The following is a 57,671-nucleotide window of genomic DNA, read 5'->3' on the forward strand; positions in this document are numbered from 1 at the left end:
TTTGGGCGGCGAGGGTGCCGGCGCGTTCGGCCAGAATGCGTTGCAGGGCCGGGGACATACAGCCGTCATGCTGACCGGACAGGGCCAGCGTGGGCAGCGCGGCGGGCGATGCCAGCAGCAGGCGGTGGAACCGGCGGGTGGGCGCGCGGTGCACGGTGAACAGGGAACGGTAGTAGCGGGTGGCCGCCCACGCGGTGCCATGGTGGGTGAAAACCCGTGCGGTGGGCGCGAAATCGGTGTCGGTGAAATCCCAATCCGGGGACCAGCGATGCCACAGCCGGCGCACGAACGCCGCGTTGTCGCGGGTCAGCAGGTGCGGGGACGCCGCGGATTGCATGAGCGGGATATAGGAGGACATCAGCGTTTGCCGGGGCAGATGGCGGGCCGCTGCGGGAGCGAAACCGCCCCCGAACGGCGGGATCGCCAGCAGAGTCAGCGAAAGCCATTGGCGGGGTTGGCGTTTGGCCTGGATCATGGCGGCGAACGCACCCCAATCATGGCCCACCAGGTGCGTGGGCGGGCCGCCCAGGGCGCGATGCCAGGCGGCGATATCGTCGGCGACCGCGATCAGGTCGTAGCGGGCGGTGCGCGCGGCCGAATCGAGGGTGTAGCCGCGCAGCCACGGGGTCAGGACCTGGAAACCGGCATCGACCAGCAGCGGGATCACCCCGTCCCAGGAGTGCGGGGTGTCGGGGAAACCGTGCAGCAGCATCACCAGGGGGGCGTCGGCCGCACCGAAATGCCTTGCCGAGAGCAATAATCCGTCCCGCCGCAACTCCAGCGTGGACTCGGCGTGATCAGCCGATGTCATGAAAACCTCTCCTCGAGCGCGGCCCCACCCGCCGCAAGCGGAGGAAGCCGTGGGGGCACACCGCCATTCGGTGCGCCCCGGACGTACTCGCCGAATCGTCGAGTACGGTTGTGCGACAACATATTCCACGCGACCGCGCACCGGGCCGGAATCCACGCACCGGCCGGTCTCGATCCGGCCAGTGGGATTCGCGGCTCGCGCACCGCCGCGCGGGGCTATCGTCGCTCAGCGGCCACGCCAGACGGGGACGCGTTTCTCCACGAACGCGCGCATACCCTCCCCGGCATCCTCCGAGGACAGTGCGGCCGCGGCGACCTGACCCTGGCGGGCGAACGCCTCCGCACCGGACCAATCCGGGGCCTGGTCGATGATCTGCTTACCGGCGTCGATACTGAGCGGGGCATTCCCCGCGATCCGCTCGGCCAACTCCAGGGCCGCTTCCAGGGCCTTGCCGGGCTCGGCGATCTGGTTGATCAACCCCAGCTCGGCGGCGCGCACGGCGGTAATGGGGTCACCGGTGAGGGTCAGCTCCATCGCGATGGCACGTGGCAGCCGCTGCGACAGGCGCAGCACCCCGCCACCGACCGCGACCAGACCGCGCTTGACCTCGGGGATACCGAAGGTCGAATTCCGTGCCGCCACAATCAGATCCGCCGTCAGAGCGAGCTCACAACCACCGGCCAGGGCCGGCCCCTCCACCGCGGCGATGAGCGGTTTACGCGGCGGGGTCGACACGATACCCAGAATGCCGCGCTTCTCGGTCACCGGCACCTCACCGCGCGCGGCTGCCTTGAGATCCATTCCGGCACTGAAATATCCGCCCGCACCGGTCAGAATGGCGATACGCGCGTTCGGGTCGGCCTCATAGGCGTCGATGGCGCGTTCCAAACCCAGCGCGGTGGCCAGATCGATGGCATTGCGCACCTGCGGGCGATTGATCGTGATGATCATGACGTGCCCGCGCCGCGAAATCAGCACCGGAGCCGGCGGCGGGGCGGGCAACTCGACCGGGTCGGTGCCCGTCACCCGCACGGTGTCACCGGAGACGGTCACCGGCAGGCCCAGCCAATCGCCGTCGGTCAACGCGGTCAGCGTGCCGGAATCGGTGGTGCGCACCAGGATTCGTTCACCCTTGTCGTTCAGGACGCTCAGGATCGCCGCCTCGGGCGCACCGTCGCGGTCGAAGGGCAGGGTGTACGCCTCCACCACCGCGGGGCCCTCGTATCCGGTGCGGGCCGGGCGGGTGGGGGGATGCTCGATCACCGGAGTCAGATGCCGGTACGCGCTCTTGGGCGGGGTCGCCGAATACACCCCGATCGCATGCTTGGTCAGATACCAGCCCAAAGACGTTGCCAGACCGAAGGATTCGGGTTCCGCACGCAACCGCCCCACCAGGGTCGCCACCGCATGCCCGCCGTAGTTGTTGCCCGGACCGCCACCGAAGGTCAAACCACCGGTCACCGACAGCGGCCGTTTCGGATCATCGACGGCCACACCCAACTCGCGCGCGGCGATCTGCACCGCCACCGGGAAACACGCGTACAGATCCACATGCGCGATCTCCTGCATCCCCACCCCGGCATGCTCGAGCACCGCCGCACCGAGCGCGCGAATCGCCGGGGACGCCGCCAATTCCGCGCGCTCGCTCACGAACCACTCATCGCTACCGGAGGCCCCCGCGTGCAGGAACACCCACTTGTCCTGCGCGATCCCGGCGGCTTCGGCGGCCGCGGCACTGCACATGATCACCCCACTGGCCATATCGACCGTCAGGTTCGCGCACTCGAGTTTGGTGTACGGGGCCGAGATCATCCGATTCGCCTCCGAGACCGCCGCGATCTCCTCGGCCGAAAGCTGCTGCGGCTGCCAGGCATTCGGATTGCCCGCCGCCACCGCCGAAAACCGCGACCACAATTCGGCCACCGCGCGCGCATGCTCGGCGGGCGTGCGCCCCAGCCGATGCCGGTTCGCCGACTCCAACAGCGCGTACATATTGGTCGGGGCCAGCAGTCCCGTCGCGGTCTCGGCGGCATTATTGGCCGGCTTGTCGATACCGACCGTGCGCGTGGGCCGCACCCCCGCACCCTGCACCGGCCAGTCGAGTTCGATCCCGGCGCGCTGGGCCGCGGTCTGCGTGGCACCGGCCTCCGCGCCTGTCACCAGCACGAGGTCATAGTCACCGGCGGCGATCGCGGCCGCGGCCTCATTGATCACCAACTGCCCGCCGTCCCCGCCGAAGGGACTGGACTGCACCGTATCCACCGCACCCGCACCCACCGCGGCCGCCACCAACGCCCCCAGATCCCCGTACTGCCAGGACGTCGGCGCCACCGAGAACACCGCGTCCGCACGCTCGAGCAGCCCCGCACCGGCCCCGGTATCGGCGGCCGCGGCCCGCAACGCGCGCACCGCCAACTCCGACGGATCCGGATATCCGGAATCAGGGGTCCGCAACACCACCTGGCTCACCCCCACCAGCACCGGGGTCGTGGGAGCCAGCACCGCACCGGAGGCCTTGTGCCGCACCGCCTTGCGCGCCGGGCGGGCCGGCTCGGTCGCGGCGGCGGAGATGATCGCGGGTAACGCCGCCAGCGAATCACGCAGTGCGTCACCGAGACTGCGTGCCACCGTCGCACCGAGCGGACCCTCGATCGGCTGCCCGGCCAACCCCGCATCCAGGTGCACGATCGCTCCGGAACCGTCGCCGGTCACCGTGATCCACAGCCCCAACAGCAACCCCTGCGGCCCGGTGCCACGCATATGCAGACCCGACTCCGAAACCTCGAGGACCGTCCACCGCAGATCCGCCGGAATCCCCATGAACTCGGCCACCTGCGCGAACTCCCGGCCCGCCACGGCCTGCCCCGGCGCCTCACCCCGCCAACCGGCATGGAAGGTGATCCACTCCGGAATATGCTGCAGCCCGGTCAAATACGCGACCACCCGCGCCGCCCCGGCCTCCACCCGCTGCGACGCGTACGCCGACCGAGTGAACTCGCCCAACCCCGCGGGCGGCACACGCTCCCCCGCCATCTCGACGGGCTCGATCGACTCCCCGCGCCCGGTGAACCCTGCCACCAACTCCCGCACAATCCGCGGATCCCGGCGCACCGCCCCCAGCAGATCACCACCGGCCCGCAATTGTCTGCGCACAGCACGGAACTTGTCGAACCCGGGTACCGCGGTCACCGTCGAACCTCCCCATTGAGGATGAGAACCAAAGCCTCACCGTATCGCCCAAACCCGGCAAACGGGAGGCCCGATCCACTCGGGAGCCCACCCCTCGTCGCGAACGTGCATCCCCGGCGGCGACCTTCGGCGTGTTCCCGCCATGAATGCACCGTCGCGGTCCGCCCCTGGGTAACAGCACAATTCGAGTACCGGACGGATGTCGGCCGCAGCGGACCGGTGTGGCGCGAGCGAAGGCGATCGCCCGGTGCGTCACCGGGGTAGGTGCGGTGACCAACGACCGGCATCGTCACGGCCGCACTCTCGCCCGCCCCCCGGCACCGCACGATTCGGGTGCCGATCGGTATTCGCCAGGGCATGTCGGCTCACCCGAGAGCGAATCGCCCGGCCGAGTGTGCGGCTGTGGCGGCGATATGGGCGGATTTCCCGCCACCATTGCATACTCGGCGGAGGGCGCAGTGGCTGCCGACTGCCGCTTCCGTCGCAAGGCGCTTCGGCGGCGAGTGCGCGATGTGTATCGCGCCGCTACACCCGCACACTCGACGGAGCGAGATGCGGGTGCTGGTGGCAGGGCGGGTTAGAGCTGGATGCCCAGCAGGGCGTCCACCGCGTCGCGGATCAGGGCCGGGGCGGAGGGGTCGGGGCCGCCGTAGGTCAGGGCCTGGGTGGCCCAGGCGTCCACCGCGGCAAGGGCTTTGGGGGTGTCCAGATCGTCGGCCAGGTGCTGGCGCAGGCGGGCGAGGGTGTCCTCGGCGGCCGGGCCCGAGGCCACGGCGGTGGCCGAACGCCAGCGGTCCAGTCGCGAAAGGGCTTCGGCGAGAACGGCATCGGACCATTCGCGGTCCTGACGGTAATGCCCGGCGAACAGGCCCAGGCGGATGGCGGCCGGGTCGGTGCCCGAACGGCGCAGCTTGGACACGAAGACCAGGTTGCCGCGGGACTTGGACATCTTCTCCCCGTCCAGGCCGATCAGACCGGCGTGCACGTAGTGGCGGGCGAAGCGGCGGCCCTTGACCAGGGCCTCGGCATGCGCGGAGGAGTACTCGTGATGCGGGTAGATCAGATCACTGCCGCCGCCCTGAATATCGAATTCGGTGCCGATGCGGTTCAACGCGATCGCCGCGCACTCGATATGCCAGCCGGGACGCCCCGCCCCGAACGGTGCGGGCCAGGACGGTTCACCCTCGCGCGCCGCCCGCCACAGCAGCGCGTCGATCGGGTCGCGCTTGCCGGGACGGTCCGGGTCACCGCCACGTTCGGCGAACAGCCGATCCATGGTGGCGCGGTCATATCCGGACTCGTAGCCGAACTGTTCGGTCGCGTCGTGCCGGAAGTAGATGTCCGGATACTGCGGATCCTCGACCACATACGCCGCGCCCGAGGCCAGGAGCTTGTCGACCAGGTCGACCACTTCCTGCACCGATTCGATCGCGCCGATGTAGTGCGCGGGCGGCACCACGCGCAGCGCCTCCATATCCTCACGGAACAGGTTGATCTCGCGGGTGCCCAGATCGCGCCAGTCGATACCGTCGCGGGTGGCGCGCTCGAACAGGGGATCATCGACATCGGTGACGTTCTGCACGTAGTGCACCTGGTGTCCGGCATCGCGGAACAACCGGTTGACCAGGTCGAAGGTCAGGTAGGTGGCGGCGTGCCCGAGGTGGGTGGCGTCATAGGGGGTGATGCCGCAGACGTACATGGTGGCGGTCGCGCCGGGGGTGACCGGGCGCACCTGCCGGTCTGCGGTGTCGTACAAACGCAACGCCGGTCCGGATCCGGGGACGGTCGGGACAGCGATATCGGACCAGGACTGCATGAATCGAGGTTAACTGTGCGACGGGCGCCCAAGGCGCCCGGCCCCGTTCACCGGTCTCCGGGCAGCTCGGGGCAGGTGCCCGCCGACCTGGACCGCAACGGTGTTCTCGCGCACGTCAATGGTTGAAATCATGATGCAGGCAACGTTTTCACCCCGCGTCGCAGCGGTCAGAACGCGGGCCAGGGGATCGGGCGCTGACTCGACGGCACCGGCATCACCGGCCGCTGCAGCAACTCCTGCCCGCGTGCCTCGAGGGCCCGCACTTCGGCGTCGGTGATCAACTCCGACAGCCGGGTACCCAGCTCCCCGGGCAGCGCCTTCACCAAAACCGTGATGTCGGTGAGCAATTCGTCGGGCAGGGCTTCCCCCGCCCACCCCCACAGCACCGTGCGCAGCTTGGGTTCGGTGTTCAGGGCGATACCGTGATCGACCCCGTACACCCGCCCGTCGACCCCGCACAGCACATGCCCGCCCTTGCGGTCGGCATTGTTGATCAGCACATCGAGCACCGCCATGCGCAGCAACCGCGGATCGGTCGCGTGCACCAGGGACACCCGATGCCCCGACGGATCCAAGGCCCGCAACACCTCTCGGAAGCCGTCCGGGACCTGTCCGACCGGTACCAGATCCACCAGCTCCGGGCCGTCTTCGAGGGTGTCCACCCACCGCTGCACCATGCCCGGCCCATACGGTCCCTCGCGCAGTACGGTTTCGGGAATCACCCCCCACCCCAGAGCCTGCGACACCAGATACGAGGCGACTTCGCGTTCGGCGAGCGTGCCGTCCGGGAAATCCCACAGCGGGCGCTCCCCGCGCACCGGTTTGTACACCACCCGCAACGGTTCGCGCCCGTGCTGTTCGGCCTCGCACACCAGCGTCACATTGCTGGCGGTGGTGACCTGCCCGATCACCGTCAGTTCGGCGGTGCGCAGCGGGTCGTTCGACACATCAATCCTCTGGCTCGGTGGTGGCGCCGAAGATCTCGCCACGCTTGTACCCGTTGGTGCGCACACACATATGACCGTTCGGCGACAACGGCTCATTGCACAGCGGACACGGCGGCCGCCCCGCCGCGATCACCCGCGTGGACCGCAACGCGAATTCGCGGGCCTGCACCGGGGTCAGGAACACCCGCACCGCGTCCGGGCCCTCCTCGGTGTCATCGAGGACCACCGATTCGTCCACCTCGGTTTCGGTGATGGCCAACAACTCCACCACCACGGCGTTGGCGTCGGCATCCCAGCCCAAACCCATGGTGCCGACCCGGAATTCGGCTTCGATGGGGGTGGCCAGCGGCGCGATATCGGACACATCGGCGGGCTGCGGCGGCACCGGGGTGCCGAAGCGGCGCGCCACCTCGTCCAGCAGCAGACCCATCCGATCTGCCAGTACCTTGACCTGCTGCTTCTCCAGCAGCACGCTCACCACGCGCGGATCCTGCACGGCCTGCAGATAGAAAGCGCGATCGCCGGGTTCACCGACGGTACCGGCGATGAAACGATCGGGGGTGCGGAAAATATGGATTGCTCGGCCCATGGCACCTCCTCCAAAGCTCACTCACCACTAAGACTCGGGGCGCTCCGTAACCCCATTATCGTCACTGCTGGTATTGCCCGTTTCGCCACCGGGCACCGGTCCCGATCTCGATTCGCCGCCGGTTTGCGGCGAAATCGCCGCCAGGGCGGACAGATCCGAGCCGGTGTCATTCAAACGCCACACATACGGGGCGGTCGGACTGTAGCGGACCACGCTGATCGACGCGGGCTCCACCACGATCCGCTGGAAACCGTCCAGATGAATTCCGAACGCGTCCGCCAAAAGCGACTTGATCACATCCCCATGGGTGCACGCCACCCACAACACATCGCCGCCGTGTTTTTCTGCCAATATCCGGTCATGTTCGCGCACAGCGGAAACCGCGCGGAACTGGACCTGCGCCAAACCCTCCCCGGAGGGGAACACCGCACCCGAGGCGTGCCGCTGCACCACCTTCCAGAGTGGTTCGCTCACCAATTCACCCAGTGCGCGCCCGGTCCAGTCGCCGTAGTCCACCTCGAGCAGGCGCTCATCGGGTTCGGCCTCGATCCCGAGCTTGTCCGCCAGCGGCGCGACAGTGCGCTGACAGCGCAACAACGGTGAGGTCACGATGGCCTCGATCGGCAGCGACCCCAGCCGCTGCGCGACCGTCTGCGCCTGCTCGCGCCCACGGTCGGTGAGATCGACGCCGGCGCTACGCCCGGCCAGAGTGCGGGCAGTGTTCGACGTGGACACGCCGTGCCGCAACAGGATCACCGTCACCGGAACAGCCTACGTGTTACGTCGCGGCGACGACGCCGGTCGCCAGCAGCACCATCATCGTCAGACCGAGCACGATCCGGTAGCCGACGAACCAATCCAGGGAGTGTTTGGTGACGAAACGCAACAACCATGCGACGGAGGCATAACCGACCACGAACGAGATGACCGTGGCCACCAGAATCTGCGGACCCGAGGCGTTGAGGCCCTCACCGGCGGGTTCGAAGGCATCGGGCAGGGAGAACAGACCCGAGGCCAGCACCGCCGGAATCGCGAGCAGGAACGAGAACCGCACCGCCGCCTCACGGGTCAGGCCGATGAACAGGCCCGCCGAAGAGGTTGCGCCCGAACGCGACACGCCCGGGATGAGCGCCAGGCACTGGGACAGGCCCATGATGATGCCGTCACGGGTGGTGAGCTGTTCGATGGGACGGCGCTTGCTGCCGTAGTACTCCGCGGCGGCGATCACCAGCGCGAACAGGATCAGCATGGTGGAGATGAGCCACAGATTCCTTGCGCCGGTACGGATTTGGTCCTTCAACAGGAATCCGATGACGCCGATCGGGATGGTGGCGATGATCACATACCAGCCGATGCGATAGTCCAGATCGCGCTGGGAATCGCGATCCAGCACATAGCCGCCGGGAACATCGTCGCGGTATACCGGCAATTGCGTGGTCGGCTGATCGTGCAGCGGCACCCGCACCGGGGCGCGACCACTGATCTTCTCGAACACGGTCCCGAACCACGCCTGCAGGATGCGCCAGATGTCCTGGGCGAAATACACCAGTACCGCGGCCTCGGTGCCCAATTGGGTGACCGCGGTGAACGACGCGCCCGCATCGTCACCGAAGAACACCCCCGACACGATGCGCATGTGCGCCGAGGACGAAATCGGCAGAAACTCCGTCAAGCCCTGCACCAGACCCAATATCAGCGCCTGCATCCACGTCATCGACTCGCCCACGCACACCCTCCAGTCCCGAATCGTCGGCTGCCGGTGGACAATTCGCCCACGCACGGCGTGATCGCCGCGTACGCCGCAGGCGACCCTACAGGGCGGCACGCCGGAGGTGGGAGCCGAAGCGTGCGAGCGCCGGCGCAGCGGGGTTCGCGGTGGTGAGAGCGCCGATCGCGGCGGTGCGCGACGGGCGCGCGCAGGCCCGGCGCGGCGAGGCATAGCGGGGCGGACGGGACTTGTGCGCTTAGGCTGACGCGTGTGACGAAAGTGCATGTGCGGTGATGGAACAGCGGACGGTGGGGCGCAGCGGGCTCCGAGTCTCCCGGCTCGGACTGGCCACCCACACCTGGGGCCGGGAGACCGACGCCGACGACGCGGCAGCGCAATTGGCCGCCTTCGCCGAGGCGGGCGGCACCCTCGTGGACACCTCCCCCGCCTATGGCGACGGTGCGGCGCAACACATTCTCGGACCGCTGGTGCGCGAACTCGGGCGCGAGGAGTTCGTGCTGAGTGTGTGCTCGGGACAGCGTGCGGCACATACCGATCCGGCCGCCGGACCCGCGCCCACGAGTGTGCGCTGGCGGGTCGATGCCTCGCGGCGCACCATGATGCGCCAACTCGATCAGACCCTGGGATTGCTGGGCACCGATCACCTGGATCTGTGGACCGTGGCCGCCTGGGATCCGCACACCCCGCTCGAAGAGGTCGCGGCCACACTGGAATACGCGGTCCGCACCGGACGCACCCGCTATGCCGGAGTGCGCGGCTACGACGGCTGGCAGCTGGCGACCCTGGCGTGCGCGGCACCGTTGACCGCCGCGCAAACCCCGTACTCGCTGCTGGCGCGCGGCGTGGAACACGAATTCGTCCCCGCCGCACAGCATCACGGGCTCGGCATCATCGCCACCGCGCCGCTGGCGGGCGGCATCCTCACCGGCAAATACCGGGACGGGGTGCCCGCGGATTCGCGCGGCGCGGACGAGGCGACCGCCGCGGAGATCAATGCCGGCCTGGACGATCGGGCGGTGCGCGTGGTCGATGCCGTGGTCACCGCCGCCGACGGACTCGGCACCTCACCGCTGGCGGTGGCGCTGGCCTGGATTCGGGACCAGCCCGGGGTGGCGAGCATGATCGTCGGCGCCCGCGATATCGGCCAGCTCACCGGCGTACTCGCCGCGGAAACCCTGGAGTTGCCGCGCGCCATTACGGCCGCTCTGGGCGACGTCAGTGCACGCACCGAATGAGCGATGGCTAGCCTTACCTGCATGAGGTGTCTCGTGCATGCCCGATCAGCCGTTCTGCTGCGCACCGTCGCGGTGCTGCTCGGCGGCAGTCTGCTCCTCGGCGCCACCGCCTGCACCGGCACCACCGGCCCCACGGTCGCGGGGCAACAGGGACCCGCCACCGCCACCGTGGGCGATGCCGACCCGGTGCCGATCGGACCCGAACCCACCCCGGCCCTGCCGGTCACCGTGCACAACTACGACGGCGGCGAGGTGACGGTCACCGACGCCGGCCGCATCATCGCCGTCGACCGCTCGGGCACATTCGCCCAGACCGTGTACGCGCTCGGCCTGGGCTCGAAACTGGTGGGGCGCTCCACCTCCGCCGCGTTCCCCGCGGTCGAGGATGTACCCAACGTTGCCGGTGGTTCGGGCAGCATGAGCGTGGAAGCCATTGCCGCACTGCGGCCTTCGGTGCTGCTCACCGACAGCACCAGCGCCACACCGGTGATGCGGGACCAGTTGAAGGCCCTGGGAATCCCTACGGTCTACCTCGATCCCGCGCGCACCATCGACGGTGTGGGACCGCAAATCGAAGCGGTCGCCAACGCCCTCGGTGTGCCCGAGGCGGGAAAGAAGCTCGCCCAGCGCACCAAGGACGAGATCGCCGCGGCCACCGCGACGGTGCCCGCGCAGGATCCCAAACTGCGGATCGCGTTCCTGTACCTGCGCAGCACCGCCATCACCATGATCGCCGGACCGGGCTCGGGCGCGGACTCGCTCATCGCGGCCCTGGGCGCGACCGACGCCGGCACCGCGTCGGGGGTGAAGGAGCCGTTCATTCCGATCACCAGCGAAGCGCTCATCGCGGCCGCGCCCGACGTGCTGCTGGTCATGTCCGACGGCCTGTCCTCGGTCGGCGGCGTCGACGGCCTGGCCAAGATTCCCGGCATCGCCCAGACTCCCGGCGGTAAGAACAAGCGCGTGGTCGATATGTCCGACGCTGTCGTATTGAGCTTCGGCCCCAATACCGGTCGTGTCGTGGCCGCCCTGGCAAAGGCCATCTACGGCAATCCGACGGCATGACCGACACACCCCCTCCGCACCGCCTGGACCCGCAGGATTCGACCGTGCCCCCAGCGAATTCCCCCGCCCCACCGGATGCCCCGGCGGCGCACCGGGGTTCGCCCGATCCGGCCGTCGGTACGAAGAACGCGGCCGCAGCGGGATCGGACGGCGACCGGCGTTCGCCGGGTACGGAATCGGTCGCGGCGGTGCGGAACGGCGACAGCCCTTCGACGAGTAGGGATTCGACCACACCCGATGCGGCTGTGCAGTCTGTGCCGCAATCGGCGGATTTGACCGCCGCGGTGGATTCGATTGCGGTGCACGGCAAGCCGGTGACCGGGCGCAGCGGTTCACGCTCGCGCACCACGCTCATCTTCGCCGGGGCCCTGCTGGCGCTCATCGCGCTCGCGCTGATCTCGGCGGCCGTGGGGCAGGTGCCGACCACCCCACTCGAGGTGGCGGGCAGCGTCTTTCACCGGATCGGACTCGACTGGGGGCCGATGCCCGCACACCCCGCCGGCGATGTGACGTTGTGGGAGGTGCGATTCCCGCGCGTGGTCATGGCCATGCTCGTGGGTGCCGCACTGGCGACAGCGGGTGCGTTGTTGCAGGGCGTGTTCGCCAATCCTCTTGCCGAGCCCGGAGTGATCGGTGTCTCGGCCGGAGCGGCGGTCGGCGCGGGCACGGTCATCGTGGTCGGCGGGACCTTCGTGGCGTCCTGGTCGGTCGCTGCCGGAGCGTTCGTGGCCGGACTGCTGACCACCCTGCTGGTGTACGTGCTCTCGCGCTCCAACGGCCGCACCGAAGTGGTGACGCTCGTGCTGACCGGTGTGGCCATCAACGCCTTTGCGGGCGGACTGATTTCATTCCTGCTGTTCAGTGCCTCCCCGGCCGCACGCGATCAGATCGTGTTCTGGCAGATGGGCAGCCTCAACGGAGCGACCTGGCAGTCCGTCGGGGTGGTCGCGCCACTGACCGCGCTCGGTGTGGTTGCCGCGATACTCATGGCCCCGCGTTTGGACCTGCTCGCGCTCGGTGAATCCGCGGCCCGGCACCTGGGTGTGGATGTGGAACGCCTGCGCCGCAATGTGATCGTCGTGGTCGCCGTCCTGGCCACCGCCGGTGTCGCGTTCACCGGCATCATCTTGTTCGTGGGTTTGATCGTGCCGCACCTGGTCCGCATGATGGTCGGCCCCGGCCACCGCATCCTGATCCCGCTCTCGGCGATCGTCGGCTCGGTCGTGCTGGTCGCCGCCGATATCGGTGCCCGCGCCCTGGTCCACAATGCCGACCTGCCACTGGGCATGCTCACCTCCCTGGTGGGCGGACCCTTCTTCTTCTGGCTGCTGCGGCGCACCCGCGCCCGTTCGGGAGGCTGGGCGTGAGCACTGTAATGCGAAGTATCACCGGCGTTTTCGCGCGCCCACACGAACTCCCCGAAACCCCAGCCCCCGGCGCGGTCACCCTGCGCGCTCGCGGGGTCACCCTGGTACGCAACGGCAACCGCGTCCTGGACGGCGTCGACTTCGAGGTCATCGCCGGCCAGATCGTCGCCCTCGTCGGCCCCAACGGCGCCGGCAAATCCACCCTCCTATCCGCCCTGGCCGGTGAACTCGAACCCTCGCACGGCACCGTCGAACTCGACGGCAAACCCCTCGGAGACTGGGCACCCCTGGACATGGCCCGCCGCCGCGCGGTCCTGCCCCAGAACCACACCGTCGGCTTCCCCTTCACCGCCCGCGAAGTAGTCGCCATGGGCCGCGCCCCCTGGGCCCGCACCGACCGCCAAGACCTCGACGAGCGATACATCGCCGACGCCCTCGCCGCCACCGACGTGGAACACCTTGCCGCCCGCCCCTTCCCGGCCCTGTCCGGCGGCGAACGCGCCCGCGTAGCCCTGGCCCGCGTCCTGGCCCAGGACACCCCCACCCTGCTCCTGGACGAACCCACCGCCGCCCTCGACCTGGGCCACCAGGAACAAGTCCTGCACCTGGCCCGCCAACGCGCCACCGCCGGAGCCGCAGTCGTGGTGGTCCTGCACGACCTCGGTGTAGCCGCCGCCTACGCCGACCGAGTAGCCGTGCTGGACTCCGGCCGCATAGCCGCCGACGGCCCACCCCGCCAGGTCCTGACCACCGAACTCCTCACCCACGTCTACAAACACCCCGTAGACGTCTTCGACCACCCCGCCACCGGCGCCCAACTGGTCCTGCCGGTCCGCGGCCGCGCCTGATCGGCGTACGCTCGGCCGACCAGGCATTTCCCATCGCCGAGAGATGAATTCATGGCCACTGACAGTGTGTTCACGGGCGAGGTGGCGAAGTTCTACGAAACCTATATGGTGCCGCTGATCTTCGAGCCGTATGCGCCGGTCATGGTTCGGCAGGTGAGGTCGCCGGAGATATCCGAGGTGCTGGAAATCGCGGCGGGAACGGGCGTGCTGACCCGCGCCCTGGCGGACCGATTGCACGAGCGGGCCTCCATTGTGGCGACCGATCTCAATCAGGCGATGCTCGACCAGGCTGCCGCGATCGGCACGGCCAGACCGGTCCGATGGCGGCAGGCGGATGCGATGCGGCTACCGTTCGCGGACGCGAGTTTCGATGTGGTCCTGTGTCAATTCGGTGCGATGTTCTTCCCCGACAAGGTGATTGCGTTCGCCGAAGCCCGGCGTGTACTGCGGCCCGGCGGGCAGTTCGTCTTCAGCACCTGGGATTCGATCGCGGAGAACGAATTCGCCGATACGGTGACCACCGCCCTGGGGGAGATGTTCCCGGCGGATCCGCCACGCTTTCTGGCACGCACCCCGCACGGCTACCACGAACCCGCGGCGATCACCGCCGATCTGGTTGCGGCGGGCTTCGGCACCCCACCGCGGATCAGCACCGTGACCGCCCGCAGCCGGGCGCACTCACCACACATACCGGCCATCGCCTATTGCCACGGCACCCCGCTACGCGATGAAATCGAAGCCCGAGGCGATCTCGACGCGGCGACCGCGGTCGCGGAACAGGCTCTGGCGCAACAGTTCGGCAGTGGCGCGGTGGACGGGAAGATCCAGGCGCATATCGTCACGGTCGTGAATCGCTAGTCGGTGGTGGCGGGCTCGGGACCGAAGGTCGCCTCGGCCGTGTACACCTGGCCCCACAAGATGCGCAGTCCGGCATTGCCCAGCCACAACAGGAACAGCCCCAGACCGGCGATCGGATGCCAGGCCGAGCCGAGCAGGATGCTCGCGCCACCGAACCAGATGATCTCGAGGACCGCACGCCTCCAGCCGCGCAACGGGATTCGCGCGTCGTGGGCGGCACCGAAGACCGCCCACACCGCGACGAAGACCGCGAGCGCGAGGACCGCGGCCAGGATGCGCAGGATCAGCGGGGCATCCAGGGACAGGCCCCAGGAGATGGCCGCGCCCAGCACGCACAGCTCGAGCAGGAACATCAGGAGCAGGTTCGCGCCCTTGAGCACAGTCACTTCCACACCAATTTCAACACGGCCGGGGTGAGCAGCATGCGGATCACCGTGGCGTCCAACAACAGTGCCGCGATCATGCCGTAGGCGATGTACTTCATCAGCACCAGGTCGGAGAATCCGAAGGCGCCTGTCACCACGATGAGAATAGCGGCGGCGGAGGTGATTACGCCGCCCGTGTGCGCGATTCCGTACCGGATGGCCTCCTGTGCGGACGCGCCCGCGGCGCGAGCCTCGGACATCCGCGATTGCAGGAACACCTCGTAGTCGGTGGACAGGCCGAACAGGACCGTCACGATCAACACCAGCACCGCGAACATGAGTGGGCCGGGGGTGAAGTCGAACATGTTCGCGCCGTGGCCCTGGACGAAGATCCAGGTCAGGATGCCCAGGGTCGCGCCGAGTGAGAGTGCGCTCATGGCAACGGCTTTGACCGCCAGGACCAGGGAGCCGAACGCGGCGTACATCAGGGCCAGCGCGGCGGTGATCAGGATCGCGGCCAGCAGCGGCAGGCCCTTGATCAAGCCCAGGATGCTGTCGCGTTCGAGCGCGGGCACCCCCGCCACCATGACCCGCACCCCGGGCGGTTGCTCGATCCCGCGCAACGCGGACATGACGGTGTCGGCGTCGCGTTTGTCGACCAGGCCACTGCCCAGTACCGTCACCGCGTCCTTGGTGGGTGCGACCGGATCGAACGGCCCGGTCATATGGGTCGCGCTCACCTGATTGGCTGCATAGCGAATATCGCTGAGCTGCTGCGGATTCGCGCCCACCACCACCAGTTTGAGTGGTTCGGTGCGGAATTGCGGGAACAGGCGGTCGAAGTCCTGCTGGGCCACGCGCGCCGGATTGCCCGAGGCCAGATAGCGCTCGGACAGCCCGCCGAATTCGATACTGCGGAACGGCAGGATCAACGCCAGCAGCATCAGCACGATCGGGGTGATCACCAGCCACGGTTTGCGCATGGCGAAAAGCGCCAGCCGGGAGAAGAATCCGGCATCGATCTGCTCGGCGGTGCGGATACTGGCCAGGCGATGCCAACCCCACAGGTCGATACGACGGCCGACAATGCTCAACGTGGCGGGCAGCGCGGTCACCGACAGCACCGCCGCCAACAGCACCGAACTGATACCGCCCAGGGGCACCGACCGCAGGACGCCATTGGGGTAGATGAACAGCGCGCCCAGGCTCACCGCGATGATCGCCGCCGAGAACAGTACGGTCCGCCCGGCGGTGGCCACGGTGCGCGCGGTGGCCTCCTCCACGGTGCGCCCGGCCGCGAGCTCTTCGCGGAACCGGGTCACCGCGAACAAGCCGTAGTCGATGGCCAGGCCCAAACTCACCAAAGTCACTACGGCGGAGGCGAATACGTTCACCTGGAGATGATCGGTGAGTATGCGCATGATGCCCTGCGTGCCCAGGATCGTCATCCCGCCGATCAGCACCGGCAGCAGCGCGCCGACAATGCCGCCGAATACGAAGTACAGCAGAATCGCCACGATCGGCAGTGCGATCAACTCCGCGCGGTGGATGTCGTTCTGCATACCGGTGTTGATGCCCTCGACCACCGGCTGCATGCCCGCCAATTGCACGGTGGTCCCGCCCGGCCCGGAACCCGGTGCGCCGGCATGGAATTCGTTCTTGACGGCCATGTAATTGTTCACCGTGTCGGTGCCGCCGCCGCCACGTAATCCGATACTGGCGAAGGCGTGCGTGCGCGAGGAGTCGGCGAACTGGCCCATGAGCGCGCCGTCCCAATACGAGTCGATCTTGAGGATCTGCGCGGAGTGACTGTCGCGCAACCGATTCAACTCCGCCACGACCGCGGTACGCACCGGTTCGTCATCGAGGGTGTGCCCCGCGGGGGCGGTGTAGAGCACGATCAGATCGCTGTCGGTATCGCGCCCGAAGGTGGAGTCGGCGAGTTCGGATGCGGCCACCGATTCGCTGGACTCGTCGAACCAGCCCTCCTGGGTCAGATGATCGCCCAGATCGCGCCCGTAGAATCCAGAGGCCAGAACCACCAGGGCGAAGAGCCCGAAAACCAGGTACCGGTGGCGGTGGATGAAACGTCCCCACCGCATCGAACGTGCACTGTGCGAGCGGGTTTCGAGCATCAGCCGCAGGCCGGGGTGCGGTAGTCGGCCGACCGCAGAATCCCGCACAGATCGGTGCGGGAGATCTTCCAGCGCCCGTCCTTGTTCACGAAATGCACCACCGTAGTGCGCACATTGCTGCCGGTGCCGTCCTTGTCCAGGCTCAGCGTCGCGGTCAGCGTGCCGTCGTGATTGTCGAAAACGGGATCCTTGACCCCGTAGACGGCGCGCGGATTGTCCTGCAGCGCCTTGTACATGTCCGGAATGGCGTCCTTGAACGCCTCCCCGTCCTCGATGAGCGCGGTGCGATCGGCATCGGGCAGATTCGGATCCAGCGCCGACTTGATCTGCGCGTCCAACTCCGCCGCGGTCGGCAACGGCGGCCGATTCGCCACCGACGCGGCGGCGGCCTGCGAGGAGGAGCTCAGCGCGGCATACGCCGAGGAGCGTGCCGCGGCCACCGACGCCTCGTCATCGGAGCCACCGCAACCACTCACGGCGACGCCCAGGACGGCGAGAATCAGTGCTGCGGCGGCCGGTCGTCGAAAAGCCATCAACTTCCTCATGCTCGAACTGCGGGTGCTTGCCCACAGTCAATCATGCGCACGCCGCGAACCTGACTGGTGAGTCACATACGCGAGTGCGGGTGTCGGCCGTCATGCGCCGCGCACCGGCGCCGGTGCCGGCCCGCGGTCGGACTCGCACCGCGCACATCCACCGTGCCGTGGTCACATGCCTTCGATGACCGCGCTCAGGCGGCCCAATAGTGCTCGTACCGTCGTGGCCTCGCGGGGCTGAGCCGCGGGCACCGGCACCGCTTCGGGGATGAGATCGCGGACCAGGGCGATAATGCTGCGCTCGTCGTCGAGATCGATATCGGTGACCCGGGCCTCGGCCACAGCCACCACATCCTCGGTGGCGGGGACCTCGGTCTCGAGGTCGGGACGGTAGATCTCCAGGGTCAGCGTGGCCCGCACCGTCCGGAAGGCGAAGGAGCGCCCGTCCCCGGTGACACCGAAACCGTGAGCGTAACGGCCCACGGTGACATCCTCGACGGTGAAACCGGGCATCGCGAAGCCCGATGTGTGGTCGGTTACCAACGAATCTCCCTGTCAGCGCCCACTATTTACATTCCACGGTAACCGTTGCCCCCGACAACCCCGCCGAAACCCCATGTCACGTCATGAAACTCACCGCGGGTTCCCGGCGCGCCGCGAAACCCGTCCCGGCGCACTAGCGCATCACGGCGCGCCGGAAGCAAGACCCCGCCCACCGGGCGTGGTCGGGCAGCATGGTCAGATTAGGGAGCACGCATAGATTTGTCGGTCAGGTAAGGAGTTCGCTGCATGCGCCGTCGCGGCTGGATCCGGTCGGCCCTCGCGGGTGCGGCCGTGCTGACGTTGCTGGCCGGATGCTCCTCCGGCGAGGGCGGTGGGGACAAACCGACCATCGCAGCCGCCACGCCCGCCGCCGCACCCGCGGTCACCGGCACCCCGACCGGGGAGGTGCGGGCGTTCGCCGCGATCGGCGCGCTGCTGGCCGAACCGTCCACCGGTGTACTGGCCGTGCTCACCGATTCTGGTAAGACCCTGCAGCTGATCGACAAGAACGGCACCCGCAAGGTGGAGTTGCCCGGTGTCGCCGCCTCGCTCGCCGCGGGTAAGCCCGGCGAGATCCTGATCGCGGTGCCCGGCAAGGTCATTCGTCTCGACGCCGCCACCGGCAAGGTGAGCGAGGTCGCCGTCGACGGTGATGTGCGCTCGGCCGCCCTGCGCGCCGACGGTGACCTCGTCGCCGGCCTGGCCACCGGCAAGGTGCTCATCCTGGCCCCCGATGGTGCTGTGCGCGAAAGCATTTCGGGCCTGGTCTCGGCCGATGCCATCGACACCAGCACCGATACCGTGGTCGTCCTGGACCGCCGCCAGACCGCGCTCACCGAGCTGAACCTGCCCGATGAGCGCCTGGGCCTGACCCTGCGCACCGGTGACGGCGCGGCGAATATGATCGGCGATCACTTCGGCCGGCGCATCGTCACCGACACCGCCGGTAACGAACTCCTCGTCTACACGGCCGATCCTTTGGTCCTGCGCCAGCGTTTCCCGGTAGGCTCTTCGCCCTACGCACTCGCCTACGATCAACGGTCCGAGACCGTGTGGGTGACGCTGACAGGCAGTAACGAAGTCGTCGGCTACGACCTGTCGACGGGTATACCGGTAGAGGTGGGGCGCTACCCGACGGTGCGCCAGCCCGATTCGGTCACCGTCGACGCTCGCTCCGGTGATCTGTTCGTGGGATCCGCGACCGGTGACGGTCTGCAGCGGATCACCGCGGACCAGCGGAAGAGAGGGCAGTGATGGCTCGGGCCTCACAATCGGCGCGGCATTCGCGCGCACTACCGGCCGGCTGGGAGGAGACCAGTGACGAGTACGAATACGTGCCGTTGCGACTACCTCCCGAGATGAATCGCGTGACCGCCTCCATGCGCCTGGCCATTCAGGCCGAATTCGGTGGCTGGGAGCTGTCGCGGGTGCGTGCCTACACCGACGGCAGTCGTCGCGTGCTGTTGCGCCGCCGCAAGAGTTCCCTGCTATCCCCGACACCCGAGGCGGTGATGTAACCCGCATGTCCCACTCGACCCCAGCCGAGCGCCTGTATGGGCTGCTGTTGAAGGTGATGTTCCTGCTCCCGCCGGAACGCATCCACCACCTCGCCTTCGGCGCGATGAAACTGGCCACCCGGTTCGCACCGGGCCGCTGGCTCACCTCGAAACTGCTTGTCGCACATGATCCGGTGCTGGCCTCCCGCGTGTTCGGGGTCGACTTCCCGACCCCGCTGGGGCTGGCCGCCGGATTCGACAAGAACGCCGAGGGCGCCGAGGCATGGGGTCCGCTGGGCTTCGGGTACGCCGAGATCGGCACCGTCACCGCGCAGGCGCAGCCCGGTAACCCCGCACCGCGACTGTTCCGGTTGCCCGCGGACCGGGCGCTGATCAATCGGATGGGCTTCAACAATCACGGTGCGGCGCAGGCGGCCTCGCATCTGTCACGCCGGCGCGCCGGGGGGATTCCCATCGGCGCCAATATCGGCAAGACCAAGGTGGTCGAGGCCGCGGACGCCGCCTCGGACTACGCGACCAGCGCCAAACTGCTCGGCCCGCTCGCGGATTTCGTTGTGGTGAACGTGAGTTCGCCCAATACGCCCGGACTGCGGGATCTGCAGGCCGTCGCCTCGCTGCGCCCGCTGCTGCAGGCGGTCCTGGATACGGTGTCGGTGCCGGTGCTGGTCAAGATCGCCCCCGACCTGTCGGACGAGGACATCGACGCGGTCGCCGATCTGGCGGTGGAATTGGGGCTGGCCGGAATCGTGGCCACCAACACCACGATTCGGCGCGACGGGCTCAACACCCCGGCCGAGGAAGTGGCCGCGCTCGGTGCGGGCGGGCTGTCCGGGCCGCCGGTGGCCGATCGTTCCCTCGAGGTGCTGCGCCGGTTGTACGCGCGCGTCGGTGATCAGCTGGTGCTGATCTCGGTCGGCGGTATCGAGACCGCCGAGCAGGCGTGGGAGCGGATTCTCGCCGGAGCCGCACTGCTGCAGGGGTTCACCGGATTCATCTACGGTGGGCCGTTCTGGGCCCGGCGTATTCACCGCGGCCTGGCGGTCGAACTGCGGGCGCACGGCTACTCGAGTCTGAGTGAGGCCGTGGGCGCGGGGCACACCACCCGCGCCTGATATCGGCGATGCGCGGGCGCGATATCGGTTCGGCGGTAAGGCGTTCGCGCTGTCGAGCCGGTAGCCGGGCACGGGGCCGGCGAGTTCTCGCATCGGATTTGAATATGTGTTCGGTGCAACGGATTTCGGGACCCTCACGCCCAAAGATGTTGTGAGCGGGCCCCGGAGGCCGACGGTGCCAGAGCCCCCGGGATGAGGGTGCCGCCATACCAGCCGCGCAGGAGCGGCTCCGGGAGTTCGATATCGGTGCGATGGTGCGGCAGAGCGTCGTGATGCATCCGTTCGGCCATCCGCTGGGCGAGCATGACCACCGCGTGCTCGACCAGAATCCCGAGCCGCGCCGCCCGCTCCGCGGCCTCGGAGTGCGCGGCATCGTCGAACACGACCTCCGGATCGGACAGGATCTCATCCAATTCCATTCCGGCGTGCGCCTGTTCGCGCGTCAAACGTTGTTCGGGCAGCCAGCTCAGCGACCACATCTGCTCCCCGTGCGCGCGGCGCGCGTATTCGGGGGTGATGTCGCTGGTCATCTCCCGATGGGTGATATCGATTGTCACTGCGGGGTCCTCCCTGGGTCGTCCGCGCGGGCGGCGGGTCCTCGCCCCACCCGCGCTCCGATATCCCGGCCACCGGCGATCGCCCGTGCCCGGGTGTGTCTGCATTGTGATGGCGCACTCCACCGCGCCGCCTCGCCACTGAGGTGCACCGGCCACCGGCCGGCCGGAGTCTTCGATCGTCACGGCCTCCCCCGCTCCATCATCCGCTGATGCAGCACCGCCATGACGTGTTTCACGCTGGTTCCCAACTCCCGCGCCAGAACCTCCGCCCGCTCCCCCGGCTCTTCGGGCAAACAACACAATTCGGCCAGTTCCATGGCATTCCGAGCCTGTGCGACGGTCAGCGCCACCTCCGGCCACCAACTGATCTCCCACGCGGGCTCGGCCCGATCATTGCGCCGCCGCGCCCACTCGGGACAGCTGCTACAGGTGATCGATCGACTGCTCTCATAAATCACGACGGTTCTCCTCGTGGTGAAGTGCCGTCGCGTGGCTACCGGTCTGTGGGAACCCCGGAACCGGCCGATCGAATTGTGTTGATCAGCCGGTGGTGTCGCTACCTGCACGATGTGTGTGCGGACGACGGCATGGCTGGTCGTCTGGAATGTCCAGGCGGCTGGATATCTGCCTACGGGGCAACGGTATTCGGTTCAAGGTCGGACTCGGAGTCACGTCGGCCTACCTTGCTGCCCCGCCACATTCGTCGTTTGAAAACAACCGCTCCCGACACCAGAACCTCCGAACTGTCTGGTGGAGGCGTAATTTCGCCTAACCTAGGATGGCATTTACCGTTCAGTTCCGGCAATTGCCGATGCCACAAGGGAATTGACGGTTTGCCTGTCCGGTAAACCTGACCAACGGTATTGTTGGGAGCGAATGATGGGAAATGACACTCCGCGTCGCACCGGCCGTGCAACGGCACCGCAGGACCCAGGCATGGTCGCAGTGCGAGGTATTCTGACCCGCCTGCGGAAGCGGTCCGGACTGAGCTCGGATCGCTTGGACAGCACCGAGATTGACATCACGACCTTGCTGCAGCTCAGTGTCGTGCGTCGCTATGTGCATCTGAGTGGGACGGCACCCAGGCCCGCCTTACTGCGGGTGATAGCGCACGTTGCCCGGCAGCTGCCCCCCACGCAACAGTTGATAGTCGACGCCGAGCTGTGCTTGGGGTTGCTTGAAGGACAGCCGGCCAGCCTGGTCGATCCCAGCCGGCTGTACGCGCCGGATCTCGGCGATCGCCGCGTCTATCTCACCGAGCAGTGGCAAGGGCTACACCGTGCACTGGGAGTGCCTGCCCCTCCTCCCACGCCGAGTGTGCGGACCCTGCGTGACACACCCGAACAGCAGGCATTCACCGCGCTCGCGGAGCTGCTCACCACCGGGTCCGAGCTCGATATCGTGCGGATGGCGGAATTGGATGCGGGACAAGCGAATACCGCACCCCGTCGAGGCACAGTGACTGTGATCGGCGACGCCGTGACCGATTTGATCAATGTCGTGGAGACCTTCCCGGAACCGGGTTCCGCGCTGTGGGGCGATTTCGACCGCCACCCGGGTGGAAAGGGGCTCAACCGCGCCGTTGCGCTGGCACGGCTGGGGTTCGATTCCCGGCTGATCGCATCGATAGGGGCGGACGCTGCCGGCCGTGAGATCGTGGACTACCTGCGGGAAGAGGGCGTAGACACGAGTTTGGTGAAGGTCACCAATGGAGGTACGACCCCTGTCACCACTGTGATCCAGACACTCGAGGGCCAATCCTCCTATATCGCATTCAGGCAGGACCGGCTTCGGCTCACCGAGTCCGATTTCGAGAGCCCGGCCGTGCGTGGAGCGATCCGACGCTCCGATGCGGTGCTCGTGACGTGCGAGCAGCCGATCGACATCGTCGCCCGGGTACTCGCAATGGTGCATTCGATGGACCCCCGGCCCTGGCTCATCATCAACACCTCGCCACCGACGGTGTTTCCCCGGCATATGCATGAGCATTTGGAGGTGGTCGACTACCTGATCGGCACTCGAAAGGAGGTGGCGGCGACCTGGCCGAACAGCTCGGCGGATCAGTCGACAAATCGGTTGTTGCAGTTGGGTGTTCGTGCGGTCTGCATACTCGAGGATGTCGGCTGCAGAGTTCGATCGCTCGGCGTCGATGTGGTGATTCCGCACATCGACAACGGAACACCCTTCGTGGCGACCGGAGCATCGTCGGCTTTCACCACGGCGCTGGTCTATCGCTTGACGACAGCGAGACGTCCTGCCGAACGTTCGGACTTCGAGTGGGCCGTGCGGGCAGTGTTCGCGCGGCTGCCTGTGCTCAATATTCCCGATGCGATGCCGTCCGCGGACCGGATCGACCGGATGGTGGCCACCGAACCGGAAAACAGACCCGGGAGCCCGTGAGCAAGTAGTCCGCTCGGTCACGCGCCGTGTGTCGCGGCGCGCGATCCCTGCAAGGTGGGTGCATTATCGTCGCGTGCGTTTCGGTTGGGGCTTCGCGCCCTCCTCTGCCCTTGCCCTCGACACAGACATGGCTACCGCACCTGTATCGGATACCCGGCATACCTTCACGCGGGCCGGCCGTACCATCCCGGTCGAGGTGCTGGAGATCCAATCCCGCGGGGACGGCGGGCACGCTCTGATATTCGGGAAGATCGGCGATGATTGCCTGGTCCGTATCCACTCACGATGTCTCTACGGCGACGCGTTGTCATCCCAGGATTGTGACTGCGGTTACGAGCTGTCGGCGGCTATGGACATGATCCAGGCTGCGGGCAGTGGGGTACTCGTCTATCTCGAACAAGAGGGCAGAGGGGCCGGACTGGTCGCCAAAGCACGCGGATATCAAGTCAGTCAGCGCAGCGGCATCGATACCTTCGCCAGCTATGCCAGGCTCGGCTACAACCCCGATACGCGCACCTACTGCGCGGCCGCAGCGACACTGCAAAATCTCGGGCTGAGACGTATCCGGCTGCTGACCAACAATCCGGAGAAGGTGGCAGCTGTCCGTACAGTGGGCATCACGGTAGAACAACTGCCACTGCGCATGGTGCCGCAGAATCGGGCGGCCGAGGCATACCTCGAGGCCAAGCGGCGCTACCGCGGACATCTCCTGCCACAGCACTGGTGGATCTATCGCATGGTCAACGTACTCGTGCTGATGGTAGTCATCGTCACCCTCACCAGCTGCTACCTCGCGGTGGCCGAGGTAGCCGCGTTCGAACAGTTCATGTTTATTACGACAGTGCTGGCCGCGAGCGTGTGGGGATGGCCACGCACGCGGTTCGTTCGTGCGCGAATTCGCTTGCTCGGCAGTCGTTTTACCAGGTTTCAACCGAACTCGACAACGGTGGACGACAACACTCGGCCATAATTGCCAGAGGCACACATGAGCTGGGGCGGCCGTGAAAGAGCTTCAGGCGACTGCACATTCGCTGACGCGCAAGGGGCATGAGCTGTCCGTGCGGGTCAGTGACTTGCGGACGGATTCCGGGGTTGGGGAGCTGCTCGGTCACATACTCGTTTTCGGAGATCCGGGAGAAGGGTGTCTGGTGCGGATTCATTCCCGTTGTCTCTACGGTGATGCGCTGGGATCCCAGGACTGTGATTGCGGTGCGGAGCTCGATATGGCCATGGATCTGATCCAGGACGAAGGCCACGGTGTATTGATTTATCTGGAGCAGGAGGGCAGGGGGTCGGGGCTCGTCGTCAAAGCGATGAGTCTGAGGTTGGGGGCGCAGATCGGGGTGGACATTTTCACGAGTTATCGGATGCTGGGGCATCCCATCGATTCGAGGTCGTATGGGCATGCGGCGCAGGCGTTGTCGGGATTGGGGATCCGATCGGTGCGGCTGATGACGAACAATCCGGACAAGGTGGCGGCGCTCGAGAGGGCGGGGTTCATTGTGACGACCGTGCCGCTGCTGACCGAACCGCGCAGCGAGCGAGCGAGGCTGTATATGGAGTCCAAGCGAGTGGTAACTGGGCATTGCCCGCCGACGGGTGGGCAGGGTTGGCCGGTGCGGGTGGTGCGGGGCGCGTGGGAGATTGTCCAGAATGTTCGCATCGCTGGTTGGGTGATGTAGTGCGAGACACAGCGGCGATCTTCTGACTAAGCTGAGTGAGCCGCGCCACAGTTGGCCTGGGGTCGATCGGGTTCGCGCAGGTCGGATGGGTGCGCGTGTGGTGGGTGTAGCGAGAGGCAATCGGAAAAGGGTTATGACGACAGATATCGGCTATCCGCACAAATCGGGCAAAACGGTCTATACGATTCCGGCGGCGTTTCAGGAGACGTTGACCTTGCGGCCGGAGCAGATCGCGATCAGGACGGTGGGGGGTACCCGGGAGATCAGCTGGCGCGAGTATGGGGAGCATGTTCGCAGCATTGCGGCCGGGCTCGCGGGGTTGGGGGTGCGGCGTGGGGACACCGTCGGGATCATGCTCACCAATCGGCCCGAGTTCCATCTCGTCGATACCGCGGCACTGCATTTGGGTGCGACGCCGTTCTCGATCTACAACACCAGTTCCGCCGAGCAGATCGCGCATCTGTTCACCAATGCCGAGAACAAGATCGTGATCACCGAACCGGCGTTCCTGGACGCGGTGCGCGGCGCCGGTGTGGAGCTCGAACATATTGTGCTGGTGGAGGGTTCGGCCGCGGGCACCCTCACCCTCGCCGAGGTGGAGGCCGCGCCGGCCGCCGATTTCGACTTCGATGCCGCCTGGCGGAGTGTCACCGCCGATGATCTGGCCACGCTGATCTACACCTCCGGCACCACGGGCCCGTCCAAGGGCGTGGAGCTGACCCATCGCAATGTGGTCGCCCAGATCGTGGGGCTGGTGGCGGGACCGCTCACCGTCGGCCTGGACGATCGTTCGGTGTCGTATCTGCCCGCGGCCCATGTGGCGGACCGGATTTCGGGGCACTGCGCGAACCTGTTCACCGGCGTGCAGATGACCTGTGTACCCGATCCGCGCGAGATCGCCGCCGCGCTGCCCGATGCCCGTCCCACCGCGTTCTTCGGGGTGCCGCGGGTGTGGCAGAAGATCAAGGCCGGAATCGACGCCAAACTGGCCACCGAGCCCAGCGCGGTGAAGAAGGCCCTGGCCAACTGGGCGATCGGCGTCGGAGTGAGCGCCGCGCGCGCGGACCTGTCCGGCAACGGCCGCGGACTGCTGCTCGAGGTGCAGCACAAGCTGGCCGATGCCCTGGTGTTGTCGAAACTGCGGCACGCCTTGGGATTCGACGAACTCAAGGTCGCGGCCTCCGGCGCGGCGGCCATCCCGCCCGAGACCCTCGAATACCTGCTGGGGCTGGGGTTCGTGGTCACCGAGGTGTGGGGGATGTCGGAGTGCTCCGGCGTCGGCAGCTACACCCCCCTGGACAAGCCGAAGCCGGGCACCGTGGGAATTCCCATGCAGGACACCGAGGTTCGACTCGCCGAGGACGGTGAACTGCTCATGCGCGGGCCGATCGTCACGCACGGCTACCGCAAGATGGCGGACAAGACCGCCGAGGCGATCGACGGTGACGGCTGGCTGCACACCGGCGACGTGGCCACCATCGACGGCGACGGATACATCACCATTGTCGACCGCAAGAAGGAACTGATCATCACCGAGGCGGGAAAGAACCTGTCTCCCACCAATATCGAGAACACCGTGAAGGCGGCCTCGTCGCTGGTCGGGCAGGTGGTGGCGATCGGTGACGGCAAGGCGTACATCGCCGCGCTGGTCGTACTCGATCCCGATACCGCGGTGGTGCGCGCCAAGGCGCTGGGCACCCCCGACGCCGATGTGAAGGCACTCTCGACGCGCCCGGAGATCATCGACGAGATCAAGGCCGCGGTGAGCACCGCCAATGCCAAACTCGCACGCGTGGAACAGATCAAGCGATTCATCGTGCTCGACGCGGGCTGGGAGCCCGGCGGTGACGAACTCACCCCCACCCTCAAGCTCAAGCGCACCCCGATCAGCGGCAAGTACGCCGCCGAAATCGCCGCGCTGTACGCCACACCCGCGCCCGACAATGTCGTGAACCTGGGCTGAGATCGAAAAGCACTGTGGCCCCGGATGATTCGTCCGGGGCCACAGTCGTACCCGGGTGAGAGTGTGACCACTCCGGCCAGTGCGACCGCTCTCGGCCGGCCGGGCGCGGTTGTGTCGACCCGCCGAGTACGGCTGCCGGGCAATGAATTCCGCGTGGATCAGGAGCGGGCGACGACGGCGCTCAACCTGCCCAGCTGCGCGGTCATGGCGAGGGCCACGCGCTCCATCTGCGAGTGGCTGTGCTCGGCGGTGTCGTACTCGACCTGAACGGTCAGTCGGCCGCCGACGGTGAAGATGGTCATCTTCGGCGGCATGCCCGGAGCCATGGCGAACACCTCGTCCCGGACGAATTCCAGCGCCTCGGGCAGTGAGTGTGCCGGCACCCGGCCGATATTGGACAGCGCCAGGGTCGGTGGCGCACTGAAGAGCGCGGCCGTGACCTCGTCGAGCGGCCGCTGCGAGGCCCGCATGAACATGGCGGGGAACCGCGACTCGGCCGCGGCGTGCATCCCGGCGGCCACGGCCACCGCCACTTCGATCGGGTGCGAATCGGAATCGACGAGGACCGGCGTCCCGGACCCGGCGGCACAATTGAGCACCGTCGATTCCGGCAGTGCCGGAACGAGTTCCGGGCGCAGATCCACAGCGTGCCCGCACATCAACGGCACCGGTCCGGCCCCGGGCACGAACTCGGTGCGGACCGCCGCCATGGCCGCACCCGCGAGCAGGCTGTTCACCGAAAAGCCCTGTGCGCGTGCGGTGGCCACCAGCGCCGCGGTCGCATCCGCGCTCAATTCGATGCGTCGCATCGCGAGTCGGCCCTCCGGATCGCCGCCGCTGTGACCGTCACGCGGCAACCGCACCGGTGCGGACGCCGGATCCATGGCCATCGCACCCGCGCGAACCATATCGACGAAGGCGTCGACCTCGGCATCGCCGATCAATCGCGCGAGTTGGGTATCGACCCCGTCGGGCAGGTCATAGCTCCACTCCGGTTGCGGCAGTGGCGATCCCGATACGCGCGCGGTGTAGCGCCGCCACATCTGGTCCAGCAGCGGGAAGACCGAGCGCCCGTCGGAGATGCCGTGATGCAGGATCAGCACCACCTGGGTGCGGTCGCCCTCGCGCAGTAGTTGGGCGCGGAAAAGCCCTGCGCGCCAATCCTGTCGGGTATTCACCAATGTGCGGTAGGCCGCCGCGCCGCCGGGATGCACCTGCACGCTCGGCCGGTAGGAGTCGTCGAGTTCGAACCGCTGCACCCCGTCCCGCCCGGTGGCGACCCGGGCGCGCAGCAGCGGATGTGCGGCGGCGAGGTCGGCGAGGACCTCGCGCAGCACCGCGGCATCGATGTCGCCGCGCACAGTGCTGCCGATGAACAGCGGCATACCGCCGACGGGCACGCTGCCCACCCGGGTGTCGTCGCCGAAGTAGCTGATCTCGAAGGGAGAAAGGGGGCGTTGTGTGGTCATGATTTCCGGCTTTCCTGCGGTGGACCTGGCGAAATCGAACATACACACGTTTCAAACAGTTGTCACAAACAGATGTTTGAAACGAACGTCACAAACGTACGTTTGAATCCGCTGCTATGCTGCACGCCGTGGGAACCCGAGAAGATCTGCTCGCCGGCGCGAAACAGTGCCTGGCCGAACGCGGCCTGGCCCGCACCACCGTGCGCGATATCGTGGCCGCCTCCGGTACCAACCTGGCCGCCATCAACTACCACTTCGGCACCCGCGACCAGCTGCTCAATCAAGCCATGCTGGAGTCGACCGCCGAATCGGTGAACCGGATCCTGACCTCACTGCCCGAAGGCGAGGACCTCGACTCCGATGAGCGCCTGACCTTGTTCTGGCGCAAGCTCATCGAATCCTTCGCCACCGACCGCGCGCTGTGGTCGGCCAATGTAGAGGCCATGGCGCAGGCCCTGCACTCCCCCGAACTGCGCACCGAGATCGGCGCGGCACAGGTCCGCGCCCGCACGGGTCTCTCGGAAGCCTTGGGCGACAACGACCCCCGTATCGGTGCGATCGTGCAGACCGTGATCGGCGGCCTCCTCGTGCAGGCTCTCGTCGAGCCCGGAAACGCCCCGACCGCCGAGGACCTCACCGCCGGAGTCCGTGCGCTGGCGGCGCTCTCGGACCCGCGCCACGACTGAGGCGCCGGCTTGGGTTGCTCCCCATCACGAGCCCGCACGTCCCGGGGCCGCCCTCCCGTGCGCGCCTACCTCGACGTGATGGTCAGTGGGATATGTCCGGCGTGCTCGAGCAACACCGCCATGTCGGCAAGTGCCCCGCCCCGCCCGGCATGTTTTCGGCCGGGATCCACACCCCGGCAAAGGACAGCGCGAGGACTCGGCAGATGCGCGCCGGAACAACAGTGGCCCCGAGCGATTCGCCCGGGGCCACTATCGACAACGCGCTCTACTTCTGCTCGTGCGTGCCGATCAGCGTCGCGCGCCCGATGGCGTTCATGAACAGGTTGAAGCCCAGGTACGCGGGTGAGGCGTTCTCGTCGACCTCGAGCTTGTCCACGCCGACCGCGTGCACGACCACGAAGTAGCGGTGCGGGCCGTGGTTGGCGGGCGGGAACGCGCCGGTGTACTCGTGCAGGCCCGCGTCATTGCGCAGCACCACGGCGCCTTCGGGCAGTGTGCCGCCCTTGCTGCCCTGGCCGGACTCCAGGCTTGTGGTGCTCGCGGGGATATTCGCCACCACCCAATGCCAGAAGCCCGAGGCGGTCGGTGCGTCGGGGTCGAATACGGTGACGGCGAAACTCTTTGTCTCAGCGGGGAATCCGCTCCAGCTCAGTTGCGGGGAGATGTCCTTGCCGCCCGCGCCGCCCAGCGCGCTGACCTGATCCATATGCAGCGGCTTGCCCTCGCTGATCTCGCTGGAGGTGAGGGTGAACTCGGGCAGTTGCGGCAGTGGGGCGTAGGGGTTGTATGAATAGTCGGGCACGGGCCGTCCTTTCGATCGCAGACTGTCAGCAGTTCAGCAGGAAGTGTTCCAGTACGCTCGCACCGAATTCCAGTGACGCCACCGGGACGCGTTCGTCCACGCCGTGGAACAATGCGCTGAAATCCAGGTCCGGGGGCAGTCGCAGTGGTGCGAAGCCGAAGCAGCGAATTCCCAAGCGCGCGAAGGCTTTCGCGTCGGTGCCGCCCGAGAGCATGTACGGTACGGTGCGGCCGTGCGGATCGTGGGCGAGGATGGCGGCGTTCATGGCGTCGACCAGGTGCCCGTCGAAAGTCGTTTCGTACGAGTCGAGTTTGGTGATCCACTCGCGTTCGACATCGGGGCCGATGAGCGCGTCCACCTCCTTCTCGAACTCGGCTTGGCGGCCGGGCACGACACGGCAGTCCACCACGGCCTCGGCGGTCTGCGGAATCACATTGGCCTTGTACCCGGCCTGCAGCATGGTCGGATTGGCCGTATCGCGCAGGGTCGCACCGATAATGCGGGAGATGGTGCCGAGCTTGGCCAGTTGGCCTTCGATATCGGGGCTCGACGGATCGAACCTCAGACCGGATTCCTCGGCGACCGCGGCCAGGAACTCCGCCACCGAATCCGAGACGACCAGGGGAAAGGTGTGTGTGCCCAGGCGTGCGACCGCCTGCGCCAGAATGGTGACCGCATTGTCCTCGTGCAGGAACGAGCCGTGCCCGGCGCGGGCCTTGGCGCGCAATCGCATCCAGCCCAAACCCTTTTCGGCGGTTTCGACCAGATACAACCGGCGCTCACTGCCATCGGGTCGCGGCACCGTGAGCGAGAATCCGCCGACCTCGCCGACCGCCTCGGTGATCCCGGCGAACAGATCGGGCCGATTGTCCGCCAGCCACTGCGAGCCCCAGCGGCCGCCGTTCTCCTCATCGGCGAGGAACGCGAAGACGATATCGCGCGGCGGCACCGTGCCCTCGATCTTGAACTGCCGGGCCACGGCCAGCATCATGCCGACCATATCCTTCATATCGATGGCCCCGCGGCCCCACACATAGCCGTCGCGAATGGCCCCGGAAAACGGGTGCACACTCCAGTCCTGCGCCTGGGCGGGCACCACATCCAGATGCCCATGCATCATCAGCGCCCCGCGGCTGGAATCCGCGCCCTGCAAGCGTGCGAACACATTGCCGCGTCCGGGCGCGCCGGACTCCACATATTCGGTGGTGTATCCGGCCTGCTGGAGTTGATCGGCCACCCACTGCGCGCATTCGCGCTCGCCCTTGGTGGTCTCGAGTTCGCCGGTATTGGAGGTGTCGAACCGGATCAGCGTGCTGACCAGGTCCACCACCTCCGAGACGGCACGGGAGGTACGCGCTTCGCCAGTTTGGGACACGTCCCCTTTCCTACCACCTCGCCACGCCGCCGCCCCCGGCCCCCGCCGTGTCGCGCCGGCGGCGATGCAGGTGGTGGCCACCGCCCGCGATTGAAATCACCCCTGGCCCAACCCTTTCCCGGAATCCCGAGGTATGCGATCAGCCCGGGTGCGGCACATTCGGCGACTGTGCACCGGTGGCGGTGATACGCACCGAATTCCGCCATGAGTGCACGCTCGCCGACGGGGGTGATCAGCGCAGCACGCGCAAGGTCATGGTGAGGGTGGCCAGGAGCGAGTCCAGGCGTTGGTCGGCGATGCGGCGTTCGAGGACTTCGGGGTTCAGACGGGTGGAGGACGCCCACAATTCGCCGATATGGGCTTGGGCGGCGACGTCGGTGGCGGACAGCACCCACAGCAGCGGAGCCCACAGGCGGGCGGCCTGGGCGATGGCGGGGAGCATGACCAGGGTCGAGGAGTCGAGTTCGGCGAGTTGGGTTCCGGCGCGGCGGCGTACCTCGGCGGGGGTGCGGGCCAGGGGTTCCAGGACGCCGCGCCACAGGGCGAGTTCGCTGCTGCCGTCGACCGCGGTGACCAGGGTTTCCGCGGCCTCGGCGATCACGGGATTGAAGGCGAGTTTGGTCAGGGCCGAGCGGCTGAGCTGGCCCGCGAAACGCAGCAGGTCGTCGGTGGCGTCGGCGGCCAGGAAGGTGGTGAGCAGGTCGGCGACGGCCGAGGGTGGAGCGACCTCGAAGAGAATATCGCCGACGGCGACGATCACATCGGGGGCGCAGCGCGCGAAGACCGACAGCGCGGCCAGGCGCAGCTCCTTGGAGCCGTTGATGACCGTGCCGAGCAGGCCGGGAATCCGCTGTCCCGGTCCCGAAAGCAGTTGCCGCACAATAGCACTGATGCTCTCACCGGAGTAGGCGTAGGCGGCCGAACGGATCAGCCCCTCGTCATCGGGGACGTCCTGCTCCACCGCGCGCACCAATTCCGGTGTGGCATAGGCCAGGAACGGTCCCGCGGTGATGTAGTCGCGCCGCCGCAGCAGTTCATTGACGATCGCGATGACCGGTGCGGTGGGCGCGTCGTCGGCGAGCTGTCCGACGGTGCGCGGGTCCAGATAGGGCGCGCAGTCGGCGGCATACTCGATATTGAGCCGCAGCAGCGCGTCCACGGCTTTGCGCGGATGCTGGACGCCGACAGCGCCGGCCGCGCGACCGGTCATGGCCGGGGGCACCATGCGCTGCACGATGGGCAGCGAAATGCCGAGCGGAATGATCGGCACCAGTGCGCTGATCCGCTCGAAAACCGGTGTGTGCTGGTCGAACAGCGCGCCGGACATGCGCTGTTGCAGGTCGTTGAGCCGGTGCGCGCCCAGGCGCTCGAGGTGTTCGATGCGTTCGACCGGGACGTGCAGGGTCCGTGCCAGCAGTACCAGTTGGGCGCGAGTGACCAGATCGGTCATAGGCCGGTCCGAGTCGCGAAGGCTCCGCCAGAGGCGAAATCGACTGTGGCAGACATGTTTTCCCCGTCCTAGGGTGCCCGTATCCGGTGCGCCCGTGTTCGACCGCCCATCATAGGCGGGCACATGCGACGAAAACCGCAAAAAGTGCAGACTCACAGGACCCCGTTAGGATGCGGCCATGAGTCATCCCCCGGGTTGGTATCCCGAGAGTCAAGGTTCCACCGTGCTGCGCTGGTGGGACGGCGCGCAATGGACGAATCACACTCAGCCGCAGCAGCAATCGGCACAGGCACAGCCTCAGGCGGCCCAGCAAACGCACGGGCAACAGCAGGGGCAGTACGGACAGCAAGGCCAGCAGTACGCACCGGCCGGGCAGCAACAGCATCAGCAACAACAGGGCTATGCGAAACAGGGCCAGCAGCAGGGCCAGGCGTACGGTCAGCAGCAGTACGCGCCGCAGGGTCAGCAATACGGTCAGCAGCAGTACGGTCAGCAGCCCAGTGACGCGCACGCGCTCGAACTCGAGATCGGCGGCGCGCACGATCCCTCCGCGATTCAGCGGCAGGTGCAGCAGCAGGCCGGGGTCGGCGCGACCCAGGCCGGTGGCGGCACCGTGTTCACCGAGCCGATCCTGGTGGTGAACCAGAAGGTCAAGCTCATCGAAATGGCCAATGAGTACAGCGTTTTCGATCAGCACGGCCGCCAGATCGGCGCGGTGGTGGAGGTCGGGCAGAGCGCGCTCAAGAAGGCCGTGCGCTTCATGTCCAGCTACGACCAGTTCATGACGCACAAGCTGGAGATCCGCGACGGCCAGGGTCAGACCATGCTGCGCGTGACCCGCCCGGCCAAGGTCTTCAAGTCCCGCTTCCTGATCGAGCACGGCAATGGTCAGCCGATCGGGGAGATCATCCAGGAGAACATGATCGGCAAGATCAACTTCTCCTTTGTGGTGAATGGCCAGCAAATCGGCGGGATTCGCGCCGAGAACTGGCGCGCCTGGAATTTCATGATCCACGACCACACCGGTCAGGAGGTCGCCCGCATCACCAAGACGTGGGAGGGCCTGCTCAAGAACATGTTCACCACCGCCGACAACTACGTCGTGCAGATCCACCGCCAACTCCCCCAGCCCCTGCTGTCCATGGTTGTGGCCTCGGGCCTGGCCATCGACACCGCCCTCAAGCAGGACTCCCGCGGCTGGGGCTGATCCCGCCACCATGACCGCACTTCGGGTCGCACACCACGCGGTGTGCGACCCGAGTCGTTTTCGAGGGCGTGCGGGGCGGTGCCACGCCGGACGTAAGCGGTATGCAAGACAGCGCAAGTGCGGGGCAATCGGGCATCGGCAGAGTGATTCTCATGAACGAGACACGCGATGTGGTGGTGGTCGGAGCGGGACCGGTCGGGCTGATGCTGGCTTGCGAACTGCGGCTGGCCGGGGTGGATGTGCTGGTGCTGGAGCGACTGGCCGAGATGGATCTGACGGTCAAGGCCGGGGCCGTGAATGTGCCGACGGCACAGGCACTCTCGCGTCACGGCCTACTGCCGGAACTGCAGGAACAACATGACGCCTCGATGGCCAGGATGGCGACCTTCCTGCGCGGCATGGGTGCGGAGCCGCGCCCGGCGGGCGAACGCCTGGTGCCCGGGCATTTCGCCGGAATCCAACTCGACGGTGCCGCAATCGATCTCGATGATCCGGCCTTCCAGGACGCGGGCCCGGCCGCGGCGGCCTGGTTCGTCTCACAGCAGGGCATCGAGATCGTCTTGGCCCGCCGCGCCCTCGAACTCGGGGTGGAGATCCGCCGGGGCGTCGAGGTGACCGGGTTCGACGACGACGGCGTCGGCGTCACCCTCGACTGCGCTGACCGCACGGTGCGGGCGGGCTGGCTGGTCGGCTGCGACGGCGGGCGCAGTATCGTCCGCAAGATCGCGGGCTTCGACTTCCCCGGCCTGGATCCGGAGATCACCGGCAGGCAGGCGCTGGTCGAGATGACCGGCGCGGAGGCCGTCGCCCCCGGCTGGCACGCCACCCCCACCGGCATCTACGTGTACGGTCCCATGCCCGGACGCTTCCTCACCGTCGAACTCGACGGGCCGCCCGCAGACCGCACCGCACCCATTACCGCGCAGGAACTCGAACAGAGCTTCCGCACAGTGACCGGCGTGGAAGTGCGCATCAGCAATGTGCTTTCGGCGACCCGCTTCACCGACAACACCCGCCAGGTCCCGGACTACCGCAAGGGCCGCGTCCTACTCGCCGGTGACGCGGCGCACGTGCACTCTCCCTTCGGCGGTCAGGGCCTGAACCTCGGCATCGGCGACGCGGTCAACCTCGGCTGGAAACTCGCCGCCGTCGTACGGGGTTGGGCCCCAACGGATCTGCTCGACACCTACACCGCCGAACGCCACCCCGTCGGCGCCTGGGTCCTGGACTGGACCCGCGCGCAAGTAGCCCTCATGCGCACCGACCCCCGCAGCCGAGCCCTGCGCGCGATCACCACCGAACTCCTGTCCACCCGCGACGCCGCCACCGCCATCTTCAAGAAGATCTCCGGCGTCCTGCACCGCTACGACCTCGGCGGCACCCACCCCTTGACCGGTGCGATCACCCCGGACCTGGAACTCGCCAACGGTACCCGAATCGGCGACCACTTCCGCACCGGCCAAGCGGTCCTCTTCGATTTCACCGACTCTCCCGCCGTGCGTGCCCCGGCCGCCGCCCACCCCGACCGAGTCCAGGTGATCACCACCAAACCCGCTCAACCCCACACTGTTTCAGCCATCCTGGTCCGCCCCGACGGCATCGTCGCCTGGGCCACCGATACGTCCGACACCACAGGATTACCGGAGGCACTGACCCGCTGGTTCGGCCCCGGCAACTAGCCGCGCGCACCCGCCCCGACTGCCGACTGTGTAGCTAGGGCGGTGGTATGCCCGAATCTCCGCCCTGGGTGCACACTCGGCCGGGGATCGGACGCGGGCGACTACGCCGACCATGACCGGCCCGCCGCATTTCGTGGCCAGGCCGGTCGGCTCGAAACTCAGTGCGCGATCTGCAAGGTGGCGGCGAGTGCCGAAAGCTGTTCGCTCAGATCGAGTTCGGTAATGCGTTCTGCCAATTCCCGCCGGTCGGGATCCGCCAGCATGGACCACGCCTGCCCGATGCGCGATTGCGCATCGGGTTCGGCGACGGCGAGAACGCGCAGCACTGACGGCCATAGATCAGCGGCGGTCAGTATCGCGGGCAGCTGCGCCAGCGCGTCGGCCTCGAGGTGCGACACGGTTGCGCCGATGCGGCGCGCGAGAGCGGGTGCGGTGCGCTCGGCCAATTCCAGGAGTCCGCGCCAGGTCGCGGCATCGGTGCCGCCGTCGATCGTGGCGGTCAGCGTGTGGATCGACTCCTGTTCGGTCAGCACTGGATTGGCGGCCAGCAGATCCAGTGCCGACGGGCTCAGTTGCCCGACGAACCGCAGCGTCTCCGGTATCGCGCCGGCCGCGATGAAGGTGCGTACCAGGGCCGCGATGTCCTCGGCCGACCCCTCGTCGAACAGGATGTCGCCGATACCGACGATCACATCGGTATCGCAGCGCGCGAACACCGACACCGCCGCCAGCTTCAACTCATCGGATCCCTTCAAGATGGTCTGGATCAGCCGCGGAATCCGCTGCTCGATCCCGTCCAGCAGATGCCGCACCACCATGCTGATGCTCTCGCCCGAATAGGCGTACGCGGCCGAGCGGATCAGGCCCTCGTCATCGTGGGTGCCCCGCTCCACCGCCTTGATCAATGCCGGTGTGGCATAGGCGAGGAACGGTCCGGCGGTCACATAGTCGCCGCGGCGCAGAATCTCGTTGACGATCGCGACCACGGGCTCGGGCGGGGCGATATCGGCGAGCTGACCCACCGCATGCGGATCCATATACGGTGCGCCGTCGGCGGCGTAGGACGGTTTCAGCATGCAGACCGCCTCGGCCGCCTTACGTGGATGCTCCACGCCGATGGCCCCGGCCGCGCGCCCGGCGATCACCGCCGGCACCACGCGCTGCACCAGCGGCAGCGAAATACTCAGCGGAATGATCGGCACCAGCATGCTCAGCCGCGCGAACGTCTGATTGTGCTGGGCGAAAATGACTTTCGCCATGGCCTCCTGCAATTCGTGCAGGTGTCGTGCGCCGAGTTTCTCCAGGTGCGCCAGGCGTTCGGCGGGTACGTGCAGGGTGCGGGAGAGCAGGGTGATCTGCGCCCGGGTGACCAGATCGCTCATCCCAGCCTGTTTCCGAACATGATCTTCTTGGCCGCGGTGCTCAGCGGCCACGGCAGCGCGGAGACGGTTTTGTCGACCGCGGCCACCATTTCCTCGGTTTCGGTGCGCTGTGCCTGCCGGAAAACCTCCAGCAGGTCGGCGGTTTCGGCCTCGGACAGCAGTTCGAGCGCGGCCAGCGGCCCACCCAATTCCCGCTCCAGCTGAGCTTTGGCGTCCACCATGATTCCCCTTGTCCCCGAATGACCCGGATCACTATCCGGTTCCGTCACCAAGGTCTACCAAGATCGATGGCCCCGCGCCAGACCCTGAAGCGGCTCAGGCGACCACGGTTCGTCGACTGGAGTTCATACGGCGTTGGTCGCGGGGGTGCCGCCGGTAACCCGGTGCCCTGCACGATCAGCCAAGTGCGCATCGTGCAGCTGGCGAACTTCTATGGGCCGAGGTCGGGTGGGCTGCGCACGGCACTGCACCATTTGGGTGCGGGATATGTGGCGGCCGGGCACGAGGTGATGCTGATCGTGCCGGGGCCGCGGCGGGCCGAAGAGCTGCTGCCGTCGGGGGTGTGGCGAATTACGGTGCCCGCGCCCGCGATTCCGTGGACCGGCGGATATCGGGCCGCGCATCCGCGCCGGGTGGCCGATGTGCTGTCCGGGCTGCGGCCCGACGTACTCGAGGTGTCGGATCGGTTGACCCTGCGCGGATTCGGGCGCTGGGCGCGGCGGCGGGACGTGGCCGGGGTGATGATCTCGCACGAGCGCCTCGACCGGCTGCTCGGGCAGGTGCTGCCCGGGCCCGCGGCGCGGCGGGCGGCGGACGCGGCCAATCGGCGCACCGCCGAGAACTACGACATCGTGGTCTGCACAACACAATTCGCGCGCGAGGAGTTCGAGCGCATCGATGTGCCGAATGTGGAATTGGTGCCACTCGGCGTCGACCTGGACATGTTCAGCCCGACCCGCTGCGATCTGCGGCTGCGCACCGATCTCGGCGCGGCGGACTACCCACTGCTGGTGCACTGCGGTCGCCTGTCCGTGGAGAAGCGGGTGGACCGCAGTATCGAAGCCGTCGGCCGACTGCGGCGCGAGGGCATCGACGCGCGGCTCATCGTCGCCGGTGACGGCCCGCGCCGTGAGGCCCTCGAGCGCCGCGCCCGCACCCTCCCGCCATTGCGCGACGGTCTTCCGGCAGTGCATTTCACCGGATTCATCAATGACAGAACGGAATTGGCGACCCTGCTCGCCACCGCCGACGTCTCGCTGGCTCCCGGCCCGCACGAAACCTTCGGTCTCGCCGCCCTGGAAGCCCTCGCCGCGGGCACGCCGGTGGTGGCCAGCCGCTCCTCGGCGCTGGCCGATATCGTCACCGCCGACTGCGGTGCGGTGGCCGCCGACCACCCCATCGCCTTCGCGCGCGCCGTCACCGATGTGCTGTCCCGGCCGCTGTTGCAACGCCGCCAGGCCGCCCGCACCCGCGCCGAGCAATTCACCTGGCCCGCAGCGGTTTCCGGCATGCTCGGACTCCTCGGCTCCGCCTGAGAAGTGCCCTAGGGGGCACACCGCCCGGCAAGCGCGTCTCGCGACACCACCCACGTTCCACCATCCGCGTGCGCGGTGGTTCGGGATGCCACCCGCGTCAGAACATGTTTGCGCGCGATGGTTCGGGATTTCGCCCTGCGCCGGAACCCGTGTGCGCGAGCAAGTTCGGGACGTCATTTGCGCAAGAACCTGTGTGCGCGAGGGAGGTGTCGATCAGTCCCGCGTCGGGTCGGGCTGCCACGGAATGTACGGGCGCGCTTCGGATTCGGCGGCGACGCGGGCGGAATTGAGCTGGAACGGGGTGATCCCGCCCGGCTGCCAGGGGCCGACCGAACCCGCCGAGACCGCGGCCTCCGCCTTGGGAGTCAGGCCGATCTCATTGCGCACCACGGTGATCGGGCGATCCGCGAGCGCGAAGAAATCCAGGTCCAGGAAATCGTGACTGCCCCGGGTGAGCGCGCCCCGGCGCAGGGCATCACCCAGCCGCCCCGCCATACCCGAGGACCGCAGGTGTCCCGCGTTCGCTTCGAAGAGTCCCGCGCCCGCGCGCAGATACCCGGTTTCGAAGAGCGAGATCACCATTGCCAGCAGGCTGAACGCGCGCGGATCGTCATTGGCGCGCGCCATGAACGCGAACACCTCGATCTCGTTCTCCAGCGTGGTGCCGTAGCCCGCGAGCACATGCACCCAATCATGCTGTGCCAGTAGCGGTGGCGCGGATCCGGGCAGCCCGGGGGTGACGAAGCCGCGGTCACGGTAGAAGTCGGCCACGCCGCGACCGAGTGTCCCCATCGGCAGCTCGCGCAGTTCGCCCCAGCGGGCGGCCAGTACCGGATCATCGACCACCGCGCTCCAGGAACTGTCCAGCTCCGAGGTGTGCAGGGCATGCAGGCGCCCGGTGCCGAGTCCGCTCAGATACCCGTTGCGGGAGAAGTCGACCGCGGCCAGATCCTCCGCGCCGTCGGCGTATTTCTGTGCGACGGAGATCATTTCGTCATCCACGTCCAAGGCGTCCGCGAACGCCCGCAACTGTTCGCCCACACAAGCCGGCAGCGGCCGCACCACCAGCGCCGCGAGCAGCATGGTCTGCACGACGCGTTCGCGGAAGATCCGATTGCGCCGGGTCAGGCCCTGCGCGTATTCCACCGGGGTGATCGGCGCGAGCGCGTCCAACTCCACCGCATGCCCTGTCAGGGACAGGAACAGCGCCGGAATCAGCAACTGCTGCAGGGGTGTGAGCCCCTGCTCGCCCTGCGCCGCGCTCACCACTCCGCGCGCCACCCACTGGACTTCGACCGCATCGGGTGGGGTCAGCAGCACATCACTCATCAGGGCATCCTCTGCACTCGGTCGGCACCCTCGCCATTGTGGTTGTGAAACCGTCCGGCTGCGTGTTCATTTCACTTCTGGCGTACGAGTGGCCGCACCCCGCCGCGTTGCCTACAATTCGTGGTTCGAACCGAGGTAAGGGGGCAGCCCCGTGACTTCCGTACCCTCCCATCCCGCGGTGGCGGCGGCCACCGCCCGGCTGGCCGCGCTCGACCAGCAATTCCAGCCGGTGGCCCTCATCGAGCACGGCGACGGCGCGGCCGCGGTGCTGTTGGAGAGCCGCGACTTCCGCGTCATCGTCATAGTCGAACACCGCGACGACGAGTGGATAACCCCGTCCATGGTCTCGGGCACCCCGCGCCCGGTCTCGCGATCCCGCCCCGCCCGCACCCTCGACCACCGCCCGCTACTGCGCATGAGCCGCACCCGCGTCGCCCACCCGGACCCCGATGGCCAACCCGCCCAAACCAGTTGGTCCGCGGTCCTGGGCACCGCCGCCGCCGACGCCACCACCCTCACGGTCATCTCCACCATCGACAGCTACACCGCCCCCATCGCCCCCAACGGCCTGGCCTTCGCCCTGGTCCGCACCCGCACCGGCGAACACCCCCTCATCAACGTCCACACCGCCGACGGCCGCATAGTCCCCGTCGTCCCCTGACCCCGACCAAGATCAACGGGACTTGACCGTGGCATTCGCCGCGTAGCGAACACGGTCAGATCCCGTTGATCTTGTCGCGGCCGGATACGGTGGGGGCCATGACAAATGGGGGCGGGGGCGTGCCTGACGCCGTGAACGACGTGGCCGCGGGTGCGGTGCTGGTGGTGCTGCGCGGGAATTCCGCGTCCGGGAAGTCCACCACCGCAACGACACTGCAGCATTCGATGGAGCGCAGTACCTGTGTGGTCGTGCCGCAGGATGTGGTGCGCCGCAAGATGACCTGGGAACCCGATGAGGCCGGGCGGATCAATGTCGAATTGATCGAGCACATCGCGACTTTCGCGCTCGCGCGCGGGCTCGTCACCATTGTCGAAGGCATCCTCGATACCCGCCGATACGGTGCCATGCTGGAGCGATTGGCGAATGCCGCGCCCCGCAGCCTGTTCTACGCCTTCGATCTCTCCTTCGAGGAGACCCTGCTCCGGCATGCGAGCCGCCCACTCGCGGCGGAGGTGCCGGAGAGTTTCCTCGCGCAGTGGTATCACGGCTGGCAGCCACTGGAATTCACCACCGAAACCCGGATCGACGCGAGCTGGGATCTGACCACCATCACCGAGCGAATTCGCGGCGATATCGCGGCCGCCCGCACCGACGGGCCGGGTCGGTGAAATCGGCTTAGCATCGGGGAGGTGACCGCCGCACGCGTTGCCGCCACCGCAGCCTCCGCCGCACTCATCATGCTGACCGCCGGGTGCGGACATCCGTTCGCGCGGGCGACGGACGATGTCACCGTGTCGTTCGAATACGGTGGGCTGCAACGGCAATACCTGATCCACCGGCCCGCCGGGGTGGGTGCGCGACCACCGGTGGTACTGGTATTTCACGGGGGCGGCGGGACCGCGGAATCGATGACGAACTCCGCCGGATTCGACCGGCTCGCCGACTCCGAGGGATTTGTGGCCGTCTACCCCGTCGGCTATGAGAAGTCCTGGAGCGACGGCCGCGGCGCGGACACCAAGGCCGGGGCCGCGGGCATCGACGATGTCGGGTTCGTCTCGGCGCTCATCGATCGCATCGTCGCCCAGGACGGGGTCGACGCCGATCGCGTGTACGCCACCGGAATCTCCAACGGCGGCATGTTCACCCAGGACCTGGGCTGCCGATTGTCCGATAAGCTCGCCGCCATCGCACCCGTCGCGGGACCCCTGCCCGCAGCCGACGAATCCGCCTGCGCCACAACCCATCCCCTGCCGGTGCTGGAGATCCACGGCACCGCCGATCCGATCGTCCCCTACGACGGCGGCCCGGTACGCGTCACCTCCGGCAATCACGGCGGCAGCGGATCCAGTCCAGTGCTCTCGGTGGCAGCCACCCAGCAGCTGTGGCGCACCAAGGACGGCTGCGGCCCGGTAACCAGCACTCCCCTCGCGCCGACCACCGATGACGGCACGACGGTGACCATCGAATCCGCCGACTGCGCCAATGGTGGCAAGGTCCAGCTCTATTCGATCACCGGCGGCGGCCACACCTGGCCGGACGGGCCGCAATACCTCCCGGCCGGATTGGTCGGCAAGGTCAGCCACCAATTCGATGCCACCCAGGTGATCTGGCGGTTCCTGTCGGCGTTCCACCGCTGACCAGGCGCAACGCCGCCGGAACTGTCTTGTCCCGCCGGATTACCGAATACCCTGCCGCCGATGCCGTAAGCCCCTGCGTGCGGCCCGGTCGGCGCGCGCATGATGAAACCATCGGCCCGGAATCGTCGCCGATGCGGCGCGCTGTGCGCGGCATCGCCCTGCGACGGACGTGCCGGAGGAGAAATCCATGAACGCCTTGATTGCCGTTCTGGTTGTGATCGCGGCGCTGGCGCTGCTCACGGCGGCATTGTCGATTCGAGTGGTGTACCAGTACCAGCGCGGGGTGTTGTTCCGTCTCGGCCGGGTGGTCGGGGTCAGGCAGCCCGGCCTGAACTTCATCATCCCGATCGTCGATCGCCTGTCACGGGTGTCCATGCGTATCGTGACCATGCCCATCCAGTCGCAGGGCATCATCACCCGGGACAATGTCAGCGTCGATATCTCCGCGGTGGCCTACTTCCGCGTGGTCGACGCCGAGAAGTCGGTGGTCGCGATCGAGAACGTCTACACCGCAATCGATCAGATCGCGCAGACCACCCTGCGCAAAGTGGTGGGCCAGCATACGCTCGATCAGGCGCTCGCCGAGACCGACACGATCAATGTCGATATCCGTCAGATGCTGGACACCACCACCCTGGAATGGGGTGTCGAGGTCACCCTCGTCGAGCTCAAGGACATCCAGCTGCCCGACAGCATGAAACGCGCGATGGCCAAGCAAGCCGAAGCCGAACGCGAGAAGCGGGCGAAAATCATTGCCGCAGAGGGTGAATCGATGGCTGCGGCAGCGCTCGGCGACGCGTCGGACATAATGATGGCGCACCCGCTCGCCCTGCAATTGCGCAATCTGCAGACGCTCATCGAACTCGGTGTCGACAAGAACACCACCGTCGTCTTCCCCGCCCCGATGATGAGCTCGATCGGTGATATCGGCTCCTTCTTCGCCCGTGAAACCGCCGCTGCGGCCGGCACGATCCTTCCGACGGTGACCGCAGCGGCCGTCGCGGTTCCCAATGGATCCGGCGATGGTGCGTACTGATCGGCGGTGACTAGGACGGCAACGGCGCGGTTACCAGGTGTTTCCCCGGGTGCGGTCTAGATTCGGGCTCGAATTGTACTGCTCTAGCAGGAAAGCGGGTGTGATCGTATGACTATGGGCGAACCGTGGCCGTCCGGCGGCCAGGATTGGCAACCGACCGGCATACCTGGTGAAGCGCTGGTGGAATTGGATGTGTTTCCGCCGGAACAGCATCAACGCTGGACGGTGCTGCTGCGACTGCTGCTGGCCATTCCGCAATTGATCGTCATGTGGTTCCTGGGATTCGCCGCGTTCGTGGTGGTGGTCTGCGGCTGGTTCGGCGCACTGTTCACCGGGCGACTACCGCAGTGGTGTGGTGAATTCCTGCGCGGCTACTTCTCCTACAGCGCCCGCGTGTACGGGTACCTCATGCTGGTGGTCGACGAATACCCGCCGTTCGCCTGGAATCCGCCGAATTACCCGGTCCGCGTGCTCTTTCCGCCGCCGACGGAGTTGAATCGGCTCGCGGTGCTGTTCCGGTTGATCCTGGCCTTCCCGATTCTGGTGTTCACCAGCTGGCTCGTGTCGGGCTGGGCGATGCTGGCATTCGTGTTCTGGCTGATCGTACTGATCACCGGGCGTATGCCGCGCTCGGTCTTCGAGGCGACCACCGCGATCATGCGCACCGAATTGCGTACGCAGGCTTACACATATCTGCTGACCCCGGCCTATCTGAAGGGCGTGTTCGGCGATCAGACCGGGGTGCCCGTCGATCCGGCCACCGCGCAATGGGGGCAGCCGGTCCGGCAGTGGGGCCAGCCCGCGCCGCAATCGCCGACCCGGCCGCTGCTGCTCTCGCGCGGCGGGCAGGTACTGCTCATCGTCATGCTCATTCTGGGCATTCTGGCGAGCATGCTGCAGACCGTGACCGGCGATGACGGCGACATCGACGACTTCTCGCTGGCGCGGACCACCTCGCAGATCCTCACACCGTAGAACGCCGGTCGGTGGTGGACGGAAAACGGTGCGCCGCTTCGAGTTCGAACGCGGACTCCAGCAGCGTCCGTTCATCGCCGTCGGCTGCCGAGAGTTGCACACCGATGGGCATGCCCGCCTCGGATATGCCCATCGGGAGCGAAATCGCCGGGGTATCGGCCACATTATTGATCGGGGTGAACCCGACGTAATTCGTCAACCGGGTCATCAGCTCATCGAATTCGACTGTGGGGCTGAGGTATCCGAGCTTCGGTGTGGTGTGGCAGAGCACCGGCGAGAGAATCAGCTCATGCTTGGCGAACATGCCCGCCACCGCAGCAGCGGTACCGCGCAACCGCCACAGCGCGGCGGGCGTGCGATGCAGATTCGCCCGATGATGCGCCCGCAATCCGCTTGTGAGGCCGTCGAATTCGGCTGGATCGAAGGATCGGCCGAAGGTGAGCTTGCCCGCCGTACCGATCAGATCCGCCAAAAGCGCCCAGAGCTGGATGAAATCATCGGCCCACCCGCGAGTGACCGGCAGCCGCACCGGTTCGACCGTATGACCCGAGTGCTCGAGCAGCGCCGCGGTGTACCGCACCGCCGCAGTGGTTTCCGCATCCACCGGCTCGCCCGTCCGCGCTACGAGGAAGGTCCTCGAATACCGATCTCGCAGACCGGTTTCGGCGCTAGTCGAGATCCGATTCGAACCCGGCGCGGCGGGCGGCGGTCGCGAGCGCGGGCTCATCCCACTCGTACACCGTGAACAACGTGACCTGCGGATATGTCCGATTAGCATGGCGCAGGATCCCGGCCAGGTGTCCGGCGAGCTGCTCATCGCCGAGCCCGCGACGGAAGATGACCCGCCCGGTGGAGGCGTAATCCCGCCCGCTCAGCACCGTGCACTGCAGATCCAGCCGGCCGTCCGGATTGCGCACACCCAGATCCAACTGCACATGCGGGACATCGAGGTGCGAATTGTCCAGCCAACCCGCGACCTCCTCGAGCGACCAGTCCCGGGCGGCGAATTCGGCATCGGAACTGGCGCTGTACAGCTCGGCCAGCTCCACCGCGGCGGGATCGATCGCCAGGGCGTCCGCATCGGCCAGGATCAGATCGCGGGGCGGCCGCCAATCACCCAGGCGGGCATGCCAGATCGTGACGGACATCGGGATCTCGATTCGCTCGACTGCATCAGGGCTGATCGGGAAGCTCGAAGATCACCGTGATGATACCGGGGCCGCGATCACAGCGTGCCTTCCCGGGCCGCGCGCCACAGGTCGACCTCACCGTCGTCATCGAGGAGTTTGTCGATGGCGGACAACTCCTCGGCGGTGAATTCGAGATTGGCCAGGGCTCCGACATTCTGATCCAACTGCGCCACCGAGGACGCGCCGACCACCAGCGAGGTGACCCGCGGATCGCGCAGCGCCCAAGCCAACGCCAGCTGAGCCAGGCTCTGATCACGCTCGGCGGCAATATCGTTCAGCGCGCGCAGCCTGACCCGCATCGCCTCGGTGAGCAATTCGGTCTGGAACGATGTGCCCTGTGTGGCACGTGATCCCGCCGGAACACCGTCGAGATACTTCGAGGTGAGCAGTCCCTGCGCCAGCGCGGTGAAGCCGATCACGCCGAAACCCTGCGCCTGCGCCGCATCGAGCAACCCCTCGGTTTCGATCCACCGATTGAGCATCGAATACGACGGCTGATGAATGAGCAGCGGCGTGCCCAGCTCGCGCAGCAATCCGGCCATGGTCGCCGCATCGCGCGCGGTATACGAGGAAATGCCCACATACAGGGCTTTCCCTTGCCGCACAGCGGTATCCAGCGCCGTCGCGGTCTCCTCCAACGGCGTCGTCGGATCGAATCGATGCGAATAATAGATATCGACATAGTCCAGCCCGAGCCTGCGCAAGGACTGATCGAGCGAGGCCAGCAGATACTTCCGCGACCCACCACCCTGACCGTACGGCCCCGGCCACATATCCCAGCCCGCCTTGGTGGAGACGATCAACTCGTCCCGATAGCCGGCCAGATCCTCGCGCAGTATCCGTCCGGCATTGATCTCGACGGCGCCGTACGGCGGACCATAGTTATTGGCGAGATCGAAATGCGTGATCCCGGAGTCGAACGCGCGCAACGCGATAGCACGCTGCCCCTCGAAGGGTCGATCATCACCGAAGTTGTGCCAGAACCCGAGCGACAACAGCGGCAGATCCAATCCGGAACGTCCACTCCGGCGATAGCGCATCGCCCCGTCATAGCGGGCGGGATCAGGAAGATACGGCACTGGTCATCTCCTCTGGTTCGCGGATCTCCGGCTCCGCGCCAGTTTGCCTGTGCCGCGCCGGTGTTGGTGTCCGCACCGGCTACGACGCGCGGTCAGGGTTTGCGGGCTACGCCGCAGTAGCAGGAGACCTTGGCGTCATAGGACCGGGGGAAGTCGGTGGTTTGCTCGAGTCCCCACCGGTGTGGTGGTACGACACCGGGTTCGACCAGTTCGAGTCCGTCGAACCAGGAGGTGACCTCGTCGTGGGTGCGGACCTGCGCGGGGAGCTTGCGAACGCGATAGACGTTCTGCGCTGCCTCCACCTGATCGGGCGCGAAATCGGATGTGATGGTGCAGATTACGAGGTAGGAGCCGGGTGCGAGCGCGTCGAGGAAGGTCGACACGATCTTGTTGATATCGGCCTCGACGAAATGCAGCAGCGCGATCATGCTCAACCCGACCGGTTTGCTCAGGTCGAGCAGCTCGGTCAGTTCCGGGGCCGCCAGGATCGCCCTCGGATCAGTGACATCACCGTGGATATAGGTCGTCGCCCCCAACCTACTGTCCGTCGTCATCAGCGCACGCGCATGCGCCAGCACCAGCGGATCATTGTCGACGTACACCACCCGCGAATCCGGTGCGGTCTGCTGCGCGATCTGATGCAGGTTGGGCTCGGTGGGAACCCCGGTACCGATATCGAGGAACTGCCGCACACCCGCCGCCGCCAGGAACCGGGTACTGCGATGCATGAACTGGCGATTGACCCGTGCGGCCGCACGAATATGCGGCCACGCTCGCAGGATCTCCTGCGCGGCCGTCCTATCGATCTCGTAGTTGTCCTTGCCACCGAGAAAGTAGTCGTATATCCGGGACGTATGTGGCTGGTCCAGTGGATTGTCTCCGTCCATCCCTGCACAGGGTAGTCCGTCTGTTTCGCGCTGCCCCCGGAAACGCGAAACGGGTGGCTTCTGTGAAGAAGCCGCCCGTTTCGTCGGTGTCGAGAGGGGGCACGACCACACCGAAGTGATGTCGGTGCCGGATGATTCGATACTGCGGACACGCGGCCATGGGCCGGACGCACTTCGGGGGTTCGATGAACGAGTCAGCGGCACTACGGAACTGGGATGAGATCGCGGAGCATCCGCTGGATGCCCCGGACGAGTACAGCCGGGTACTCACCGGTTCGCACACCAACGGCTATGAAACGCGGGCTGTTGCATGGGATCCGGTTGGCCTCGGCGCAGTTGCGAATGCCGGTGGTGTCAGCGCACTTCGGTGGAGATTCGGGTCCGGCACATGCCGCCACCTGGGGCGAGTACGTGCACGGCATCGGGCCCGCGGTGGTGCGAGCCGCGTCGGCGCTTGCCCTGTCCGATCCGGATAGAAAACTGATGCTGGCCTTTCTCGATGTATGGGCCGAGACCGTATTCGCGGAGCGGACCGCGCGACTGTGGGTCGTCACCGGCGAGCACAAGGAAGGCGTGCGGGCCGATGCCGCGCGCACCAGAGTCCCTATCGGACATGTCCGACGGGCGTGGCGGTTCGTCGAATGTCGCCGCGCGATGGGCGGTCCGGCCGAAGTTCACGCTACCGCCGTCGAATTCGTCTGGGGCGATACGGCGCAGCTACGGGAGTTCACACGTCTGGTGCGCGAACGCGGACCGCTGCAATGGAATTCGGAGGCGCCCAGGGTGCTGGCGGCGAACTCCACCCTGAGCCAGGCCGCGGCGGCGATCCTGCTGTCCGGGTGTATCGACCGGCTGCGCTATGTGGAGGTGCTGACCACTCAGCAGCGCAAGGCCCTGGATATCGGGGTCGCGGAGCTCGAGGACGCCGCAGATGAACTGCGCGACCATCTGGGCGACGAATTCGGTGCGACAGCAGCACTGTTCACCAGGGGGCTGCCCGCGGACCCGGCGCGGCTGTGGGAGCCCGACGGCATGTGCGTGCTGGCCGATGCGCTGCCGGAGGATCCGGCCGACCTGTGGCAGCCGGGTGGTCTGCGGCGGATGGCCCATCGCGTCGCCGACGCGTGGATCGAACGCCTGGGTTGTCGCCCGATCGTGCCGGAGACGACTCGAGCCGCCATGGCCGCGGTCCAGTCGGATTTCGGGTCCGGCTATTGCGGGACCTCGGCCGCCGATCTGTGCGCGATCCTCGCCGCACCGCAAACGGCCCAGGTTCTGCTCGACGACGGCCACGGCTTCGTCGACTGCTGGACGACGATCGTCGATGCCTGCCGCTGGGCGTATTCGCATCTCCCGGAGGGGGACCCGGTACGCGCGGGAGTGGCGCCGACCCTCGGACGGCTCCGCGCCCGCCTGCGCGACCCGGGCCTGGTGCTGAAGATGAGACTGGTCCGCGAGCCGGACATCCAGGCCCTGTCGCAGCTCACCGGTGTCACGGTCACCGAATCTTCCCAGGGCCGTCGCCGCTACGACGACGGCCTGGTGATCGCTTCTTACTGGGGTGACGACAAAGGCTACTGGGATCTGGAATTCCGCCCCGCGAGCTACGACTTCACCGCGCACAGCGATCTGCTGCGTTCGGTGGCCGGCGGCTACCGTGACGAACTCCCGTACCTGGATTGGCTTTTCGATCCGGACTGCGACCGCATCCTGGCTCGTCTGGCCGCCGCGGACCTCCCGCCGGGTGGATTCGAGACCGACCCCACGCTCACCGCCGCCGACCTGGTCGCCGAGGTGGCCGACAAGCTCGGCCTGAACACCGATGCCGCCGCCCTGTACCTGCAACTACTCACCCTGAAAGACCCCACCGATCGCAATATCCGCCGTTGGAACGGCTGGAAGACGCTGCGGCACACCGCCGCCCAGAACCTCCTGCTCACCCGCAAGCTCGCAATCCAGGATCCGCGCAAGAGCGCCGGCCGCACCGCCTTCATCCCTTCGCGCTGGGTCGGCAAACCCGGCGTGGAACTCTGGAAACTCCCCCTGCACAACCTGACGCTGGGATGGCGCGACAGAATCGACGATCTCCGTGTCGCTGTACCCCGCCGTGCCATCCCCGATCTCTACCGCACCGCCTGGGATCGCGTCGTCACCGGCGATGCGCCGAGCTGAAAAGAGCCTCTGCGCGGGCGTCCGAACCCCGCAGAGATGAGTACGAACGACGAAAAAGCCCTCCCGAAGGAGGGCTCTTTCTCGGTGTCGAGAGGGGGACTTGAACCCCCACGTCCCTAAGGACACTAGCACCTCAAGCTAGCGCGTCTGCCATTCCGCCACCCCGACCAGGTGTGCTCAGTCAGGTTATCGGATGTGACCGTTTCGGTCCAAATTGGTCACCGTGAACTTGCGGAGTGGTTGCCTCCGGGCCTGGGTTCGACCCGGTAGGCGACCCCCCGAAACTCAGGCGCTCAACGCCTCCAGCAGAGCCGCGCGCTGGCGAGAGCCCAGGCCACCGATACGGCGATCGGCCGGGATTTCCGCTTCATCCATCAACTTGGCGGCCTTGACGGGGCCGATTCCCGGGAGCGCCTTGATCACGGCCGCAACCTTCGTCTTCTTGACCAGGTCTTCGTTGTCTGCGCGCTTGAGCACCTCCGCCAGACTGACCGATCCCTGCTTGACCTGCGCGATCAACTCCGAGCGGGCCTTGCGCACCGCGGCGGCTTTGGCCAGCGCCTCGGAGCGTTGTTCGGGGGTCATGGTGGGCAGAGCCATATGTCCTTACCTTTCACTCGTTCGCTGGTACGTCGGCGTCGAGTAAACATGACGCCAGGCCCGCAACCGGTACGACACACCGCGTGTTTCGGTGCAACACGTCGAGCGACCTGCCGAAAAGGGCTCGTCACGCCGGTCGCGCGTCCAGAAATTTGCCGGTGAAGAGACCTGGCAAATATACCGCTCATCGGCGGCAATCGGTATTACGGTGGGCCCGAACATCGCACGCGCACCGGTGAAAGGCGGGGCAGATGACAAGCTCGCATCAATACGCCGTGTCGACCTCGGCCGAACCTCCGCTGGCGCACCGATACGACAGTGTCGAGCCCCTGACCTGGAATGGCGCCAAGGTCTACCCGCTGCATGCGGAGGCCATCGGCCTCTTCCCCACCACCGTGACCCTCACCCTGCGCTCGACCGCACCGCGCCGAGGCGTGCGCGGACTAGGGATGGGACTGGCCGTGGAGGGCGGTCACGTGGTGTTGAACGATCGCCGGTTGAGTGGGGTTGACGTGTGGTCCGATGCCATGGCCGGCGGCATCGAACTACGCATTTGCCCCACGGAATCGGATGCGGCCATCTCGCTGACGCCCGTCTGGGTGGACGAATTCGGCGATGTGGTGTCCTGGTCGGGCAATTACGGCATGCTCATCACCCGCGAGAGATCCGGGCTGGTGCTGCACTGCAGCACCGGCGTCGGACCGCCGGACTTCACCGAACTGGTGGTGGAATTCGCCACCGCACCCACCCCGCCCGATCCCATTCCGCCCGCCGATGCCGGGCGCTACACCGGCGCGCTGTACGAGCTCGGCGTGGCCATGCACCACCGCGGCGACGACCAGCAAGCCTGCCAATTGTGGCGGCAGGCAGCCGATTCCGGCCATGTGGCCGCCTGCTACGACCTGGCGGTGGTACTGCTGCGATTGGGTCAGCTCGCCGAGGCCGAGCAGTGGTGGCGCATTGCCGCCGGGCACGGCGACGCCCGCGCCATGGCCGGATTGGCCGAGGTCCTGGACCGCCGCGGCAATCCCGCCGAGGCCCGCATCTGGCGCGCGGCACTCGATGCGCAATCACCCACCTACTGACCGAAAAGCGGAGCGGGCCGGGCGTTTTCAGTGCTCACGGCAGTCGATGCGGGTTGGCAGTCGATGCCCGACTCTCATCTCCCCCGTATAGCCGAGCCATCTTTGTACAGTCGCAGGTACTCGCCGGTCAGGGAGTCCGGGTGGCGGAGCAATTCGGCTGGGGTGCCGGTGAATACGATCTCGCCGCCGTTCTTACCGCCGTCCGGTCCGAGGTCGATCACCCAGTCGGCGTGCGCGACCACATCGAGGTTGTGTTCGATCACGATCACGGTATTGCCGCGCTCGACCAGGCCGTCCATCAACCGCAGCAGGGTGTCGACATCGGACATGTGCAGGCCGGTGGTGGGTTCGTCGAGCACGTAGACGGTCCCGCTGTGCTGCAATTGCGTGGCGAGTTTGATGCGCTGCCGCTCGCCGCCCGAGAGCGTGCTCATCGCCTGCCCGAGGCTCAGATAGTCGAGCCCGACCTCGATCATGGTGCGCAACTTGGCATTCAATGCCTTCTCGGGGAAGAACTCGACCGCCTCCTCCGCCGACAGCTCCAGCACATCGGCGATCGACTTGTCACGCAATCGGAGTGCGAGCACCTCGTCGGAGAACCGCCGCCCGTCGCAGGATTCGCAGTGCGTGGTCACCGGATCCATGTACGCGATCTCGGTGATGATCACCCCGCGCCCACCGCATTCGGTGCACGCGCCATCGGAGTTGAAGCTGAACAGGCTCGCGGGTTTCGCGGTCGCCTTGGCGAAGAGCTTGCGAATGGGATCCATCAGCCCCAGGTAGGTGGCGGGCGTCGAGCGCGAGGAGGCGGCAATGGCCGACTGGTCGACGAAGACCGAATCCGGGTAGCGCGCCATGAATTCATCGCGGATCAGACTGCTCTTACCCGATCCGGCGACACCGGTGACGGCGGTGAGAATGCCCGTCGGCACACCGACCGAGACATCCTTCAGATTGTGTGCGCTCGCATTCTCCACGCGCAGTTCACCATCGGCGGCACGGAACGCGTCCTTGACCGCGAATGCCCGGCGCAGCCCCTGCCCGGTGAGCGTGTCGGCCACCCGCAGCTCGGCGAAACTGCCGGTGAACATGATCTCGCCGCCATGCACTCCGGCGCGCGGCCCGACATCGACAATGTGGTCGGCGATCTGAATGACATCGGGATCATGCTCGACCACCAGCACGGTATTGCCCTTGTCGCGCAAAGCCTCCAGCATGTGATTGAGGCGGCCGACATCGCGCGGATGCAGTCCGACGCTGGGCTCGTCGAAGATGTAGGTCATCCCCACCAGCGTGCTGCCCAGATGTTTGATCATCTTCAACCGCTGGCCCTCACCACCGGAGAGTGTCGAGGTCGGCCGGTCCAGGCTCAGATACCCGAGCCCGATATCGGCGACCCGCCCGAGCGCGATCCGGCTCGCCTCGGCCAGCCCGAGCGCCGCCGGATCGGTGACCTGCTCGAGCACCTCGATCAGATCGGTGATCTGCAGGGCCGTCCACTCGGCGATATTGCGCCCATTGATCTTGGTGGCCAAGGCTTTCTCGTTCAGCCGCGCACCGTGACAGGCCGGGCAGATGCCCTCGGTGAGGAACTTCTGCATCTGCTCCCGCGTCTTCTCCGAGAGTCCGGAGGTATCGCGCTTGAGCCGCGACCGCGTGAATTTATCCGCCAGCCCTTCGTAATTCGCCTTCCAGGTGCCCTTGTTGAAGGTCAGCTCCACTTTGCCGCCGCTGCCGTGCAGCAGATCATGCCATTCGGTATCGCTGTAGTCGGCGAGTTTCTTGTCCAGGTCGAAGCGCCCGGAATTGCCGTAGAGCTGCCAATCTCCGCTGCCCACACCGTATCCGGGCAGCAGAATCGCGCCGTCGTTCAACGATTTGGTTCGGTCCACGAGCTTGTCGGGATCCGCGGTGACGGTCATGCCGAGCCCGTCGCACTCCGGGCACATGCCCTGCGGCGTATTGAACGAGTAGTCGTACACCAGACCCGTCGAGGGCGATCCGAACCGTGCGAACAGCGCGCGAATGAGCGCGTAGATATCGGTCATGGTCCCGACCGTCGAGCGCGGTCCGCCACCGACCGCCTTCTGATCGATGATCACCGGCGCGGTCAGATTCTCGATGGCCTCCGCGTGCGGACGCTCGTACCGGGGCAGGAAGTTGACGATGAACGCGGGAAACGTGGCATACAGCTGACGCTGGGATTCGATCGCGATGGTGTCGAACACGATGGACGACTTGCCCGACCCGGAGACGCCGGTGAACACGGTGATCTTGTTCTTGGGGATATCGAGGGAGATATTGCGCAGATTGTGCTCGCGGGCGCCGAGGACCCGGATCGTTTCGGCGGAGGCAGCGGACATGCATCCACCATGCCATCGGAAACCCCCGAAATGTCCTGTGTATTGTGACGCAAATCACACTTCATTATCGGGATCTCAGGGTCCAGCCAGGATTTCCCCGTGAGGGCGGCGCTCTACAGTGACGCGCATGAAAACCATGCGTTGGAGCGTCGGCCTGGCCGCCGCCGCGTGCGCCGTCACCCTGCTATCCGGCTGCAGCGAGATCAAAACCGCCGTGAACCAGGGCGGCGACACCAAGTGCAGCGACTACCTGACCCAGGATGCCGACACCCAGCGCATCACCATCACCAAATTCATCAAGCAGCAAACCGGCAATCAGAACGAACCGTCCGGCACCAATGTCGATATCGGCATGGCCTCGGTCCAGACCCTCTGCCAGATCCAAGCCAACGGCGACACCCCCATCAAGAACGCCGACATCGCCGGCATCTTCATCAAGAAATAGCTCGGAAACCCGCCCGTACCAGCCGATTTACGTTTTCCCCGACTTCTCGGCTACTGTTGTCGAGCACACCGAGTCGGGGTGGCGGAATGGCAGACGCGCTAGCTTGAGGTGCTAGTGCCCTTAGGGGCGTGGGGGTTCAAGTCCCCCTCTCGACACAAGACGAAGGCCCTCGGTTCACACCGGGGGCCTTCGTCCGTTCCGCTCGAAAAGTCATCGCGGATCAGCGCGCGGAGCCAGAAGTGTTGCGGCGCATTGTTCTTACGCTCTTCCTCGGCCGAGTTGCTGTAGTTGCCGTTCATGCGCGCCGGACATCCAGTCGAAGGTGGCCGATGGGCCGACCCGCGGATCGTCGCAAGTATCGGTGTCGCGCAAGGCGCGTAGGTATGCGCGATCCCGGTCGATTCGTGTGCGTACCTGATCGGCTCCGCCGATGGATCCGTGGCCCGGGATGAGGACATCGACGTTGTCTGCCACGTCCTCGATTAACCGCAGTGCGGTGAGGTAGCCCTCGATTGGGTCGGTCGCGTTCGGGTTGAGCATCGGAATCATGGCGTCGGAAAGCAGGTCACCGGCGACGAGAACGCCGCGTTCCTCGATCAACAGTGCCGCATGACCTGGGGTGTGGGCCTGATGCTCGATTATCCGGACGTGCGGGCCGTCCCAGGGAATCTGCGCGGTTTCGGCAGGTAGGCCGGTAATGAGGCCGAACAGGTCCCACGACATCTGCTCGGCGATGTCGGCTGGAATCATCCCGGCGATGCTGTCCTTCCGGTCCGGACCCGACAGCCGATCTCGGATAACCGCCGCGCAGCGGGCGGTGCCGTAACGGGGCGCTGCGCCGAGCCTGGCGTGCCACAGCACGTGATCCCAATGCGGATGCGTCGAGAAACCCGCCACAACGGTTTGGCCTGATTCGGCCAAGTCGTCTGCGAGACAGGTCATTTCGTCGCCGTATATCCCGGCATCGATAAGCAGCGCGCCGCTCCGGCCTTGCACGACAACGGCATTGCTCTGGCAGAACTCGCTCTGATGGATCAGCACACCCTCCGCGACCTGCTTCAGCATGGTGACCCCTTCTGATTGCGATTTGCAACCACTTGTCGAGACGGTAGTGCCGAGTGGTAGCAGTTTGCAAGCAGTATGCGCGAAGCGGATCAGGTTTCCGCTGGTGGAAGCGGCGGTCGCGTTGTCAAGTCCCCCTCTCGACACAAGACGAAGGCCCTCGGTTCCGAACCGAAGACCTTCGTCAGTATGGGGTCTCAGATCAGGGCGCGGAGCATGCCCTGGGGTTCGACGCCCATCGAGGTGAGTGCGTCGGAGTGGTAGATGGAACCCGGAATGTGGATCGCGTGCTGCAGGCCCACGTGCGCGTCACGCCAGAAGCGTTGCAGCGCATTGTTCTTGCGCACCGCATTGCCGCCGGAGCGAGCGAAGATCTCATCCACCGCCGAGACCGCGCGCCAGGCGCAGCGGACCTGATTGCGGCGCACCACGGAACGATCCTCGAAGGCGATGGTTTTGCCGGCGTCGGCGAGATCGTAGAGGCGGCTGATGCCGTCCAGGAGTTGCGAGCGCGATGCCGCGATCTCGGAGGCGGCCTCGGAGATCGCGTACAGGACGTACGGATCGTCCTTGATAGCGGTGCCCATCGCGGTGATGCGATTGCGCTGGTAGTCCAGGTGTGCGGCGAGCGCGCCCTCGGCGATGCCGATGACCGCGGCGGTGATGCCGAGCGGGAACATGGCCCAGAACGGCAGCCGGTACACGGTTTCGGTGCGCCCGGCGCGGTCGGCGGCCAGGGTACCCGAGGCCACTTCCTCCGAATCGATGGTGCGGTATTGCGGAATGAACGCGCCGTCGACGATGACGTCCTTGCTGCCCGTCCCGCACAGGCCGATGACATCCCAGGAGTCGTCGACGATCGTGTAGTCCGCGCGCGGCAGCACCACGTGCAGGGTGCGCGGCGGCATCATCGGTGTGCCGTCCGGGTTTCCGATCATGGCGCCCAGGAAGATCCAGTCGCAGTGATCGGTTCCGGAGGAGAAGCTCCAGCGCCCGCGCAGCACGTATCCGCCGTCGGTCGGGGTGGCCACGCCCTGCGGCGCGTACGGTGAGGCGATCCAGGTGTCGGGGTCTTCGCCCCAAACCTCTTCCTGTAGACGGCGATCCATCAACGCCATCTCCCACGGATGCACCCCGCCGACCCCGCACACCCAGCCGGTGGAGCCGCAGGCGCCGGCGACCGCCATCACGGCCTCCGCGAAATCCCTGGGGTGCGCGGCGTATCCGCCGAAGTCGGTGGGCTGCAGCATTCGCATGACCCCGGCCTCGCGCACCAGCGCGACACTCTTGTCGGAGAGTTTGCCCGCCTGCTCGGTCTCCTCGGCGTGCGCCGCGAGCTGGGCAGCGAGCTCCGCTACCCGTTGAACAACCTTGTGCGACATGCCCGCACCTTTCGAACCACTCACGAAATCCGCCCCGCCGAACGGTGGGGCTGTTCCGAAGGTAACCGTGACCCGGGTCACGGCGGGCGGAGTTCCCGGTGACCGGACGCTAGCTCGACTCCTCCGCCGAATCCTGCTGTACCGCCCAGAGTTCGTGTTCGCGGGCCGCCCAGGTCTTGGAGACATCACCGGTGAGCATGCCGCGCATGGCTTCTCGATCGCGCAGCGCGTACATGAGATGGCCGACCACGAGAATGCCGAAGGCGAGTGCGAACCAGTCGTGCATGAGGGTCGCGCCGGTGCGCCAGGCCAGGCGGGTCCAGTCGGGGAAGAACATGATGGTGCCGGTGCCGAGCAGGACGAAGATCGATCCGGCGCTCAGCGCGGCATTGAGTTTCTGTCCGGCATTGAACTTCCCGACCGCGGTCCCCGCCAAGCGGCGGGTTTTGGAGCGAAGCCACAGCCAGTCGGCGCGCGTGAACCGATTCAGCCGGGACAGATCGGCCCGATACGCGCGCGAGGCGAGGCCGAGCAGAATCGGCACCGGCAGCGCGAAACCCGAATACACGTGCACGATTTCGACAATGCGCCGATTGCCGACCAGCACCGCGAGCGAACCGTTGTAGAGGACCGCCGCGGTGATGATGCAACTCGATACGAGGACGGCGGCCAGCCAGTGCACCCAGCGTTCGGCCCGCGCGAAGCGGTGGAGATCAGCTGGTCGGGTCATCGTCACGACCATTCGACGCACCGACCCAGCCGTCGATGGAGTAGCCCCGATACTCCCAGTACCCGGGCTCCACCTCGCGGGTCAGTTCGATCCCGGAGAGCCATTTGCAACTCTTGTATCCGTACATGGGCGCGACGTAGAGCCGCACGGGCCCGCCGTGATCGTGGGTGACCGGGCCGTCGATCATCT

54 protein-coding genes and 2 tRNA genes (2 of these 56 cut by a window edge) are annotated in these 57,671 nt (G+C 66.8%); 25 read left to right on the top strand and 31 right to left on the bottom strand.

All coding sequences use genetic code 11. The features are described from left to right. The 7 genes from GFY24_RS22560 to GFY24_RS22590 all read right to left on the bottom strand — a co-directional run. Positions 1-811 carry the 5' portion of an alpha/beta fold hydrolase gene (locus GFY24_RS22560; protein WP_153807066.1) on the bottom strand. Its footprint begins 89 nt before the window's first position, so 811 of the gene's 900 nt are visible here — the first part of the coding sequence; the start codon lies at positions 809-811; the stop codon falls past the left edge of the window. 225 nt (positions 812-1,036) lie between these two features. After that, the gene (locus GFY24_RS22565) at positions 1,037-4,000 is read right to left on the bottom strand and encodes a crotonase/enoyl-CoA hydratase family protein (RefSeq protein ID WP_309231191.1); all 2,964 of its coding nucleotides are present in this window, start codon (positions 3,998-4,000) and stop codon (positions 1,037-1,039) included. 577 nt (positions 4,001-4,577) lie between these two features. Continuing rightward, the gene (gene mshC / locus GFY24_RS22570; RefSeq protein ID WP_153807067.1) at positions 4,578-5,816 is read right to left on the bottom strand and encodes a cysteine--1-D-myo-inosityl 2-amino-2-deoxy-alpha-D-glucopyranoside ligase; all 1,239 of its coding nucleotides are present in this window, start codon (positions 5,814-5,816) and stop codon (positions 4,578-4,580) included. Positions 5,817-5,983: 167 nt separating this feature from the next. Further along, the gene (locus GFY24_RS22575; protein WP_375336083.1) at positions 5,984-6,769 is read right to left on the bottom strand and encodes an SCO1664 family protein; all 786 of its coding nucleotides are present in this window, start codon (positions 6,767-6,769) and stop codon (positions 5,984-5,986) included. After that, positions 6,765-7,352 carry a DUF3090 domain-containing protein gene (locus GFY24_RS22580; RefSeq protein ID WP_153807069.1) on the bottom strand — a complete coding sequence of 196 codons (588 nt, stop codon included), beginning with the start codon at positions 7,350-7,352 and terminating at the stop codon, positions 6,765-6,767. The genes GFY24_RS22575 and GFY24_RS22580 overlap by 5 nt, the downstream gene beginning before the upstream one ends. A 27-nt stretch (positions 7,353-7,379) precedes the next feature. Continuing rightward, positions 7,380-8,114 carry a histidine phosphatase family protein gene (locus tag GFY24_RS22585; protein ID WP_309231193.1) on the bottom strand — a complete coding sequence of 245 codons (735 nt, stop codon included), beginning with the start codon at positions 8,112-8,114 and terminating at the stop codon, positions 7,380-7,382. Positions 8,115-8,130: 16 nt separating this feature from the next. Beyond that, complete coding sequence (locus GFY24_RS22590) at positions 8,131-9,078, bottom strand: undecaprenyl-diphosphate phosphatase (RefSeq protein WP_375336081.1); 948 nt, start codon at positions 9,076-9,078, stop codon at positions 8,131-8,133. A gap of 275 nt (positions 9,079-9,353) precedes the next feature. Between GFY24_RS22590 and GFY24_RS22595 the strand changes: the two genes are divergently transcribed. From GFY24_RS22595 to GFY24_RS22615, 5 genes are all read left to right on the top strand, one after another. Beyond that, a complete protein-coding gene (locus GFY24_RS22595) occupies positions 9,354-10,316 on the top strand; it encodes an aldo/keto reductase (RefSeq protein WP_153807071.1) in 963 nt (320 codons plus the stop codon). A 21-nt stretch (positions 10,317-10,337) separates the two neighbouring features. Beyond that, complete coding sequence (locus GFY24_RS22600) at positions 10,338-11,381, top strand: hemin ABC transporter substrate-binding protein (RefSeq protein ID WP_153807072.1); 1,044 nt, start codon at positions 10,338-10,340, stop codon at positions 11,379-11,381. A 272-nt stretch (positions 11,382-11,653) separates the two neighbouring features. Next, positions 11,654-12,748 carry an iron ABC transporter permease gene (locus tag GFY24_RS22605; RefSeq protein ID WP_153807171.1) on the top strand — a complete coding sequence of 365 codons (1,095 nt, stop codon included), beginning with the start codon at positions 11,654-11,656 and terminating at the stop codon, positions 12,746-12,748. Positions 12,749-12,756: 8 nt separating this feature from the next. Beyond that, the gene (locus tag GFY24_RS22610) at positions 12,757-13,596 is read left to right on the top strand and encodes a heme ABC transporter ATP-binding protein (RefSeq protein ID WP_153807170.1); all 840 of its coding nucleotides are present in this window, start codon (positions 12,757-12,759) and stop codon (positions 13,594-13,596) included. Positions 13,597-13,647: 51 nt separating this feature from the next. After that, a complete protein-coding gene (locus GFY24_RS22615) occupies positions 13,648-14,454 on the top strand; it encodes a class I SAM-dependent methyltransferase (RefSeq protein ID WP_153807073.1) in 807 nt (268 codons plus the stop codon). On the opposite strand, the gene GFY24_RS22620 is transcribed toward GFY24_RS22615, so the two are convergent. The 4 genes from GFY24_RS22620 to GFY24_RS22635 all read right to left on the bottom strand — a co-directional run bounded on the left by GFY24_RS22620 (position 14,451) and on the right by GFY24_RS22635 (position 18,003). Further along, positions 14,451-14,840, bottom strand: a complete 390-nt coding sequence (locus GFY24_RS22620) for a DUF2568 domain-containing protein (RefSeq protein WP_153807074.1) — start codon at positions 14,838-14,840, stop codon at positions 14,451-14,453. The genes GFY24_RS22615 and GFY24_RS22620 overlap by 4 nt on opposite strands. After that, positions 14,837-16,921, bottom strand: a complete 2,085-nt coding sequence (locus GFY24_RS22625; protein WP_228566560.1) for an MMPL family transporter — start codon at positions 16,919-16,921, stop codon at positions 14,837-14,839. Before GFY24_RS22625 ends, GFY24_RS22620 begins: the two co-directional genes overlap by 4 nt. A 32-nt stretch (positions 16,922-16,953) precedes the next feature. Beyond that, the gene (locus GFY24_RS22630) at positions 16,954-17,487 is read right to left on the bottom strand and encodes a hypothetical protein (RefSeq protein ID WP_153807076.1); all 534 of its coding nucleotides are present in this window, start codon (positions 17,485-17,487) and stop codon (positions 16,954-16,956) included. 174 nt (positions 17,488-17,661) lie between these two features. After that, positions 17,662-18,003: a hypothetical protein gene (locus GFY24_RS22635; RefSeq protein ID WP_153807172.1), complete on the bottom strand. Its 342-nt coding sequence runs from the start codon at positions 18,001-18,003 to the stop codon at positions 17,662-17,664. Between the two features lie 276 nt (positions 18,004-18,279). Here GFY24_RS22635 and GFY24_RS22640 point away from each other — a divergent pair, with 276 nt between their 5' ends. From GFY24_RS22640 to GFY24_RS22650, 3 genes are read left to right on the top strand one after another with little or no spacing between them, the layout of a single operon-like run. Beyond that, positions 18,280-19,287 (top strand): YncE family protein, encoded by a 1,008-nt coding sequence (locus tag GFY24_RS22640; RefSeq protein ID WP_153807077.1) that lies wholly within the window; start codon positions 18,280-18,282, stop codon positions 19,285-19,287. After that, positions 19,287-19,550, top strand: a complete 264-nt coding sequence (locus GFY24_RS22645; RefSeq protein WP_153807078.1) for a DUF5703 family protein — start codon at positions 19,287-19,289, stop codon at positions 19,548-19,550. Before GFY24_RS22640 ends, GFY24_RS22645 begins: the two co-directional genes overlap by 1 nt. Positions 19,551-19,582: 32 nt before the next feature. Beyond that, positions 19,583-20,662, top strand: coding sequence for a quinone-dependent dihydroorotate dehydrogenase (locus GFY24_RS22650; RefSeq protein ID WP_153807173.1), 1,080 nt, complete (start codon positions 19,583-19,585; stop codon positions 20,660-20,662). A gap of 134 nt (positions 20,663-20,796) precedes the next feature. Here GFY24_RS22650 and GFY24_RS41200 read toward each other — a convergent pair whose 3' ends face one another. Next, positions 20,797-21,219: a hypothetical protein gene (locus GFY24_RS41200; protein WP_194852981.1), complete on the bottom strand. Its 423-nt coding sequence runs from the start codon at positions 21,217-21,219 to the stop codon at positions 20,797-20,799. Positions 21,220-21,398: 179 nt separating this feature from the next. Beyond that, entirely contained in the window at positions 21,399-21,677 is a 279-nt protein-coding gene (locus tag GFY24_RS22660; protein WP_153807079.1) for a hypothetical protein, read from the bottom strand. Positions 21,678-22,155: 478 nt separating this feature from the next. On the opposite strand from GFY24_RS22660, the gene GFY24_RS22665 reads away from it, so the two are divergent. From GFY24_RS22665 to GFY24_RS22680, 4 genes are all read left to right on the top strand, one after another. Continuing rightward, positions 22,156-23,619, top strand: coding sequence for a carbohydrate kinase family protein (locus GFY24_RS22665; protein ID WP_228566561.1), 1,464 nt, complete (start codon positions 22,156-22,158; stop codon positions 23,617-23,619). Positions 23,620-23,746: 127 nt separating this feature from the next. Next, positions 23,747-24,589 (top strand): GTP cyclohydrolase II, encoded by an 843-nt coding sequence (locus tag GFY24_RS22670; RefSeq protein ID WP_153807080.1) that lies wholly within the window; start codon positions 23,747-23,749, stop codon positions 24,587-24,589. Positions 24,590-24,677: 88 nt separating this feature from the next. After that, positions 24,678-25,301, top strand: a complete 624-nt coding sequence (locus GFY24_RS22675) for a GTP cyclohydrolase II (RefSeq protein WP_309231216.1) — start codon at positions 24,678-24,680, stop codon at positions 25,299-25,301. 133 nt (positions 25,302-25,434) lie between these two features. After that, a complete protein-coding gene (locus GFY24_RS22680) occupies positions 25,435-27,264 on the top strand; it encodes a long-chain fatty acid--CoA ligase (protein WP_153807081.1) in 1,830 nt (609 codons plus the stop codon). A gap of 158 nt (positions 27,265-27,422) precedes the next feature. Here the strand turns inward: GFY24_RS22680 and GFY24_RS22685 are convergent, their stop codons facing one another. Next, complete coding sequence (locus tag GFY24_RS22685) at positions 27,423-28,733, bottom strand: hypothetical protein (protein ID WP_194852982.1); 1,311 nt, start codon at positions 28,731-28,733, stop codon at positions 27,423-27,425. Between the two features lie 128 nt (positions 28,734-28,861). Here GFY24_RS22685 and GFY24_RS22690 point away from each other — a divergent pair, with 128 nt between their 5' ends. Next, positions 28,862-29,419, top strand: coding sequence for a TetR/AcrR family transcriptional regulator (locus GFY24_RS22690; RefSeq protein WP_309231195.1), 558 nt, complete (start codon positions 28,862-28,864; stop codon positions 29,417-29,419). Positions 29,420-29,684: 265 nt separating this feature from the next. Here GFY24_RS22690 and GFY24_RS22695 read toward each other — a convergent pair whose 3' ends face one another. The 3 genes from GFY24_RS22695 to GFY24_RS22705 form a co-directional block, all read right to left on the bottom strand. Continuing rightward, on the bottom strand, positions 29,685-30,221 hold the full coding sequence (locus GFY24_RS22695) for a YbhB/YbcL family Raf kinase inhibitor-like protein (RefSeq protein ID WP_309231196.1): 537 nt from the start codon (positions 30,219-30,221) through the stop codon (positions 29,685-29,687). A 25-nt stretch (positions 30,222-30,246) separates the two neighbouring features. Then, complete coding sequence (locus GFY24_RS22700) at positions 30,247-31,596, bottom strand: M20/M25/M40 family metallo-hydrolase (protein ID WP_309231197.1); 1,350 nt, start codon at positions 31,594-31,596, stop codon at positions 30,247-30,249. 232 nt (positions 31,597-31,828) lie between these two features. After that, positions 31,829-33,046, bottom strand: coding sequence for a hypothetical protein (locus GFY24_RS22705; protein ID WP_153807084.1), 1,218 nt, complete (start codon positions 33,044-33,046; stop codon positions 31,829-31,831). Positions 33,047-33,224: 178 nt separating this feature from the next. On the opposite strand from GFY24_RS22705, the gene GFY24_RS22710 reads away from it, so the two are divergent. Both GFY24_RS22710 and GFY24_RS22715 read left to right on the top strand, forming a co-directional pair. After that, positions 33,225-34,253: a phospholipid scramblase-related protein gene (locus GFY24_RS22710; RefSeq protein WP_153807085.1), complete on the top strand. Its 1,029-nt coding sequence runs from the start codon at positions 33,225-33,227 to the stop codon at positions 34,251-34,253. 152 nt (positions 34,254-34,405) lie between these two features. Beyond that, positions 34,406-35,932: an FAD-dependent oxidoreductase gene (locus GFY24_RS22715; protein WP_153807086.1), complete on the top strand. Its 1,527-nt coding sequence runs from the start codon at positions 34,406-34,408 to the stop codon at positions 35,930-35,932. 158 nt (positions 35,933-36,090) lie between these two features. Here GFY24_RS22715 and GFY24_RS22720 read toward each other — a convergent pair whose 3' ends face one another. Together GFY24_RS22720 and GFY24_RS22725 are read right to left on the bottom strand one after the other, a co-directional pair. Beyond that, the gene (locus GFY24_RS22720; protein WP_153807087.1) at positions 36,091-37,314 is read right to left on the bottom strand and encodes a hypothetical protein; all 1,224 of its coding nucleotides are present in this window, start codon (positions 37,312-37,314) and stop codon (positions 36,091-36,093) included. Then, the gene (locus tag GFY24_RS22725) at positions 37,311-37,583 is read right to left on the bottom strand and encodes a hypothetical protein (protein ID WP_153807088.1); all 273 of its coding nucleotides are present in this window, start codon (positions 37,581-37,583) and stop codon (positions 37,311-37,313) included. Before GFY24_RS22725 ends, GFY24_RS22720 begins: the two co-directional genes overlap by 4 nt. Positions 37,584-37,718: 135 nt before the next feature. Here GFY24_RS22725 and GFY24_RS22730 point away from each other — a divergent pair, with 135 nt between their 5' ends. Next, positions 37,719-38,849, top strand: a complete 1,131-nt coding sequence (locus GFY24_RS22730) for a glycosyltransferase (protein ID WP_309231198.1) — start codon at positions 37,719-37,721, stop codon at positions 38,847-38,849. 213 nt (positions 38,850-39,062) lie between these two features. Here GFY24_RS22730 and GFY24_RS22735 read toward each other — a convergent pair whose 3' ends face one another. After that, positions 39,063-40,178 carry a hypothetical protein gene (locus tag GFY24_RS22735; RefSeq protein WP_153807090.1) on the bottom strand — a complete coding sequence of 372 codons (1,116 nt, stop codon included), beginning with the start codon at positions 40,176-40,178 and terminating at the stop codon, positions 39,063-39,065. A gap of 151 nt (positions 40,179-40,329) precedes the next feature. Here GFY24_RS22735 and GFY24_RS22740 point away from each other — a divergent pair, with 151 nt between their 5' ends. The 5 genes from GFY24_RS22740 to GFY24_RS22760 all read left to right on the top strand — a co-directional run bounded on the left by GFY24_RS22740 (position 40,330) and on the right by GFY24_RS22760 (position 44,487). After that, positions 40,330-40,839, top strand: a complete 510-nt coding sequence (locus tag GFY24_RS22740; protein ID WP_153807091.1) for a hypothetical protein — start codon at positions 40,330-40,332, stop codon at positions 40,837-40,839. A gap of 98 nt (positions 40,840-40,937) precedes the next feature. After that, complete coding sequence (locus tag GFY24_RS22745; protein WP_153807092.1) at positions 40,938-41,507, top strand: AAA family ATPase; 570 nt, start codon at positions 40,938-40,940, stop codon at positions 41,505-41,507. 21 nt (positions 41,508-41,528) lie between these two features. Next, the gene (locus GFY24_RS22750) at positions 41,529-42,476 is read left to right on the top strand and encodes a PHB depolymerase family esterase (protein ID WP_309231199.1); all 948 of its coding nucleotides are present in this window, start codon (positions 41,529-41,531) and stop codon (positions 42,474-42,476) included. Positions 42,477-42,663: 187 nt separating this feature from the next. After that, positions 42,664-43,512 carry a slipin family protein gene (locus tag GFY24_RS22755; protein WP_153807093.1) on the top strand — a complete coding sequence of 283 codons (849 nt, stop codon included), beginning with the start codon at positions 42,664-42,666 and terminating at the stop codon, positions 43,510-43,512. A 108-nt stretch (positions 43,513-43,620) separates the two neighbouring features. Then, positions 43,621-44,487, top strand: coding sequence for a DUF4389 domain-containing protein (locus GFY24_RS22760; protein ID WP_228566562.1), 867 nt, complete (start codon positions 43,621-43,623; stop codon positions 44,485-44,487). Here GFY24_RS22760 and GFY24_RS22765 read toward each other — a convergent pair. From GFY24_RS22765 to GFY24_RS22775, 4 genes are all read right to left on the bottom strand, one after another. After that, the gene (locus GFY24_RS22765) at positions 44,477-45,265 is read right to left on the bottom strand and encodes an amidase family protein (protein ID WP_309231200.1); all 789 of its coding nucleotides are present in this window, start codon (positions 45,263-45,265) and stop codon (positions 44,477-44,479) included. The two genes, GFY24_RS22760 and GFY24_RS22765, sit on opposite strands and share 11 nt — an antisense overlap. Continuing rightward, positions 45,156-45,635, bottom strand: a complete 480-nt coding sequence (locus GFY24_RS41205; RefSeq protein ID WP_194852984.1) for a hypothetical protein — start codon at positions 45,633-45,635, stop codon at positions 45,156-45,158. Before GFY24_RS41205 ends, GFY24_RS22765 begins: the two co-directional genes overlap by 110 nt. Before the next feature lie 77 nt (positions 45,636-45,712). Beyond that, positions 45,713-46,756 (bottom strand): L-glyceraldehyde 3-phosphate reductase, encoded by a 1,044-nt coding sequence (gene mgrA / locus GFY24_RS22770; RefSeq protein WP_309231201.1) that lies wholly within the window; start codon positions 46,754-46,756, stop codon positions 45,713-45,715. A 92-nt stretch (positions 46,757-46,848) separates the two neighbouring features. Next, positions 46,849-47,643, bottom strand: a complete 795-nt coding sequence (locus tag GFY24_RS22775) for an SAM-dependent methyltransferase (protein WP_153807095.1) — start codon at positions 47,641-47,643, stop codon at positions 46,849-46,851. 291 nt (positions 47,644-47,934) lie between these two features. On the opposite strand from GFY24_RS22775, the gene GFY24_RS22780 reads away from it, so the two are divergent. Continuing rightward, positions 47,935-49,815 carry a hypothetical protein gene (locus tag GFY24_RS22780; RefSeq protein ID WP_153807096.1) on the top strand — a complete coding sequence of 627 codons (1,881 nt, stop codon included), beginning with the start codon at positions 47,935-47,937 and terminating at the stop codon, positions 49,813-49,815. Between the two features lie 85 nt (positions 49,816-49,900). On the opposite strand, the gene GFY24_RS22785 is transcribed toward GFY24_RS22780, so the two are convergent. Both GFY24_RS22785 and mihF read right to left on the bottom strand, forming a co-directional pair. Next, positions 49,901-49,983, bottom strand: a tRNA-Leu gene (locus GFY24_RS22785). Positions 49,984-50,100: 117 nt separating this feature from the next. Then, positions 50,101-50,415 carry an integration host factor, actinobacterial type gene (gene mihF, locus GFY24_RS22790; protein WP_153807097.1) on the bottom strand — a complete coding sequence of 105 codons (315 nt, stop codon included), beginning with the start codon at positions 50,413-50,415 and terminating at the stop codon, positions 50,101-50,103. A 251-nt stretch (positions 50,416-50,666) separates the two neighbouring features. Here mihF and GFY24_RS22795 point away from each other — a divergent pair, with 251 nt between their 5' ends. Beyond that, positions 50,667-51,500 (top strand): tetratricopeptide repeat protein, encoded by an 834-nt coding sequence (locus GFY24_RS22795; RefSeq protein WP_153807098.1) that lies wholly within the window; start codon positions 50,667-50,669, stop codon positions 51,498-51,500. A gap of 74 nt (positions 51,501-51,574) precedes the next feature. Here the strand turns inward: GFY24_RS22795 and GFY24_RS22800 are convergent, their stop codons facing one another. Continuing rightward, the gene (locus GFY24_RS22800; RefSeq protein WP_153807099.1) at positions 51,575-53,863 is read right to left on the bottom strand and encodes an excinuclease ABC subunit UvrA; all 2,289 of its coding nucleotides are present in this window, start codon (positions 53,861-53,863) and stop codon (positions 51,575-51,577) included. A gap of 127 nt (positions 53,864-53,990) precedes the next feature. Here GFY24_RS22800 and GFY24_RS22805 point away from each other — a divergent pair, with 127 nt between their 5' ends. Both GFY24_RS22805 and GFY24_RS22810 read left to right on the top strand, forming a co-directional pair. Then, complete coding sequence (locus tag GFY24_RS22805; protein WP_153807181.1) at positions 53,991-54,308, top strand: hypothetical protein; 318 nt, start codon at positions 53,991-53,993, stop codon at positions 54,306-54,308. A gap of 72 nt (positions 54,309-54,380) precedes the next feature. Beyond that, a tRNA-Leu gene (locus GFY24_RS22810) sits at positions 54,381-54,463 on the top strand. 103 nt (positions 54,464-54,566) lie between these two features. Here the strand turns inward: GFY24_RS22810 and GFY24_RS22815 are convergent. From GFY24_RS22815 to GFY24_RS22830, 4 genes are all read right to left on the bottom strand, one after another. Next, positions 54,567-55,373 (bottom strand): MBL fold metallo-hydrolase, encoded by an 807-nt coding sequence (locus GFY24_RS22815; protein WP_153807100.1) that lies wholly within the window; start codon positions 55,371-55,373, stop codon positions 54,567-54,569. A 194-nt stretch (positions 55,374-55,567) separates the two neighbouring features. Next, positions 55,568-56,752, bottom strand: coding sequence for an acyl-CoA dehydrogenase family protein (locus GFY24_RS22820; protein ID WP_153807101.1), 1,185 nt, complete (start codon positions 56,750-56,752; stop codon positions 55,568-55,570). A 109-nt stretch (positions 56,753-56,861) separates the two neighbouring features. Next, positions 56,862-57,482 carry a cytochrome b/b6 domain-containing protein gene (locus tag GFY24_RS22825; RefSeq protein WP_153807102.1) on the bottom strand — a complete coding sequence of 207 codons (621 nt, stop codon included), beginning with the start codon at positions 57,480-57,482 and terminating at the stop codon, positions 56,862-56,864. Further along, on the bottom strand, positions 57,466-57,671 hold the 3' portion of the coding sequence (locus GFY24_RS22830; RefSeq protein ID WP_309231202.1) for a molybdopterin-dependent oxidoreductase. 529 nt of this gene lie beyond the right edge of the window; the window shows 206 of its 735 coding nt (coding positions 530-735); the start codon falls outside the window, past its right edge — the gene reads right to left on this strand; its stop codon occupies positions 57,466-57,468. The genes GFY24_RS22825 and GFY24_RS22830 overlap by 17 nt, the downstream gene beginning before the upstream one ends.

Origin of the sequence: Nocardia sp. SYP-A9097 (assembly GCF_009649815.1) — a bacterium.
GTDB lineage: Bacteria > Actinomycetota > Actinomycetes > Mycobacteriales > Mycobacteriaceae > Nocardia.

Bases quoted from the DNA above. Each gene is read 5' to 3' on its own strand.
- GFY24_RS22760 (WP_228566562.1), top strand. From the start codon at position 43,621: ATGACTATGGGCGAACCGTGGCCGTCCGGCGGCCAGGATTGGCAACCG.
- GFY24_RS22630 (WP_153807076.1), bottom strand. From the start codon at position 17,487: ATGGCTTTTCGACGACCGGCCGCCGCAGCACTGATTCTCGCCGTCCTG.
- GFY24_RS22805 (WP_153807181.1), top strand. From the start codon at position 53,991: ATGAAAACCATGCGTTGGAGCGTCGGCCTGGCCGCCGCCGCGTGCGCC.
- GFY24_RS22745 (WP_153807092.1), top strand. From the start codon at position 40,938: ATGACAAATGGGGGCGGGGGCGTGCCTGACGCCGTGAACGACGTGGCC.
- GFY24_RS22795 (WP_153807098.1), top strand. From the start codon at position 50,667: ATGACAAGCTCGCATCAATACGCCGTGTCGACCTCGGCCGAACCTCCG.
- GFY24_RS22665 (WP_228566561.1), top strand. From the start codon at position 22,156: ATGGTCGCAGTGCGAGGTATTCTGACCCGCCTGCGGAAGCGGTCCGGA.
- GFY24_RS22580 (WP_153807069.1), bottom strand. From the start codon at position 7,352: ATGGGCCGAGCAATCCATATTTTCCGCACCCCCGATCGTTTCATCGCC.
- GFY24_RS22800 (WP_153807099.1), bottom strand. From the start codon at position 53,863: ATGTCCGCTGCCTCCGCCGAAACGATCCGGGTCCTCGGCGCCCGCGAG.
- GFY24_RS22705 (WP_153807084.1), bottom strand. From the start codon at position 33,046: ATGACCGATCTGGTCACTCGCGCCCAACTGGTACTGCTGGCACGGACC.
- GFY24_RS22765 (WP_309231200.1), bottom strand. From the start codon at position 45,265: ATGCTAATCGGACATATCCGCAGGTCACGTTGTTCACGGTGTACGAGT.
- GFY24_RS22600 (WP_153807072.1), top strand. From the start codon at position 10,338: ATGAGGTGTCTCGTGCATGCCCGATCAGCCGTTCTGCTGCGCACCGTC.
- GFY24_RS22780 (WP_153807096.1), top strand. From the start codon at position 47,935: ATGAAACGCGGGCTGTTGCATGGGATCCGGTTGGCCTCGGCGCAGTTG.
- GFY24_RS22625 (WP_228566560.1), bottom strand. From the start codon at position 16,921: ATGCGGTGGGGACGTTTCATCCACCGCCACCGGTACCTGGTTTTCGGG.
- GFY24_RS22820 (WP_153807101.1), bottom strand. From the start codon at position 56,752: ATGTCGCACAAGGTTGTTCAACGGGTAGCGGAGCTCGCTGCCCAGCTC.
- GFY24_RS22635 (WP_153807172.1), bottom strand. From the start codon at position 18,003: ATGCCCGGTTTCACCGTCGAGGATGTCACCGTGGGCCGTTACGCTCAC.
- GFY24_RS41205 (WP_194852984.1), bottom strand. From the start codon at position 45,635: ATGTCCGTCACGATCTGGCATGCCCGCCTGGGTGATTGGCGGCCGCCC.
- GFY24_RS22710 (WP_153807085.1), top strand. From the start codon at position 33,225: ATGAGTCATCCCCCGGGTTGGTATCCCGAGAGTCAAGGTTCCACCGTG.
- GFY24_RS22685 (WP_194852982.1), bottom strand. From the start codon at position 28,733: ATGACCACACAACGCCCCCTTTCTCCCTTCGAGATCAGCTACTTCGGC.
- GFY24_RS22680 (WP_153807081.1), top strand. From the start codon at position 25,435: ATGACGACAGATATCGGCTATCCGCACAAATCGGGCAAAACGGTCTAT.
- GFY24_RS22670 (WP_153807080.1), top strand. From the start codon at position 23,747: ATGGCTACCGCACCTGTATCGGATACCCGGCATACCTTCACGCGGGCC.
- GFY24_RS22645 (WP_153807078.1), top strand. From the start codon at position 19,287: ATGGCTCGGGCCTCACAATCGGCGCGGCATTCGCGCGCACTACCGGCC.
- GFY24_RS22815 (WP_153807100.1), bottom strand. From the start codon at position 55,373: ATGCTGAAGCAGGTCGCGGAGGGTGTGCTGATCCATCAGAGCGAGTTC.
- GFY24_RS22720 (WP_153807087.1), bottom strand. From the start codon at position 37,314: ATGAGCGATCTGGTCACCCGGGCGCAGATCACCCTGCTCTCCCGCACC.
- GFY24_RS22615 (WP_153807073.1), top strand. From the start codon at position 13,648: ATGGCCACTGACAGTGTGTTCACGGGCGAGGTGGCGAAGTTCTACGAA.
- mihF (WP_153807097.1), bottom strand. From the start codon at position 50,415: ATGGCTCTGCCCACCATGACCCCCGAACAACGCTCCGAGGCGCTGGCC.
- mshC (WP_153807067.1), bottom strand. From the start codon at position 5,816: ATGCAGTCCTGGTCCGATATCGCTGTCCCGACCGTCCCCGGATCCGGA.
- GFY24_RS22595 (WP_153807071.1), top strand. From the start codon at position 9,354: ATGGAACAGCGGACGGTGGGGCGCAGCGGGCTCCGAGTCTCCCGGCTC.
- GFY24_RS22735 (WP_153807090.1), bottom strand. From the start codon at position 40,178: ATGAGTGATGTGCTGCTGACCCCACCCGATGCGGTCGAAGTCCAGTGG.
- GFY24_RS22755 (WP_153807093.1), top strand. From the start codon at position 42,664: ATGAACGCCTTGATTGCCGTTCTGGTTGTGATCGCGGCGCTGGCGCTG.
- GFY24_RS22640 (WP_153807077.1), top strand. From the start codon at position 18,280: ATGCGCCGTCGCGGCTGGATCCGGTCGGCCCTCGCGGGTGCGGCCGTG.
- GFY24_RS22610 (WP_153807170.1), top strand. From the start codon at position 12,757: ATGCGAAGTATCACCGGCGTTTTCGCGCGCCCACACGAACTCCCCGAA.
- GFY24_RS22825 (WP_153807102.1), bottom strand. From the start codon at position 57,482: ATGACCCGACCAGCTGATCTCCACCGCTTCGCGCGGGCCGAACGCTGG.
- GFY24_RS22775 (WP_153807095.1), bottom strand. From the start codon at position 47,643: ATGGACGGAGACAATCCACTGGACCAGCCACATACGTCCCGGATATAC.
- GFY24_RS22715 (WP_153807086.1), top strand. From the start codon at position 34,406: ATGAACGAGACACGCGATGTGGTGGTGGTCGGAGCGGGACCGGTCGGG.